The sequence below is a fragment of the Acidaminococcus intestini DSM 21505 genome (assembly GCF_000425045.1).
GTDB lineage: Bacteria > Bacillota > Negativicutes > Acidaminococcales > Acidaminococcaceae > Acidaminococcus > Acidaminococcus intestini.
The window spans coordinates 1-44,504 of the sequence record NZ_AULA01000019.1; the positions used below are offsets into that span (position 1 = coordinate 1).

Genomic DNA, 44,504 nt, shown 5'->3' on the forward strand with positions numbered 1-44,504 from the left:
ATGAACTGGGCGCCGCCCTTTTCAGCCAGCACTTTGGTGATGGCAGCGGTCAGGGTCGTCTTGCCATGGTCAACGTGACCAATGGTACCAATGTTAACATGGGGTTTAGTTCTTTCAAATTTCTCTTTAGCCATTGTACTAATCCTCCTAAAATTGGGGCTTATTCAGCCGTTCCCTTATTTTTGGCAACAATCGCTTCCGCGATGTTCTTAGGAACTTCTTCGTAATGGTCGACTTCCATGGAGTAGTTGCCACGGCCCTGGGTCTTGGAACGAAGGTCCGTTGCATACCCGAACATTTCAGACAGGGGAACGAAAGCGGAAATGATTTGGGCGCCGTTTCTTGCTTCCATGCCTTCGATGCGGCCACGGCGGGAGTTCAGGTCGCCGATAACGTCGCCCATGTATTCTTCAGGGACCGTCACTTCAACTTTCATGTACGGTTCGAGCAGAACAGGGTCAGCTTTGGCGGCACCGGACTTAAAGCCCATGGAACCAGCAATCTTAAATGCCATTTCAGAAGAGTCGACTTCGTGGTAGGAACCGTCGTAAACGGTAACACCGATATCAACCATCGGATAGCCAGCCACAACACCGTTTTCCATGGCTTCTTCAACACCAGCCTGAACAGGTGCAATGTATTCCTTAGGAATGGCACCGCCAACAATCTTGTTTTCAAATTTGAAGCCTTCGCCCGGTTTGAGCGGAGTCAGTTCAAGCCAGCAATGACCATACTGACCTTTACCACCGGACTGACGAACGAATTTACCTTCGCTCTTAACAGCCTTGCGGATGGTTTCACGATAGGCAACCTGGGGATTGCCTACAGTGCAGTCAACGTGGAATTCTCTCTTCAGACGGTCGACGATGATATCAAGGTGGAGTTCACCCATACCGGAGATGATGGTCTGGGAAGATTCGGGATCCGTGCGGACACGGAAGGTCGGGTCTTCTTCAGCAAGTTTGCCAAGGGCAATGCCCATCTTTTCCTGGTCGGCCTTGGTCTTCGGTTCGATGGCTACAGAAATAACCGGTTCAGGGAAGACCATGGATTCGAGAATGACCGGAGCCTTTTCATCGCAGAGCGTATCGCCCGTGCCCGTATCTTTCAGGCCAACGGCAGCTGCGATATCACCAGCATAGACTTCTTCGATTTCCGTTCTATGGTTGGAGTGCATGCGCAGGATACGGCCGATACGTTCTCTCTTGCCTTTGGAAGAGTTGTAGACGTAGGAGCCAGCCGTCAGTTTACCGGAGTAGACACGGAAGAAAGCCAGGCGGCCAACATAGGGGTCGGTTGCGATCTTGAAGGCAAGGGCAGCAAAGGGAGCATCATCGCTGGAAGGACGAGTTGTTTCTTCGCCCGTTTCAGGATCCACGCCCTTGATGTCAGCCACATCGGTCGGAGCCGGCATGTAAGCAATGATGGCATCCAGAAGGGGCTGCACGCCTTTGTTCTTATAGGAAGAACCGCAGGTGACAGGGAACATCTTGCAGGCACAGGTCATCTTACGGATGGTGGCATTGATTTCATCTTCCGTAAGGTCTTCGCCTTCAAGGTATTTTTCCATCAGGTCGTCGTCGCCTTCAGCAACGGCTTCCAAGAGGTTCTGGCGCCATTTCTGGGCTTCTTCAACGTATTCTTCAGGAATCGGCTCGAATTCTTCGTCTTTGCCAAGGTCATCGCCATAGACGATAGCCTGCATCTTGACGAGGTCGATGAGGCCGACGAACTGATCTTCAGCACCCATCGGAATCTGGATAGGCACAGCATTTGCGCCGAGACGATCTTTCATCATCTGGACAGCGTTGAAGAAGTCAGCGCCCGTCGTATCCATCTTGTTCATGTACGCGATACGCGGTACATTGTATTCTTCTGCCTGACGCCATACGGTTTCGGACTGGGGTTCAACACCGCCCTTGGCACTGAATACGGCAACGGAGCCGTCGAGTACACGCAGGGAACGTTCAACTTCAACCGTGAAGTCAACGTGGCCCGGGGTATCAATGATGTTGATGGAATGTCCTTTCCAGGTACAGGTCGTTGCAGCAGAAGTAATCGTGATCCCACGTTCCTGTTCCTGAACCATCCAGTCCATGGTAGCGGCGCCGTCGTGGACTTCGCCGATCTTATGGGTCTTACCGGTATAGAACAGGATACGTTCCGTGGTGGTCGTTTTACCGGCATCAATGTGTGCCATGATGCCGATATTTCTGATTTTATCTAAGGGAAACTCTCTGCCCACAGATTACTCCTCCTTGTAATGATTGGTTGTAAAGATTACCAACGATAATGTGCAAACGCTCTGTTGGCTTCGGCCATCTTGTGCGTATCTTCACGCTTTTTGACGGAAGCACCGGTGTTGTTGGCAGCGTCCATCAGTTCGCCGGCAACACGTTCGTACATCGTCTTTTCACCACGCAGGCGGGAATAGTTGACGAGCCAGCGAATCCCCAGAGTGGTCTTGCGGTCAGCGCGGACTTCAACAGGAACCTGGTAGTTGGCACCGCCGACGCGGCGAGCTTTAACTTCCAGCGTAGGCATGACGTTCTTCATGGCAGCGTCGAAAACTTCCATGGGGTCTTTGCCCGTTTTGGAATGGATCAGATCAAATGCATCATAGACAATGCGTTCAGCGACACCTTTTTTGCCGTCGAGCATAATCTTGTTGATGAATCTGGTTAATAATTTGGAACCATATACTGGATCCGGTAATACGTCTCTTTTCGTTACAGGACCTTTTCTCGGCATCTGTAATTCCTCCTTCGTTATGAATCATTCACGCATTGTGCTTATTTCTTAGCTGCTTTCGGGCGTTTAGCGCCGTATTTGGAACGAGCCTGTGCGCGATCAGCAACACCGGCAGTATCCAATGCGCCACGAATGATATGATAACGAACACCAGGAAGGTCCTTGACTCTTCCGCCTCTGATGAGGACTACGCTGTGCTCCTGCAGGTTATGGCCAATACCAGGAATGTAAGCAGTAACTTCGATACCATTGGTCAAGCGGACACGAGCAACCTTACGAAGAGCAGAGTTAGGTTTCTTCGGAGTGGTGGTGTACACTCTCGTGCAGACACCGCGTTTTTGCGGTGAATTTTTCAATGCTGGCGCCGTGGATTTTTGAGTAACAACTTGTCTACCTTTACGAATCAACTGATTGATTGTAGGCATTCCGGCACCTCCTTTCTCAAGAATAAGATTTAATGTATTAAAATCTCCCAAGCGGAAGATTTTACCGAGTTTCAAGAACAGCCGCCACGGCTGCTCCCACGTGGATCCCACAGGCCTTGCCCAATTCCTGCATGGTCGGGACCGTTTCCACAGGAACCTGATGAATCCCGCACAAGGCCCTGACGGGGCCTGTGATGTGATCGCTGGCATCCATCGCCACGATGACGCCGCGGGCAGTTTCCTTGACGAGGGCCTTCTGGGTCTGTTTTACTCCCACCACAGTCGGAGCGCCGTTTTTTACTTCTTCCAAAAACATTGCGCACCTCCGTCAAGACATAGTTTCTCCTGTGACACCATGCTATTCTAGCATTCCTCGCGTACCCTGTCAAGAAAATTTTGGGCGCTGTACGCCTTATTTTATGCCATTCTTTGTTTACACGGTTCCTAGTGTGTCATATATCCCCACCGCGGACTGGAAAGAAGGGCAAAGAAAGGGTTTTTCTGTGCATTTTTGGGGATTTTTAGGTAAGAATGAAAGAAAAATGTTACGCTTCCTTATTAATGTTTTGAATATATTTCATCTTATTTATTTAAAACTTTCATTAACTATTTTAAAAAAAGACGGGGAAAGAAAGGATTCGCTCATTTCTTCCTCCGCTTCTCTTTTTATGCTTTGCTGCCCGCAGCCCTTTGATAAGGCGTAGCTGGCTCCGATTTTTTAGAGATAGCAGCCTGCCAGGCCGCCTTCCCAAAAATGCCTTAGGCGATGGTATTGGCAATAAGGGCGACGAAGACGAGGTCTTCCTTTCCCGTGTTCAAGAGACCATGGGTGCCGCCATCAGCGCAGAAGGTCACGTCGCCTGCTTTGACGGTGAATTTTTTGTCTTCGTCCGTATACTCGCCGCTGCCTTGAATCAGATAATACGTTTCATTGTTGCCGACATGCTGATGAATAGGAACGGCACAGCCCGGCTTCAGCGTAACTTGGGCAAACATCTTGACCCCCTTGCCGAGGGTCTCTGGATCCATGATGGCATCACTGATGATGCTTCCCGTCTGGGGGTTTTCCTTTACTGTTCTTGTAAGCGTATGATAGATGGCCATGGGGCATTCCTCCTTTTGGGGATATTATAATCTTTTTTCTGGCGGGGCGCAAAGGGGAAAGCTGTCAAGCTGTTTTCTTCGAGGCCTGTTCTAAAGGGCTGTCACGAGCCTTCAGTTCTGGCTGTCGGGCGAAAAAATGGAAGGAAACTAAGATGCTGTGATGCTAAAAGACTGTAAGGCAAAAGATCGTAAGGCGCCCAATCAAAAAGAGTCCTTCCAAGGAAGGACTCCCGCGGTTTATAAGCAATCGTTTTTTTACAAGCGTTCGGAATGATGATGGACCTTTTTCGACACAAGGCGTTTACTGGTCTTATAAACCTTGGCAAGACCTGAGATAAGGAGAATACCCATGGCGATGGCCGTTGCGTCAAGGGCCGCCGAGACAAAGGTATGCATACCCATGCTGTAGCCGTTTTGCATCGTATAGTTCATGGCCCGATAAAGGGGCAGCCCCGGCACAAGAGGAATGACGCCAGGAATGGAAAAAACAGGCACAGGTTCCTTGTACCAGCGGGCAAAGAGCTCACTGCAGATAGAAAGGGCTACGGTTCCAGCAAAATTGCTGAGCATGGAACTGACGCCAAAACCGCTGAGGAGAATGATGTAGACGCCAAAACCCACAGCGCCGACAAAGCCCGCTTTATAGAGGCAGTGTTTAGGACAGTTGAAGATCTTGCCAAAAGCCACGGTTCCGAAAAAGGAGCAGATGGTCTTGATGACGATGGTCAGGATGACGTTCATGGCAGTCCTCCTTAAAGATAGACGATGCCAAGGAAGGCCGCAATGCCGATGGCAATGCCGCCAACAAGGAAAATGGCCTCGCCGGCCCGGCTCGTTCCGCTCATGAGGTCACCGGCCATGAAGTCCCGGATTCCGTTGGTAAAAGCCATACCGGGCAAATAGGGCATGATTCCGCCGCCAATGGCAAATTCCATAGTGACACCAGGAATGAACAGATGACACATATAGGTGACAAAACAGATGATGACGCCTGCCATAGTCGTTTCCCAAAAACTGCTGGGGCGGAAGGGCCGCACGAGGCAGATGAAGGCCATAGAAAGGAAGGAGCCCAAGAAGGCTGCCACAAAATCCCAGAAATTGCCACCAATGACGCCGGCAAAAAAGCCGCCGGCAAAACCGGACCAAACCATGCTGTAGAGTGCGGTCGGTGACGGGCGGGCACTCAATTCATCAAGCATGGCCATGGTTTCGGCAAAGGAATGGTCCCACGTGGGCATATGATAGGAAATGTTGTTCACTTCGCTGATGAGGGTGAGATCCGTCCCCCGCCGCGTAACGCGGGAGACCATACTGGTCCCGTCCACGGTTTCGTCGCCCACCATGATCCATGACGGCGTGCTGACGGCAGCAATCTGCATATCCCTGAGGGCGCAGATGCGCGTCATCGTATCTTCCACACGATAGGTTTCGGCGCCGCTTGTCAGGAGCAGTTTCCCGCACGTGAGGGAAATCTTGAGGACCTCTTCCTTAGTCATACTGGCAATGGTGCTTTCCATGTTACCTCCAAAAATACCTATTCAGATTCAAACAAGGCGTCCACAGCGCTGCGAAAGCGCGTGGCCCCACCCATGGAAGGATGAGGAACCGCGTCGCAGGCTACGCCATACTTCTGGAGCGTGTCCGCACTTTTTCGGCCAATGGCAATGACGCGCATCCCCGGCACAAGGGCAAGGATCATACGAGCAAAGTCAATGCCTTCGTCAAGCTCTTTTGGCGTCGGCGTGCGGTTTGTCAGGATGCCCGATGGTTTATAGGGATGGAAGGGATAAATATTCCACAAAATCGTCTGGAAAGGGGCCAGTTCTTGGGCCGCAAGTTCCCCCCACATGACGGTCGCCGTCGGTTCATTGAAGCCTTTTTCCCGCTGCATGCGGTTTAACAGGGGCGACTCGGGATTGCTTGTCCTTTGGCAAGGGTAATCCTCGCCAAGAACCACATGGGGCCGCACGTTAGGGTGATGACCCAAAAGGATGCGCTCACTCGTCATGGCCATGCCTGAAAAGTGCCCGCCTTGATAACCCAGTCCTTCGGCAATAAAAAGAAAGCGTGCCTTTTGGCGGAGCGTCAAATAGCGCTTCAGATTGGCTGCCCGGATGAGGGGTGCCTGGGGCCCAATGTCACACTGGGGATCGTAATCGGCCCATGGGTTGAAGGCCGTATCGCTGTGATAGCCCTGCAGGGCTTTTATGAAACTGTCAATGGATAATGCTGTCATTCAAGGGCCTCCATAAGAGCTTCCCATTTTTCCATGAAGCCATCAATGAGCTGTTGCTCCTTTTCGTATTCCGCGGCAAGGGCCGCACTTTTTTCAAGGTCCATCTGGTTTTCAGGATCGGCAATCTGCTGACTTAGGACCTTTTGCAGAGCCTCGTGTTCACGGATTTTCAGTTCTACTTCAGGCAGGAGTTTTTCCGCCTCAGCCGGCGTATAGATCCGCTGGTTTTTGGATTTTTCCTCATGGGGGCGGTGCTTTGATCCATCAGGTTTTACCGGTTCTTCCTTCGGCGCTCGATGAGAGGATTCCGGAAGCGGCGCTTCCCGCTGTTGGCGTTTGTCCCGTTCTTCCAGATAGAAGTCGTAATTGCCGTTATAATTCGTGAGGTGCCCCTTTTCAACAGCCCAGATGCGGCCTGCCACTTCATTAACGAGATAGCGGTCGTGAGTGACGAGAAGAACCGTCCCGTCAAAGGTCTCAAGGGCGGCTTCGACGGCTTCTTTGGCCATGATATCAAGATGGTTCGTCGGTTCGTCAAGAACGAGGCAATTGGCCCCGTCAAGAACCAGTTTCAAGAGGACCAGACGAGCTTTCTGACCGCCGGAAAGGCTCCCGATGGTTTTATAGACGTCTTCCCCGCGAAAGAGCATACTGCCCAATAGACGGCGCGTCTGTTCGTCCGTCATGCCATACTCCGTAAGGAAGTTGTCAAGAATGGTCTGCTGGGAATCAAGGCGCTCATAGCTTTGGGAAAAGTAGCCAATCTTCACGCGGTTTCCAATCTTTGCTTCGCCGTGAAGGGGCGGGATTTCCTGAAGGATGGTTTTTAGGAGGGTTGACTTGCCGCTCCCATTGGGCCCGATGATGGCCACCTTTTCCCCGCGGCGCAGGACCAGGTCAATGTCGCTTAAAAGGGCGTTTCCTTCATAGCCAACGGAAAGGTGTTCCAACATGATGACCTTTTCCGCGGATTCAGCGGCATGGGGCAGACGCAGCGTAAAAGATTCTTCCTTTACGGGTGCGTCAATGCGTTCCATCCGGTCCAGCTGGGACTGACGTCCCCGAGCCATCTTGCTTTTGATGCCGGCCTTGTAGCGCCGGATATACTCTTCCGTGCGTCGGATGGTTTCCTGCTGCGCTTCATAAGCCCGGGTCTGGGAGAGAACCTGGAGCTCTTTTTGCTCCACATAGCGGGAATAGTTTCCTTTATAGCGGTGCAGGGTCCCCCCTTCCATTTCAAGGATGCCTTCCACAACGGCATCAAGGAAGGCCCGATCATGAGAGATGATGAGGACACCACCGCGGAACTCACGAAGATATTTTTCCAGCCATTCACTCATGACAATATCCAGGTGGTTCGTCGGTTCGTCGAGGATGAGCAGATCCGGCGAATTGACAAGAGCCGCCGCCAGCTGAAGGCGCGTTTTCTGTCCGCCCGAAAGGGCCAGGGCGTTGTGCTCCCAGGTGGATTCTGGATAGCCCAGTCCCATCAGGACCCGCTTGATGTTATTTTCGTAGTGATAACCGTCCAAGTGGGCATAGCGGGTTTCCACCCGACCATAACGGTCCAGGACATCCTTTAGGGCATCACCTGTCTTTTCGCCGCTTTCCCGCTCAAGTTCCTTCATCGTTTCCCGGAGGGAAAGAATATCCGGGCAGGAACGGAGCATGAACTCCCAGATGGTTTCGTCTTCGATATTGTCAAACCCCTGTTCCACATAGCCAACGCGAATTTCCCCTGCATATTGGACGGTTCCCTTATCGGCAAAGGAGGGATCCATGAGGCAGCGCAGGAGCGTCGTCTTGCCGCTGCCGTTGACACCGACAAGGCCTAGCTTTTCCCCTTGGCGAATGGTAAAGCTCACCTTGTCAAAGATATCATGAGCGCCAAAGCTTTTGGCGAGATGATCGACGGTTACCAGGATATCCATAAGGCTCAGCGATATCCATTGGGGTGGCCGCTATGCCAGCGCCATGCCGTCTCCACAATTTCCTTGACGCTGCTGTGTTCGGGCTTCCAATGGAGTTCCTTTGCAATTTTTTCGCTGGAGGCAATGAGCCGCGCAGGATCGCCAGCACGGCGTTTTTCTTCCTTTACCATGAAGTCACGGCCCGTTACTTCCTTGACGGCATTGATGATTTCCCGGACAGAAAGTCCCGTCTTGGTTCCCAGATTATAGACCCGACTTGCACCGCCCTTGACAAGATGGTTCAGGGCAAGGATATGAGCGGAGGCCAGGTCCTTCACATGGATGTAGTCCCTGAGGCACGTGCCGTCAGGGGTGTCGTAGTCCGTACCAAAGATGGAAATAGCATCGCGCTTACCCAGAGCGGCTTGGATGGTCAGGGGAATGAGATGGGTTTCCGGATTATGGTCTTCCCCGATATTTCCCAAAAGGGACGCGCCAGCAGCATTGAAGTAGCGCAGGGCTACATAATGAAGGCCGTAGGCCATGCTGTAGTCACGCAGCATGTTTTCAATCATGAGTTTTGTCCGGCCATAGAAATTCGTTGGATGAAGGGGCATGTCTTCCGTAATAGGAACCTGGTCCGGTTCCCCGTAAACGGCCGCCGTCGACGAAAAGACGATATACTCGACGCCGCTTTCCCGCATGGCGTCAAGAAGACCCAAAGTACCAGCCACATTGTTATAGTAATATTTTCCCGGATCGACCATGGACTCGCCGACCTGGGAACTTGCAGCAAAGTGCAGGACGGCATCGATTTCATATTGGCCCATGATATGCTTCAAGAAGGTGAAATCGTGAAGGTCCCCTTGGATAAGCTGTACCGTTTCGGGAACCGCTTCGGCATGACCGGTACTGAAATTATCATAAACAATCGGTGTATAACCAGATTTGATGAGATCATCAATGACATGGGAACCGATGTAACCGGCCCCGCCCGTAACAAGAACGTTCATACTGCTGCCTCCTTATGCTTTCTCGCCCTGGATAAGGTCCAGAAGTTCACGGGTCTTTTGTTCGAGAAGTTCCCGATCTCCTCTTGTTTCAACATTGAGACGCACCACAGGTTCCGTATTGGATTTACGAAGGTTGAAGCGCCATTCATCATAGACGACGCTAAGCCCGTCCATACGGTCCTGGATGCCGGATTTAAAGCGCGTCGACAGGGATTCCATGATGGCATCGGCATTCCCCACTTTGCGGTTGATTTCTCCGCTGCAGGGATATTCGCGGATGCGAGCGTCCACCATTTCAGCAAGACTAAGGCCTGATGTCGACATGAGAGAAATGACAAGAAGCCAAGGAATCATCCCGCTGTCGCAGTAGGAAAAATCGGCGAAATAGTGATGGGCACTCATTTCTCCGCCATAAAGAACATGTTCCCGACGCATACATTCCTTGATGAAGGCATGACCGCTCTTGCAGCGGACAGGATAGCCCCCTTCACGGGCAATGATGTCCTCTGTATTCCAGATCAAGCGCGGGTCAAAGAGGATCTTGGCACCGGGATGCTTCTTGAGGAAGTAAGAGGCAAAAAGACCGACAAGATAATACCCTTCGATGAAGCGTCCATTTTCATCAAAGAAGAAGCAGCGGTCAAAATCCCCGTCCCAGGCAATGCCAAGATCGGCCCCTTCCCGGCGGACAGCGTCGCTGGTGGCATCACGGTTTTCAACAAGGAGCGGATTAGGAACTCCATTGGGGAAATGTCCGTCCGGCGTGTCATTAAGATACGTAAAGTGACAGGGCAGGTGTTTTGCCAGTTCCTTTACAATGGGACCGGCTCCGCCATTTCCGGGGTTAGCCACGATGTTTAGGGGAGCAATCTCTTTAGTGTCGATATAGCTAAGGAGATGATCCACATAACTTGGGACAATGTCCACCTGCTCATAGCTTCCCTGCCGTGCGGCTTTGGGATATTTTGTTTCAAAATCAGGATCTGTGACCATGGCCGCAAGGTCCTTTAATCCCGTGTCTCCCGAAATGGGCCGGGACTCGCTGCGGACAAGCTTCATCCCGTTATATTCGGCAGGATTATGGCTTGCTGTAATCATCATGCCGCCATCAGCCTTAAGATGGGCAACCGCAAAATAAATCATTTCCGTACCGCACTGACCAAGATCGATGACATGTGTCCCCATGTCACGCATCCCACGTACAGCGGCGTCGCGCAGGCTGGGCCCGCTCAGACGGATGTCGTGACCTATGACAAGGGTCTTTGCCTTGAGGTAAAAGGCAAGACTGCGGCCCAAGGCGTAAGCAAGTTCCTCATTGACATCGCTGGGAACGACGCCGCGGATATCATAGGCTTTGAAACCTTTTGTACTGATCATAGAATTCTTCCTTTCTTATATCTGATAGGGCATTTCTTCCGCAGGCATCAAATCTTTGGCCCGGGCATAAACCGCCCGCAGGGCCGAAGTATTGATGATGGGAACATTCCCGTTCTTGATGATGATATCGGTCCGGGCCAGTTCACGCAGGACAAATCCTAAGGTAACGCCAAAATTGAGACGATCCTTCTGTTCGAGCGTAAACTGATCGTAATCGTTGTTTTTCTTGATGAGGGCCGTAAAAAAATCAAGCTGTTCATCATGTTCCTTTTTGAGCGGCTTCATATAGCCCAGGACATGGGTCACAACATGAAAAAGGCGATCAGCCCGCGCCGTCGCGTCAGCAAGACGGACCGATTCCTTATCCGTCAATTCCTTGTAGCGGCGGGCCGCCCGTTTGGAAACCTTGCGTTCCCGCTTTCTGCCATGACGGTCCTTGAAATAACCACGGGGCATGACTTTGGGAAAATCCATGACGGCGCACAGGACCTGCTCTTCGTCAAGGACGCCGCATTCTGACGTATAAAGGGGCTGCTCCATGATTTGTTCGAGAATGAGGCGCGACTCCCCTTCGGCCAGGGCCGTCTGGCTGTAATCACTGGCCGCCCCGCCTTGAAGGGCAACAATAGTCAGCATCCCTGTCCCTTCAATATCAAGATGATCCGTATGGATTCGTTTTACGACGTCTGCCACCTTCCGCAGCTTGCGCACATCCTGGGGCAGCATGTGGAGGTTCTTGTGGCTCTTATAGGTATAATGACCGGGGAGGTTGATGAGCTTATCCAGCGTGTCAAACATCGCGGTATACTTGGACCACGTAGATAACTTCAAACGGCCCAATTCCTCGATGAGGGGAACGAGCCTTTCCATTTGTTTATAGAATTTATAGCGTTCTTCGTTATAACGCTCCGTTGCATTGCGCACGACGGTTTCAGGACTGTTCAGGTTCATGTAGAGCTTCATGCCCGCTGCTCCGATTCCGGCAGCAGCCCAAAGAGCAAGAGGTATCGGCATAGATATCGTCCATCCTTTCCTCAAGGGGGACACAGGGCGGATAACCGGGCTGGTCTCACGATGATACTCATAGAATTATATCTTTTAAATGGGTTTGTCGCAAGGGTAGAGGTCTGTAGTTTTACTCGGCGCGGAAATCGCGCCGATTCGATGCGGCTACGTGTCGTCATTGGCTTTAAAAAGATTGATCTGATGCCGATGATGACATGCCCCGTCGCAAGAAGGTACGTACCACAATCTCATTTTTAAGACGCCCAAAAAAATGCCTTCGGCGGATGGGCCACTTCTTGGAATTTTTTCGGTTTTTAAAGGAAACATGATTCGCCTGAAGCCCATATCGGCCCATCTGCGTAGTCAAAAAGACGGAACATGATACGGCTGATCCTCTATAGCCATCTTCCGCATTGACTCGAAAACGATACCCCGCCTTTGACAGCCGCACCAGTATAAATCCATTGCAGCTGCGGAGGTAAAGGAACCGTTTTCGTGTACGACGGGGCCGATAATATAATTTATTAGCACTCATGTTGTGTGGGAAATATCCATACGGTTATCCAATTCGGATTTCCCGATTTCGGTGGTGGATGAGAAACCGCAGCGACGTTTCCTTGCAAGCAGCTAGCAAGGCAAATATGCCCGAGTCCCAAGCCCGCATTGGGGCAAAGCACAAGGGCGCAGGGCCATGTTTCCGGGCGAATGGATTCGGTCCCTCCCCCTTTAAAGAAGGAACGGTTTAGGGTCGGCTGTACAGTCTTTTGATGGATTCAAATTCCAAAGACAAAAGATTCGGCTGCACCGATTTTAGTGGCAGAACAGCAGTGCGGCCCTGCATCACAGCATCACACCACCTGAACATCATAATCCCCCACTCCCAAGCCATACAAAAAGAGGCTGTGAGAAATGATGTACTCATTTCTCACAGCCTCTCGGCGTTCTTATTTTACATCTTTTAGTTTCATACGATTATTCGTGATTTCATTTGCTACATCTTTTGTCATATCCCGGATGAGTTTTTCCAAGTTCTTTTCCTTACTCGTACGCACGTCGGTCATACGGTAGACCGGTGCCTCTCCTTTGGTGACAAGGAAGGAAAGGGAGACAAGGGATTCCACCGGTTCCCGTTTGTCCTTGATGGCTTCCTGAGCCGCTTCTCCTTCGAGGGGCACAGTCCCTGCAAAATTGACAACGACCTGCATGGTCAGGGTCTTTCTCAGGTAACGGTCGGGCAGCATGACTGGATTGTTATAAAGCGTCACCCCTTCATCCTTCAAGGATTTCTGGAGCCCAAGATAGGTGAGGCGGACCGCATCCTCATCGCGTCTGAATTGGGGGTTATTCTTAACAAATTCCCCATCAGTCTTTTCGAGACTTTTTAGATAGACAACCTTGGTCTTATTGAAAGGAACGCCGCTTGCTTTGGCGCCGCTGCGCTCAGCACTTGCCGTAAAAGGAACGGCAAGGAGCGTCATAAGAAGCGTGACAAGGGTGAGTAATTTTTTCATGGAAATCCTCCTTGGCGATTCATCAAATTCCTTCTTATTATACAACGGAACCCCTACTCTGTGAACTCATTTACGACGAGTTCACAAAGGTTTTTCCCAAAAAATCCCAATAAACGTAAAAATGCTGGGAAGAAGGGGTCCTTCCCAGCAGTCAAGGCTTACGCCTTTACCACGTCAATTTTACCGTTTTTCAAGACGACTTTCAGATGATCGCCGCTTACAATGTCTCCTTGGACAATCTTCTGGCTGACGATGGTTTCCACACTATGAACGATGAGGCGCTTTAACGGACGAGCGCCAAAGGCAGGATCGAAGCCTTCCTTGGCAAGGGCATCGACAGCTTCATCAGTGGCCTCAAGGGTGAGTTCCATCTGACTTTGCAGGCGTTTGCCCAGCTGACCCAGAATGAGGCGGACAATGCTGCGGATCTGATCCTCGCCGAGCGGTTTGAAGACAACAATGTCATCCACACGGTTCAGGAATTCCGGACGGAAGAACTTCATCAGCATACTGCGCACTTCTTCATGGCTGATTTCACCTTTATGTTCCATGATTTCATGGGATCCAAGGTTGCTCGTCATGATGATGAGGGTATTCTTGAAGTCGATGACACGGCCCTGGCCATCAGTCAGGCGGCCATCATCAAGGACCTGGAGGAGCACGTTGAAGACGTCGGCATGAGCTTTTTCGATTTCATCAAAAAGGATAACCGAATAAGGATGACGGCGCACGGCTTCCGTGAGCTGACCCCCTTCTTCATAGCCTACATATCCCGGAGGCGCACCAATCAAGCGGCTTACGGTATGCTTTTCCATATATTCACTCATATCGATGCGGATGATGCTCTTTTCATCGTTGAAGAGCACTTCGGCAAGGCTCTTGGCAAGTTCCGTCTTGCCGACGCCCGTTGGGCCCAGGAAGATAAAGGAACCAATGGGCTTATTGGGATCCTTGATACCAGCACGAGCGCGGATAACGGCTTCGGAGACAGCCTTCACAGCTTCATCCTGACCGATGACCCGCTGATGGAGGATTTCATCCAGGTGAGCCAGTTTCTTCTTTTCGCCTTCCATAAGGCGGCTCACAGGGATCCCCGTCCAGGTGCTGACGACTTTGGCGATATCGTCTTCGTCGACTTCTTCCTTGAGAAGACGGTCTTCTGCATGCTCTTCTTTTTCCAGTTCCTGGAGCTGTTTCTGCAGTTCCGGCAGACGGCCATACTTGAGTTCGGCAAGCTTGTTGAGATCATAGTCGTGCTCGGCCGTTTCCATGTCCTTCTTCACCTGGTCAATGGCTTTTTTGACCTGGCGAACCTTGGCAATGCCAGCCTTTTCTTCCTGCCAGCGAGCTGTCATCTTATCGTTCTTTGCTTTCATCTCTTTCAGTTCCTCACGGATCTTTTCGAGACGGTCAGCCGACTGCTTATCTTCTTCTTTGGAAAGGGCCTGTTCCTCAATCTGGAGCTGAAGCATACGGCGGCGGCTTTCATCCAGTTCCGTCGGCATGGAATCAATTTCCGTACGCAGACGGGCTGCCGCTTCATCGACGAGGTCGATAGCCTTATCCGGCAGGAAGCGTTCACTGATATAGCGGTTTGAAAGCGCAGCCGCAGCTACAAGGGCAGAATCCTTGATGCGGACCCCATGATGGACTTCGTACCGTTCCTTCAAGCCACGCAGGATGGAAACCGTATCCTCGACACTTGGTTCCTTGACAAGGACAGGCTGGAACCGGCGTTCCAAGGCACTGTCTTTTTCAATATACTTTCGATACTCATTAAGGGTCGTGGCCCCAATACAGCGGAGTTCACCGCGGGCCAGCATCGGTTTCAGGATATTTCCGGCATCCATGGACCCTTCGGAGGCACCGGCTCCAACGACGGTATGGAGTTCATCGATGAACATGATGATCTGTCCAGCCGAATCGGCAACAATCTTGAGGACTTTCTTCAAGCGTTCTTCAAATTCACCGCGGTACTTGGCCCCAGCAACAAGGGACGCAAGATCCAGGGCATAGAGGGTCTTGTTCTTTAAGGATTCAGGCACGTCGCCTGCCACGATCCGGCGGGCAAGGCCTTCTACAATAGCCGTCTTGCCAACACCCGGTTCCCCAATGAGGACAGGGTTGTTCTTTTTCCGACGAGACAGGATCTCAACGGTACGGCGGATCTCATCGTCACGACCAATGACCGGATCAAGGGCTCCCTTGCGGGCCTTAGCCGTCAGATCCTGCCCATATTTTTCCAAGGTCTTGCGGTTTTCGTCACTGTCCTTGCCGCCTTCATAGCGGTCGACGAGACCACGGATGGCCGAACGGGTAATGCCGTACTTGCGGCAGAGGGAAACCACATCGCTATCGCCATCTTCACAGAGGGCAGCCAGCAGATGGGCTCCGGTAATCTTATTTTGGCCGGCTGCTTTTTCCGCGAGGGCAAAGACCCTTGCCATCCCCGTGGACATACTAAGCTGGTCCGTTCCCTTCACAGACGGGACGGCCTTCACCAAATGGTCAAGGTCACGACTGAAGTCGTTTTCCTCGATATGAAGGCTCTTTAAGACATAATGGAGGAAACTATCAGGTTCGCTCATCATGGCTGACAGGAGATGGACGGTTCCCACCTCTTGGTTATAGTTCATGACAGCTTGCTGCTGACTGGCTTCCAATAAACTTTTGACTTCTTCACTGAAACGTTCTGACTGCATCATAAACACCTCCGCATGCTGCCTAAAATTTTTATTCTATGGATAAGGGCCCAAGGGCCACGAAAATGGGGAAATACCCCTGTTACCAATCCCCCAAAGGGGAAGGCGTGCAAAACGCCTTTATGTAATCTTCCTGATAGGAAGGAAAAACAAGGCTGCTGTCGAAAAAGGATGATAGGAACTTTGCTTTTTTTGCTGCCTAGTTAAGGAGGCTTTTATGAATTCATCCATTATCCTTTACCACCTTTTCGACGTCGCCGATGAAATCGACCTCAATGTCGTGGAAGCCATCTGGACCAGCCGGAACAAGATTGCATCCCGTCTGCGATTTGAAAAGAGTGCACCAAACTCCATCAGTTTTCAGAATCCCCCGGTCCTTGTTGAATTGGGAACCCATGATATGGAATTTGCCGGGGACCAATACACAGCGGTCATCAAGGCCCGCATCTTTGACATTGGCGTCGTCAGTCTTATCTTTCATTTGGAAGTCCCGGAAGACATTTCCTATGAAAAATACCAAAACCTGACCATTGCCGTCGACTCCTTGCCAGAAAACGTGGTCCGCGAATACATCGATGCCATCACGGATACGATCCGGCCGGCGTGCACGAAGATGCGCATTTCCGACTTTGATGAGGATTTTGTCGTCTACTATTTCAAGGACAAGCTCCCCGATTGGGACCTGGCGGCCCTTATCATGAAGGACAAGACGCCGCTTAGCGAAGAAACGAGGAAGGATGCCCTCGTAAACCGCTTCTCCTACAGCAAGGACGATGTCATCTACCTGACGTGGGATACAGCGATTATGCTGGATCGGACGGGAAGCACGGACCTGCCGGACCTCCTTGAATTTGCCAATGCCCAGTTCCTCGAACTGCGCTACTACGATGATGCCCTCCGGAAAGCCATCGACAGCACATACGACGAAATCGACAAAGCAACCGAACCCGGATCCCGCGGTAAGGCCAAGACCTTCCGCAAGGTCCGCAATGAGCTCATGGAAGTCATGGCCGACATGAGCGTCCTTACGAGCAATGTTGATAACGCCCTCCAAGTCACAGAGGATGTCTTCAACGCCCGCGTCTACGCCCGGTACATGTATCTTTTGCGGGCTGACGTATGGCGGGAAAATATCAACACCAAACTAAAGGTGCTCCAGCGCTGCTACGAACTGCTCAATACGGAAGTCCTGATGGACCGCTTCTCAAAGAAACTGCATCTCATCATCGGACTTCTGGCCGTTCTTGCGGCAGCCGCTGCCATGTGGGCCCTGCCAGAGGCCATCATAAAGCTCATCACGATCTTGACTTGGGTTACATCGCCCCATCCCTTCTAAGAAAACAGGATCTTTCAAAGGAAAAGACCCAGGAAGTCATTTCGCACTTCCTGGGTTTATTGTACTCACCAAAAGTCAAAATGTCAAATACTTTTTTGATTTTTTGACTTTTATTTTTTTGCCCGTGGAAGTTCCCGCTAAAAATAGCTTTCTTCCTCATGGGATTTGGTGTAGACCTTCGCAAGGCACTGCCAAAGCAGCGCGGCAATCCGTCCCTCTTCAAGATCTTCTTCCAGATAGGCAGCGTCATCCGTTTCAAAATGGGCTGCCGCTTCCCGAAGGCGCGCCGCCTCGTCCCCGCCCAAGGCCTTTTCTTCCCAAAAATCGGCAAAAAGGATCAGGCGGTCAGCAATAGGTGCTTTCTTTCCAGTGCCGTTAAAGAAACCACCTAGGTCATGAAGGATTTCCCTAAGGAAACGCGCAGCATCTGCAAAGGTCTTGGGCACTTTAACAGCATCGTCGCAGGACTCTTGGGGTGTCTTTCCTGCAAGAAGGAAAAGGCCTCGTTCGAGCTTACTCCGGTCTTCCGGATAGAGGGGGATTTCACCTGCAAGATGGCTGACAAGCTCAAAAAGGGCAGCAGGGTCCCCTTCTTTGAGTTCAAATTCCACCTCCCTAAGGGATTGGGAACGGTCGCCGCTTTCTATGATGCCTTCATCAAGGGAGAGCTCGACACGGCTTTTTCCTGCCGCAAGGTCCATGGCGTGGCGCGCAAAAGTGATCGTCACGGTTGGAACAAGTGATTCCCCATGAAGCAGGTCCTTCAGGCGCCTCGTCACTTCGGGAGGAAAACCTTCCGTCACAGGCGTTTCGTCCTTTAGGGGCACGGTATATTCACCGCGGACAGAAAAGCCTCCTGTGGATGTACCTTTTGTTTTGATGGTCGCTTCATAAGCGCTGCCATTGGTGACACGCACGCGGTAGGCCATGCGTTCCCGGTTCAGGGCACCATCTTTTGTATCATAATATATATTTTTGAGGCTAAGACGCTTTTCCGTTACCGGAAGAGCGGTTTTCGTGACGGTCCTAGCGGCAAAGAGCCTGTGGCATCCCGCCTGGGTCGTCAGGAGCTTCATTTCGATTTCCTTTCCCATTTCAGTTCCTTTCCTTAGGCGTGATCCGAATCTTTTGAAAGGGTTTCAGAAACAGGGGCTTTCCAGACAGCATCATAAATCTTCTCCAAGACGGAACCTGGTTCAATGGTCACCCACTCCTCTTTTTCCGCGCGCCACCGCTCCTTGATCTCATGATCCTTCGTTACAGAAAGCTTCATAATGGGCGCCATACGGCGATCCTTCGTAAAAAGGCCGAGGGTAAGCGCATACGAACCATCGGGCTGGGTCTTGCGGAAGCCTGCCACGCGGCCCTCACCGCGCTTCATGATGGTCGCTGTATCAAGATCCCAGCGGGTGCCGCCCTGTTCCGTGACAACAGCCTGCCACTCGGGATCAGGCAAATCTCCTTCCTGAGCAAGGGCGGGCATGCCTATAAGAAGCAAGCCAGCCATCAGGAAGGAAATAACAGTCTTTTTCATAGGAATCCTCCTTTCATTTTCTCTTTCAGTATAGCGAAGGCCTTCCGGCCTTGCAAGCACCATTGACAGCTTTTGTTATAATGAAAACGTAAGAATGATAAGAAAGAAGGTACATTCCCATGAATGAACACATTGAACCTTTTTCCTATGCTGAAGCCTTGATGAAGGCCCTCCCCAAAGGCGTTCTCCTTTCAACCGAAAAAAAAGGCGCCATGAACACGATGGTCATCGGCTGGGGCGCCCTAGGCACCAACTGGGGAAAGCCCGTCCTCACGGTCTATGTACGGGAAAGCCGCTTGACCCGGGACTATCTCGATGCGTCAGGAGAATTTACGGTGAATGTCCCCCTGGGCGCCGTTGATCCTGAAATCATCAAGGTCTGCGGATCAAAGTCGGGGCGTGACCTTGATAAAATCAAGACCCTCAGCCTGACGGTACAGCAGGGCGAAACTGTCAAGGCACCGGCATTCAAGGAACTGCCCCTAACCTTTGAATGCAAGGTTCTCTTCCGCCAGGTCGAAGCCCTGGAAAACCTGGCTCAACAGGAAGGCAAATGGTATCCAGCAGATCAAAACGGCAACAAAGACCGTCATATCCAGTACATCGCGGAAATCACGAGTGCCTATATCGTGAAATAAGGTGCAGCGGGAACACATGATGTGTCCCCGCCTTTGTTTTTTTAGGGACTATCTGGTATAATAATACTGTTATGCGGTTGTAGCTCAGATGGATAGAGCATCTGCCTCCTAAGCAGAGGGTCGCGCGTTCGACTCGCGCCAATCGCACCAATTGTATAACGTAGGGAACGTCCAACAAGGGCGTTCTTTTTTATATGGGGCTTCCTGTGAACGTACCCCTATAGGGACGGGAAACTGCTTGTGGAATCGATTGTCCCTTGTTTTTGCATTCTCCATCAAAAAAACGGTGGGAAGACTCCACCCTAAGCCGAGCCCTATATCTGCCTTCGGCTGCGGCCTTTCCATACCGTTTCAGGGCCCGCAAAACGATGCTTTGCAGCAAGGCCCTGGAAAAATGGCAGCAAACGAAAAAGGCGTCAACTTGAAAATAAACGCAAGTTGACGCCTTTCTTCTATGTCAGGGACACGGCTCCCAGTTCATTTTTTCCTTAAAAACTTGCTTTGAGAATGGCTTTGACTTCATCCTTGGTCAGGACTTTATAACCGCCCTTCAAAATAAAGGTCGCATCAGCAATGCCGTCAATCATCGCTTCCGTGGCGCCCACTTCGCCAAGCTTCAAGGCGACACCAATTTCCTTCATCCACGCCTCCATAGCGGCAAGCCCCTCTTTGGCAATGGTTTCATCCGACTTGCCGTCGGGGCAGATCTGCCACACGTTCACAGCAAAACGTTTGAACTTACTGAGGCCATAGGGCAGGAGGAAACGGTAATAGGCAAGAGAAACGGCTGAAAGGGTCATGCCATGAGTAGCGTCCGTATAGGCACCGACAGCCTGTCCCAGCATATGGACCATCCAGTCCTGGGTCTTTCCCATACCAATGAGCGTATTAAGGGCCCACGTTGCCGTCCACATGAGGTTGCTGCGGGCTTCGTAATCCTTGGGGTTTTGAATGGCAATGCGGGAGGCGGCAATAACAGAACGCATGAGGCCTTCGGCAAGGTAATCAGAGGTATTATCATCATAGCCAGAAAAATACTGTTCGCAGATATGGTTGAACATATCATAGATCCCAGCTACCATCTGCCTCTTTGGGAGGGTAAACGTAAATTCAGGGTTCAGGATGGAAAAACGGGGGAAAACGCGTGCGTCAGCAAAAACGTGCCCTACTTTACGCTTTTCTTCATGGTTTGTAATGACGGAACCAGCGTTCATCTCAGACCCGGTTCCCACCATGGTCAGTATACAGGCAACAGGGACGATCCGGTCTTCCTTTTTCGGTTCTTCAAAACGGACATAGAACTTTTCCCAGGGATCATCATCAGCATAGGCGGAAACGGCAACTCCTTTGGCAAAATCGCAGCAAGATCCGCCGCCAACGGCAAGGATCAGGTCCGCCTTGCTGTCTTTGGCCGCTTTGGCGCCTTCCCGAAGCTTTTCAGCCGTTGGATTCGGCATGACGCCGGGAACTTCCGTAACCACCTTATGGTTCTTTTTTAGGTAGGAGAAAACGGCATCATAGATGCCATTTTTCTTGATGGAACCGCCGCCATAGACCAAAAGGACATTCGGTCCATAAAGGGGCAGTTCACGGTCCAGGTTTTCCAAGGACTGTGAGCCAAAATAGAGCGTTGTTGGATTATGATACATGAATTCTCCAAGCATGGGGATTCCTCCTTTGTTCTAGCATTGATTTTATTGTATCGGATGGGCTGGGCCCTTTCCAATGCTTCTTTTTTATTCTCTTTCATGCCTTTGGCGCATGCATGCAGCCTAGAAAAAGCGTTTCAGCCATTTTACTTTTCTTTCCGTAAACGGGGCATAGCGCAAGGAAATGTCAAAGCGTGTCGTGTTCTTGACGATGCTTTTTTTATGGGAAAAAGCATCAAAGCTTGCCTTTCCATGATAACTTCCCATGCCGCTATTTCCCACCCCGCCAAAGGGTAGGTTTGGGTTTGTCACGTGAAGAAGGGTATCGTTGATGCAGCCGCCGCCAAAAGAAAGATTGGCAATGACCGCTTCTGCAACCGCCTTGTTTTCTGTGAACACATAACAAGCCAAGGGGTTAGGCAGCGTTTTGATGTGCGCTACGGCGTTTTGCATGTCTTTTACAGCAATTATGGGAAGCAAGGGCCCAAAGATTTCATCTTCCATGATGGGATGATCAAAATCCGCCTCAGGCATCAAGGTAGGCGCAATCCTGCGTTTTTCCGCGTTCACAGCACCGCCAATAAGGCTAGATTCTGTTTTCATGAGGCCAATAAGCCGGTCGTAATGCCGCTGATTGATGATGGACGGATAAGCATCACTTTTTTCAGCATGGGGATAGCGCTTTCCAATCTCTTTTGTCATGGCAGCAAGAAGCGCGTCCTTTACACTTTCCTGTACGACAACGTAGTCCACGGCAATGCAGGTTTGACCGGCATTCATGAATTTTCCCCAGACGATGCGCCGTGCCGCAAGATCGATGTTCGCCGAGGCATCGACAAGGCAGGGACTCTTGCCACCCAATTCCAAGATGACGGGCGTCAAATGCTCGCTGGCAGCCTTCATGACGATCCTGCCTGCTGCTGGACTGCCGGTGAAAAAAATCATGTCGTACCTTTCCTGCCAAAGGGTCTCAAAGGGCAAGTCTGCCTCCGGACAATAGATATATTCCGGTGGGAAAAGGTCCGCAAGAAGATCTTTGATGGCACGGCTCGTATGGACACTTTCCGGGGAACACTTCACAATGGCACAGTTTCCTGCCGCAATCGCTCCCACAAGGGGCATCAGCGTAAGATTCAGGGGATAGTTCCAAGGCGCGATGATGAGCACCACGCCATACGGTTCGGTATAAATATGATTCGTCGCGGGAAAGAAAGTCAGGAACGAGCCATCTGCCTTTTTAGGATGGCTCCAAGCCTCGACATTGATCAGGGCTTCCTTGATTTCGCTACGGACCATGCCAACTTCTGTCATATACCCTTCGCCCCGTGATTTACCAAGATCCTTGTGCAGAGCTTCCAAAAGAAGATCTTCCCGTTCATCAAGGGCATCCATCAATTTTTTCAACATAATCTTGCGAAAGGCTATACTTTTTGTTGAATTCGAGTCAAAATAAGACTTTTGCTGAATCACGATGTCATGAAATTCCATGTGCTTTACTCCTCTGAAGCAATGCCGTCAGATTGTGACGGTGCTATGATTTGCTGGGGCAACATAGCAAAAAGTAGGAGATGGTGCCTATCCGGCTTTTTCAGCGAAGGTCGCAGCTTGCTTCAACCTGGGCAACAAGGATTTTTAGGTTCCTAAGGGCGGCCTTGAACGTGAGGTAATAATGATTTTCAACGCCGCAGCTTCTAACACCAATGACTCCTGCTTGTTTGAGGACTTTCAGGTGATGGGAAACCGCCGGTCTTGAAAGGTCAATTCGTTCCGTAATCCCGTTTACGGTCAGCCCTTCCCCAGGAAAATCCGTAAGGATAAGGATGATTTCCTGCCGTTTGGCATCATTGAGAACAGAAAAGATGGGGATACATTTCCGAAACTGTTCCATAATGGCAAGGTCTTTCTCTTTCATGAGCGAGGGCTCCTTTCCGCCTATCCGTTTATTCGTTTAATCACATAAACATAATAGGCTGAAGCCAATTTCTTGTCAACGAAAAAAGAGCCATGCCAAAGGCACGGCTCTATACTCTTTATTAGAATTTGTAGGAAACGCCGACATTGACGCCATGAGTCTTTACGTCCGTATCGCCGCTGAAATCCTTGTACTTACTGTCATTATAGGAAACATTGGCTTCCCAGTTATCCGTAATGGCATAGCCAACACCGACTTCATATTGGGTAATCGTATTGCCAATGCCAAACTTAGCCCACGGCGTGGTCTTGCCAAGGGGCAGACGGCCTGTTGCACCAACTTGGAAGCCATTGGTATTATCCGTATAGCCACGATGATGGGCACGATTGCGGACGTAGCCACCAAAACCGTAAAGATAGGGGTTGAACTGGTAGACCAGATTAACCTGATGACTCTGGACTGAAGCGTTATCATCGCCTTCATGAGAAGCATAGGTATAGTCCAGGCCAAGTCCATCGCTGATGCCTACAGTCGCTCCAACACGATAGCGGGTATCGCCGTCAAAGTCGATTGTATGCCCGTCCCGTTCTCCTTTAAGGGAACTGCCGAGGGTCACATTGGCATCGATCTGTGCACGGCCCGGTGCAATTTCAGCAAGCGGGGAAGCAGCCGCGAGGCTGGCAGGGATCAGGCCTAATACAAGGGCCAGCATGATGTTCTTCTTCATAGGGAAATCCCTCCTTATCCAATGAGTTGACGATTTTATTGACACTTTATTATAACAAAAAAATGGTCTTTTGTGAAGGAAGGGGGGCTGCGGTGTTACAGAAGACCCATCTAAACAAAAAAAGCCTGACCCAAAAAGGATCAGGCGCAATGCAGTCAGCCTAGGGAAAGAGGCTTTTCACCCGTCAGTTTGACGTGGATCAGGGCCACGACCAACCCGAGGAAGGTCGGCACGACCCAGGCCATGCCATCTGCAGAAAAAGGCAGCATGGCGTGGAACGAAAGAATCGTTTTTACAAAACCGGTTTCCTTAATCGCCGGGGAAAGGACGCTTAGGGCATCCCCCAAGGCAGCAAGGATTGTAAAGGCAGCCGGCCATTTATAAAAACGCGTATCATGGTGAAAGAAATACGCCGCATAGGTCGACAGAATGAGGGCAATGGCAAGGGGATAGATGAACATGAGGACGGGAATGGCTAAGCTAATGATCTGGGTAAGGCCCACGTTTGCCACAACAAAGGAAAATCCCGCCATGATATAGCAGTAGGTCCGATAACCCGGTCCTTTGGGAAACAGGGTATGGAAAGCTTCAGAACAACTCGTAATGAGCCCAATCGCCGTCTTGAAACAGGCAAGGGTCACGATGATGGCCTGGAGCAGCTGTCCCAAGGGGCCAAAGTAATAGGCCGCAATTTCCGCAAGGGCAATGCCGCCATTATCAGAAAGGGTCAAAGCCCCCATACTTGAAACACCAAGCCAGGTGATTGCCGTATAGATGACTGTCATGAGGACCGTTACGATCACGCCAACCTTAAAGATATCGCCTGTCATGGCCGTGCGGTCCGTCATGCCCAGACTCTGCAGGGTATTGATGACAACAATGGCAAAAGCAAGGACGGCAAGAACATCCATGGTGTTATAGCCTTCCTTGAACCCCGTAAGATAAGGCTGGGATACATAGGCTCCATGCGGCATCATGGCACTGTAGGAGCCCATGGGATGGATAAGGGCCACAGCCACAAGAAGTGCAAGAAAAAGAAGGAACGCGGGATTCAGGAACTTGCCAATGTAAACAATAAGCTTAGATGGTTTCAGTCCCATAAGAAGTGCAAGGGCCATGAAGACTCCCGTAAAAAGTGCCATAATCAGGGTTTCTGAACCGGGAGGCACAAAAGGAGCCACCCCGATCTGGAAGGATACAGAAGCCGTTCGAGGAAGCGCAAAACATGGACCAATGGTGAGATAGAGCAACACGGTAAAGATCTTGGAAAAGGTGGGATGGATGCGGTTTGCCAGGTCTTCGACGCTTGTGGCGCCAGAAATTCCCAGAGCAATGAGACCAATGAAGGGCATAAAGACACCTGTCGAAATAAAGCCCCAGTTTGCAAGCCAAAAATGGCTCCCGGCAAGCTGTCCCAGATGGACCGGGAAAATCAGGTTCCCTGCACCAAACATCATGCCAAAGAGCATGGATCCCAAAAAGAAATATTGAGCACGGGTCAGTTGTTTCATGAAGTTCTCCTTATGGATCGCAATTGAAAAATCAAGGATAAGCAAAATTGTTAGAGAAAGCGGGGCTGGTTATTTTGCCGTCAGGCCCCCATCGACGGAAAGGATGGCGCCTGTCATAAAGCCATTTAGCGGAGAAAGGACGGCGCAGATCACGTGGGCCACTTCTTCGGGTTCGCCAATGCGTCCCACAGGATAAATGGAGGCCATGCTCTCGACCGTATAGCCCCCTTCTTCCAGCTGTTTTTTTACAAGGGGCGTATTGACATCACCGGGGCAGAGGCAGTTAACGCGGACCCAAGGCGAGAGATCAAGCGCCGCGGAACGGGTAAAGGCGACGACAGCCCCTTTACTTGCAGCATAAACGGCGCAGCCATAATTGCCTTCAAGGGCAGCATCGGATGCAATGTTGAGGATGGAAGGACTGTCGTCACTGAGCAGGGAAAGAACCGCCTTTGTAAGGAAGATTGTACTCTTTACATTTTCATCCATCATCTTACTGTAGGATGCCTCCGTAATATCCTGAAGGGCTTCTTCCTGGTACATGCCGGCACAGTTAACAAGGAAATCCACTTTAGCATTCCCTTCCCCTGCAGCCTCCACTACTTTTTGACAGCCCTCAAGGGTACTTACATCCGCTTCAACGTAGGTGGCCTTACCCTTGCCATCAGAAAGGGCCGTAAGGGCGGCCTTGCCCTTTTCCGCGTCCCGACCCACAATAAAGACATGGGCTCCGTCACGGACAAGCATTTTGGCTGCCGCAAGACCAATCCCGGACGTACCGCCTGTGATGATGCCCCGTTTTTCTTCCATTCCGTATGCGTACACGGCGATTCTCCTTTCCATATCAAAAAAGGCGTTTCACCTAAGTGAAACGCCTTCCGCTTCTTGTTGTTTCCTTCAGATACGATTTATATCTTACAGCTTAACAACGTTTGCAGCTTGTTCACCGCGGTTGCCTTCGACAACGTCGAATTCAACAGCCTGGCCTTCTTCCAGGGTCTTGAAGCCTTCGCCCTGAATTGCGGAGAAATGAACGAATACGTCGCCGCCGTCTTCACGTTCAATAAAGCCATAACCCTTTTCAGCATTAAACCATTTAACTTTGCCAGTCATCTACTTGGCCTCCTAAAAAATATTGCGAAAAACCACACCAAACGTATGTCAAAACTCATTGTCGTAACATTCATTAAGTCCGCTTTTTCTGAGGTTCATTCTATCATACTCCCCACGCTTTTACAAGAAGATTGTCCAGTGATTTTTTCAAAACAGTTCCCGTACTTCCTATGGTTTCCATGGGCATAAGAGCAATAGGGCATAAAAAAAGCTCCTGTTTTCAGAACTTTCGAAACAATTTTCGTCTTGTTTATCTGAGACGCAAACGTCCCTCCTTTCATGATGGAGGTGTCCCTCTGTCTTTAAGAATGTTTTCACTGCGCTGATAGCCTCATAGAAGATTGCCGCTGACGAAAAAGGAACCTGTCCAGTCCCTTTCTTACGGGCAAAAAGGCCGCTCAGATGAGACAAAAAGAAAGACCTCGAAAAAATGCGTAATCCATTTTCTCGAGATCTTGTCAGCCAGAGTGCCGCTTAGGGGTTCTTTGCCTTGCAAGCAGAAAGGGGTAGGGAGCCAGCCGCAAAAGTTTTGACAAGGGCTTCCTTTTCCTTTTTCGTCAGTTTCTTGATAGCGCATTCCCGTTTCAAGGCTTCACTTTTTCCGGGGAGCTCTTCATAGTAAACCATGGAAAGGGCATGGAAAGCATGCGTAAACTTGGCTCCTTTTCCTGATACATGGGCCTTCAGCCGTGCTGATAGGTCCGTGGTCCACCCCGTATATAGGGAGCCATTGGCACAGCGAACCATGTACACGTAAGCTGCCATTATTTCAGGATTTCCACCTTATTCATGACCACGTCTTCAAGCGGACGGTCCTGGAAATCCGTCGGTGTGGACCCGATCTTATGGACAATGTCCATGCCTTCCACGATCTTGCCGAAAATGGCGTGATGGCCATCGAGCCACGGCGTTGGCACAAGGGTAATGAAGAACTGGCTGCCGCCTGTATTGGGCCCAGCATTGGCCATGGAAAGAATGCCTTCCCCGTCATGTTTGAGTCCTGGTCCAAATTCATCGTCGATCTGGTAGCCTGGGCCGCCCATGCCTGTACCGGTTGGATCTCCGCCCTGGATCATGAAATCATCAATGACCCGGTGGAAAATAACACCGTCATAGAACCCTTTTTCTGCAAGATCAATGAAATTCTGGGCCGTCTTGGGCGCTTTGTCCTCAAAAAGTTCAGCTGTAAAATCGCCCAAGGTTGTTGAAAATCTAACTTTCTTGTTCATCATGCACCTCTTTGATTATATTCTGGGCCGACTCAAAGAGCGGCCAAACTGCTGTCAATAATCCCGCACGACAAGGCGGGAAAGATTCAGGGCTTCCCGTCCCGGCTGGGGCTGGGTTCTTTCGGCGAAGAGGAAAAGCTGTCCCTTATCGTCGACATAGAAGTTATCTTCTTCAAAGGCCGCCTCGCCGCCAAAGGCTTCGACAAGGGCACGTGCCTTAGCTAGGTTCTCCTTCCCAATAAAATCACTAAGGGTCAGACGGCGGCCGCTTGCAAGATCAAAAGTCATGGCGTACTGGATGTCTGTCACAGCGCTGGTCATGATGCGTGGGTCGGCGCCTCCCCACAGGGGGGACACGAACGCATAGCGCTCCACTTCCTTCCAGCTAGGACCATCATTGATGGATTTCACACTGTAAGCCCGGTAGCGGATAGGCGGTCCGGAAAAATAAAAGCTCAGGATGTTCCGCCGGTTATAGGTTACATGGCAGGAAAGATCACTGCCCACAGGTCCCGTCACAAAGCGGTACACATCGAGATAACGGCCGATTTCCCGATTGATGGCAAGTGCGACATCAGATGCCACCCCTCCGATAATCTGAGGATAGGTGCTGCGATGGACCTTGCTGATTTCTTCAAGGGTTGCCTGCTGACCTGCCTTAAGCGCCGTCTCCGGAATGGTATACCAACCGGTCACGCCATCGCGCGTCGTAACTTTGGCCCATTCCTTTTTTCCTAAGACACGTTTTCCGTAAATCATGCCTTCACTGCCTTGCGGGACTTCCCGGACGATGGCTGTCGGGCTTTCTTCAGGCAAACTGCGGAGATAGCCGCCGGAAAACAGGACCCGTTCCATCTTATGTTCCCGCGTTACAAATTCGATTCGGGCACCATGATCGTTTTCACCGGTTGTCGTGGTCTTGGTTTCCCGCTGGGTATTTTCAGCAGGCACGACATCGGGAGTCTTTTGATCTTTCTTTTCCCCACTGCAGCCAGCGGTCAGCAGGGCGGCAAGGATCAAGGAAAGAAAAGCCGAGCCTTTCATCAGCCCTTTTTCCTCAAGTAATCTGCCGCGCCAAAGACAGCGACAAGACCGTCGCCCGTGGCTTTACTGATCTGCAGGGGCTGTCCAATGCAGTCACCGGCAGCATAGACACCGGGAATATTCGTTTCCAGACGTTTATTCACCTTGATGGTGTTTCCTTCCATGGCAAGTTCTGGCAAAAGGCGGGTTACAGGGTCACTTTCCCGAAGGATGAAAAGGCCGTCCATCCGCTGGGCATCATCAGCCTGCAGTACAAGCTCCTGCCCGTCCTTTGCAACACTCTTGGGGCGGTCCTTCCGTACGGTCACATTGCCCGGAACAGGGCCTTCCACATCAAACGTCACATAGGCTGTCACCTGACTTGCAAGACCTGCCAAAAATTCCACTTCGTGCCACTGGGCAGGAACGGTACAGATGACGCCAATGGGACGGTTCCGATAAAAGTTCCCGTCGCAGGTCGCGCAGTAACTGATTCCTGTCCCCACAAGGTCTGCTTCTCCCATAAGCTGGGCTGAACGGGGAATGCCCAAGGCGAGGATAACAGTCTTTGCCTCGGTTACGCCGCTTGGCGTGGCAAGATAAAAATGGCCGTCCAGGTTCATGATGCTAAGGATTTTTTCAGATACGATTTCCGTTCCGGCTTTTTTGGCATGGTCCAAGAAGGCTTGCATGAGCGCCTTGCCTGAAATGTCGGGAAAGCCAAGGTAATTTGTGATATGGGAAGCCTTTTGCAACGCAAGGCCAAAACTGCCCGGATCAAACAGAACAGTCGATAAATTGCGGTTTTTCGCCGTGACCGCGGCACTGAGGCCAGCCGGTCCGCCGCCAACGATAGCAAGATCATAAATCATAGGGATTCTCCTTGGGTTGTGCGAGTTGGATCTGCAGGAGCTGAAACTGCCTGCATCGCTTTTCATTATATCATATGGAGGGGACAGAAAAATAGGCCGCCCAGAGGGCAGCCTAAAAAAACGCTTATGAACGGGTCCTGGGCGGTACGGCAAACTGCAGGGGATTTTCCGTCTGCCCGTTTTCCCGGACTTCAAAATGCAGATGCGGGCCTGTACTGTAGCCGCTGCTGCCCACGTAGCCAATGACCTGTCCGCGGGACACCTGCTGCCCCACTGTAACGGCAAGGGCACTCATGTGGCCATAGGCTGTCGACATCCCGGACCCATGGTCAATACTGATAAAACGCCCGTAGCCGCCATTGAGTCCGGCCGCTGTCACGGTGCCTGCCGCGGCAGCCTTTACAGGTGCGCCAAAGTCCGCTGCAATATCAAGACCGGAATGGTACTCGGAGCCACCGCCAAAGGGATCGGCCCGCAGCCCATAAAAGGAACTGATTTCTCCGCCGTCAAGGGGCCAGCCATAGGTCCCGTCACCCGTACTTGAAAGGGCAAGAAGCATATTGGTGAGGTTTTCTTTTTTGTAGGCAAGGCGTTTCCAGTTGATTTCGTCCTGTACTTCAAGGACCTGGAGCTGATCGTCCGTTGAGGGGCCGCCTTTGCCTCCCTGGTCCAGTTCCTGGGACTTTTGGTCCACCGATTCTTCGCCAATCTTCACGCCGTCTGCTTTCAGTTTTTCTCGGACAGCCGCTTCCAATTTAGCCACTTGGGAAAGTTCCCGCTGAAGTTTTTCATTGTTATCCATAAGCTTGGCCAGGCGTTCCGTATAGACCCCGTAATCGGCCCGGTAATGCTGGAGTTCTTCCTGTTCGGCCCAGGCCCGGGAAAGCAGGCCTGCACAGACGGCAAGGGCGACTGCACAAAAGGCGGTGCTTAAGGCGGCAAGCGTCACCAGCTTGGGTCCCACTGAAAGCTGGTGACGCTTTCCCTGCCGGTCCTGCCAAGTAAACGCCCCATGGATGTCGCCCCATCCCGGGAGGTGATCAATCAGCTGCTTTCCTTTTTCTTTTATTGCATGTTTATCCATCATGGCTCTTTGCCCTACGCTTCTTTCATTGAAATTTCGTAATGTTTTATATCATAAACCTTTCCAAAAGACAAGGGTTGCCCCAAAATTATCACAAAAAAAGCTCCCGGTCGGCGATTTTCGCACTGCGTACAGATGAAAAACGCTGACCAAGGGTCCTTAGGGAAAGGATCTGGGAGGCATTTTATGTACTTTCTCCGAGCGATGGATTTTTCGATTTGAAATGTGCTTCCGTAAAGTTGATGAAACGTCGGATCTTCAAATCACGATAAGCTTCCTGCGTCCAGATCAAATAGACTTCCCCCCACACTGGACTGCCTTTTTCATCATGGATTTCAACTTCTTTGACCTGTTGGCGATTGACTTTCCAATCTTCGCCAAAAATCAACGTGCAAGCACTGCCACTTTCCACCATGCTGACGGCAAGTTCCACATGAGAGGTTTCCTCGATGTCCTTATGTTGTTCAGGAAATACGTAGGATAAGCCCTCATGGATCAAATTCTTGGCATAAGTACTGTGGTAACCGATGACGCAGGGCAACGCAGCCGCCCCATCTACAGAAAGATGCCGGGGCATAAGGAGATACAGCTTTTCCGCAAAGATCCGCCGGCCCCCACTGTGGGCTTCATGGCAATCAAAGCAAACAGCGACATCAACGCTACCTTCATTGAGCTTTTTGATATTGGAATCCCATGAGCCCAAGATTGGATGGACGCTTAGTTCATCACAGGCCTTACTGTAGGCACTGACCAGATCGGAAAGATTGAGCCGGGCAAAGGAATTGGTAATCCCAAAGCGGAGCAGCTGCTGGCCTCTCCCCTTCTTATGGCAGCGTTGCAGGCGAAAACGTTTCCTCAGGGCATCCATCCCTTCAAGGACCGTAAGGGACAGATGGGCCAGCGCGTCCCCACTGGGCGTAAAAATAACACCTTTGCTGGTCCGTTTGACCACCTTGATGTCCCATTCCGCTTCAATGCGTTGGAGGCGTTTACTCACGGCCGACTGCGTCATATATAGACTTTCGGCAGTCTTGTTGAGACTCTTTTTTTCATGGAGCAGCTTCATGAGCAGCCAATCAATATTATCCACAAAAAGCCACCTTTCATTGAGTTCCTTTTCTGCGTATGCGTCAAAAAGCCAAGGCCCTTCAGGGTCTTTTCATGGCTGCACTTATCCAGGCACTGTCAGAAAGAAATATTCAGCATGGACCAAAGGGTCCGTGAATGCTTACCAGTTTTCTTGCCTTTAAGATCATACCACTCAACATCGGCAACCATATTGGGAGCAAGGGTCACGTTCCCGCCTACGACATATCCCTTATAGCCTTCCAGCGGGAAGGACTTGGTATCACCATACATCGGATGACTGATGACGGTTGCGGCACCTTGATTGAAGTATTGCGTAAAAAGCCCCCAAGATCCCGTTTTTTTCTTATCTGAGGCCCCGTAGCGCAGGCTGTAAACCGTACCCCAGTCACTTCCGCCGTAGGCGTCCACAACATCATTGTCTCCCTGCAGGTACATGGCGCCCACCTTGAGTTTTCCCAGTTTATAGTTGGTCCCGACGGACCAGATTTTATCATCGCTCCCCTGTTTTCCCATGTTCATGACATCTTTTGCCTTGACATAGTTGATTTCCCCGTCAAAGCGGCCCCATTCGCCGCCCAGGGCAGCCCGGGCGTAGCGACCAGCAGCCGAAATTCCCGTCGAACCCGGAGCCGAACTGACATCTGCACTTGCCATTTTACCATAGGCGCCGACAAGATAAGAAGCATGGCCCAAATTAACCCCCAGTTTAATGCCGTCAACACGGTTATCATAGATATTGCTTTCTGCAAACGCGTCATTATAGCGTCCTGCCGTGACCTTGACCGTGCCAATCCGTCCCTGTAGATAGGCGCGCTGGAAAACCGTATCACTGTCCCCCGATTCATTCTTGCCTTGAAGAAAATACTGCTGATTCTGGATCATGGAAACAAATTGCAGGGTATCATTCACTTCGCCGGTAAGATATAGCCGCGTACGAAGTTTGGCATCACTGTCTTCATGGAATTTCCCACTGCGCTCACGATAATTGAGACGGATCCGCCCCGTAATCTTGACCCGATTGGCCTGCTTTTCAAGGGCGGCAACCCGTACACCAAGTTGGTCCAGTTCCTCCGCAAATTCAGCGACAAGTCGATCATCCGCCCCAATGGCCCCTTTGGCAAGGGCCTTTGCCACGATCTGTGCCATTTCATAACGGGTCATGGTGCGCTCCCCCGCAAACGTACTATCAGGGTATGCCTCAAGGATGCCGGAACCTGAAAGTTGCGCAAAGGACGCATAGGCCCAATGGCCTTGCGGTACGTCCGAAAAAGGATTCGCCGCAAAGGCAAGGGAAGAAATCCCCATGGCAGCAGCCACCATCATCACTGTTTTTTTCATCATAATCACTCCTTCCAAATTTGGGTTAGTGTCCTCTATCCTCATAAAATGGGATACAACGTCATGATCCACCCCACCGACACAACGCAGGCAATTACGGAATAAAGCAGGCCCTGCTTGATCATGGAAGTCTGGTCATAGCCGCCGCATTCCATGATATAAGGAACCGCGGAAGTGGCCATCGGCGTCATAAAGGCAGAAAGGCAGGCGGCTTGAATAAGGATCATCAGCCCGACGGGATTCCCGCCGATATACGCACAAGTGGCAATGGCAATGGGATGAAAAATCAGCATTGTCCCACGATTGGACATAAACTGCGTCATGATGAAGGGAATCAGGAAGAAAATGAATCCCACCGCATAGGAGTTCCCGTCAACGAGCTTCACAAGGGCCGCAATATGGCCGCCTATGAATTCACCGGCACCCGTTACACTAAGCGCCCCGGCCATAGCCTGGGAACCCACAATCAAAAGGAGCATGCTAATAGGAATAGAGCCCGACGCCTCTTTAGGTTTGAGGACTTTGCAGATGACCATCAAAAGAGCCCCCGCCACGCAAACTTCCCAATTTTGAAGGCCCAGCTTTTTAGCAAACATCAAGGCGATGGCATCTCCAAAGAAAATGACGATGGCAGCCATTTCCGAAAAAGTACTCAGCGGTGCATGATCTTTTGTTTTTTTGTTTCAAGGCTGGTTGGAAGGATGGGCTCGTCCGGAGAAAACCGCAAGGCAAAGAAACTGAAATAAACAATGGCAATGATCAGCATCGGCAGTCGGCCCATCATAGGATCGAGGAAGCCGACCATATGCTGCGTATAGCCATAACTTTCAATGTAGCCGTTCAGTTCGCCTGCTACGGTCGCACCTGCACCAAGGGGCAGGGTACAGCAAGTGCAGATAGTGGCCACGCCCACGGGAAAAATGACCTTACTGGGACTGATTCCCATGCTTTCCGCAGAAGCAATGAGCATGGGGGCCACAATCCCAAAGACAACGACAGGACTTTGGATGAACTGGCTGAGAAGAACCCCGATGAGCACGTATCCCAGCATCATCTTCTTGACACTGCCCTGTGCCAAACGGGAAATCCCATCAGCCAGCCGCGCGCAAAACGCGGTCCGGTTGAATCCGGCGGCTACGACGCACATTCCCGCAATCATGATGACATTGGAATTGGAATAGTATCCCAGTGCCTGCTTTGCACTCAGACATCCTGTAAGCGTCAGGGCAATCAAAGAAATCTGGGAAATCGTTGCAATACTATACAACCCGCTGCAGTAGCCAATTACGGTCACCGCAAAAATAAGAAGACAGACGGCTAATTGATCCATATTACTTTCCTCCTTTGATCCTTATCCAAGAAAGCTCTGAAAAGTCTGGAACACAACCTGTTCCGCTCTTTCATAACCGGTTGTCCGGCTCACTAGGAAAGCATGTTTGGCCCCAAGCACCTTTTTTACCGTAACCGTGACCCCGGCTTCGATAAGATGTTCGGCAAATTCCAATGCTTCCCGGCACAATATATCTTCTTCCGCCGTGATCACCGTAAAAGGTGGCAGCTTCACCAAGTCGTCCGGGGACGCCAGCAGGGGGGATGCGTAGATTTCGTGGTTTCTTCCATCGGGCAGGTACCAGCTGTTATAAAGACGGCCCCGTTCACTCATGGGGTCATCCTTTTTCCCGCCCGCTTTGACAGCGGGATCTGTTACGAGATCACAAGGTGGATAACAGCAGATGACGCAGCTCGGCTGAGGCGCCATTATTTTTTTCAGTTTCAAGGAAATTCCGATGGCAAGGTTTCCTCCGGAGCTTTCCCCCATGAGTGCCGTACGGTTCCTGTCCCCGTCATAGTCTGCCATATGTGCCAAAAGATAAGTGACCACATCTTCCCCTTCTTCAAGGGCGCATGGGTAGGGATATTCCGGGGCAACCTTGTAGTCCACATCAAAAACAAGATAGGTTCCTCGCGAGGCTATCATCTGCGAAAATTCAATATCTCGGCCCCGATATCCCTTTACAAATCCGCCACCGTGAAAATTAATCACCGCTGGCAGCGGTGAAGTCAGGGCCTGCGGACGATAGAGGTGAACCAGGGCATTGCCGCCGCGCGTTGGAATCATCAGTTCCTCGCATCCTTTAATGGGGAATTTTTCCAAATAGGCAGGGTCCGCCTTCTTTCCAAGAGCCTGTCCCCTTACCTTTTCCAGCTCATCCATTCCAAGAACCTCCTTCTGTTTTAGCTATTTAAATATTCCGTTTATTCTATGAATTCATTATAGGAGGCTTCGATTTTGATATGAACTTCGAAATGAGCAAGTCATGGTATTCCTTAGCGGAATATCATGAAAATACAAAAAAGGCCGGAGATCCATAGAGACAATGGATCCCCGGCCTTTTGCCGTAAACGAATAAGGAATAGCCATGTTTTGTTTTCTGTGGAACTTTCCTGCGGCCTATTTCAAAAGCCCCAATTTATGACCCAGCCACGCCATGCGTCGGCCGAGAAAAGGGATTTCCAGCAGTTCTTCTTCTGTCAAAGTCTTTAGCAAGAGGAGCATCAGGATATAGACGGGCACTGCAACCAAGATGCTGAGGAAAAGCGCCAGCCCGCCGCGGCTGACAAGGGAAAGGACGAGCATTACAGCGCCTCCCATGACCGCTGCACAAAGGGCAGTCTTAAGAAGCTGCCGCCCTTCAAAGGTAAAGGCTGTATACTTCTTAATGAAAAAGAGGTTAAGAAGGGCTGCAATCCCAATATCGGCAACGGTTGCCCAACTCGATCCCTTGATTCCGAGGGTTGGCATCGCCGTCAGGTTCCAGTTGAGGAAGACCTTGACGATGGCTGCGATGATCATATTGATGACAGGGATGCGGGTCTTGCCAAGGCCCTGAAGGATGCCCGTCGACACCTGATGGAGGCCCAAAAGGAAGATGGCCCAGCTCATGATTTCAATGGCCGGTCCTGCTGCCGGTGCGTTATAGATGAGGGCAGCCACCCGTCCGCCCAAAACGTGAAGGCCGACGCTGCAGGGAATGGTGATGACCGAGGCCACCGTAAAAGCCGTTGCCACCTTGCTGCGAATGCCCGCTTCATCAGAAAGGGTCCGGGACTCACTGATAGCCGGCACAAGGCTGATGGAAAGAGCAGCCGTAAGGATTGTTGACATGTTGATAAGCGGCACGGCCATGCCAGAAAGGTAGCCAAAAAGGGTCGTTGCCTCGCCCGGGGCGTCCCAACCGCCGATCTTCAGCCGGGTTGGCACAATCATCATGTCAAGGTTAGACACTATGGGAAGCATGAGGCTTGACATGGAAACCGGCAGGGCTAGGGCAATAAGACGCTTCATAATATAGCCCGCTGACTCCTGCGTCTTGGGCGTCCTGTCCACCCCTTTGGGGAAAAACTTCTTCTTGAGCTTTAGATAAAAGCCCATCAAAACAAGGAGCCCGCAGAAAGCGCCTGCTCCCGCCCCCATGCTGGCGCCGGCAGCGGCGTAAGTAAGACCGTAAGGCAAGAGCAGGGCAGAAAAGACAATCATGGTTCCAACCCGTACAACCTGTTCCGTGATTTCCGAGCAGGCGGTCGGCGTCATGATCTGCCAGCCCTGGAAATAACCGCGGAAACTGGCGAGAAACGTAACGAAAAAAACGGCCGGAGCCAGGGCGATGATGGAATAATAGGCACGTGCATCAGGAAGGACCGTTTCCACAAGCCAGTGGGCCAGCACCACAAGGAGCAGGGAAAAAAGGAGCCCCGTGCAAAACAGCATCTTCAGGGAAACATGAAAGACGCGCTGCGCGCCTCCATAGTCTTCCATAGCCACCTTTTCTGCCGTAATGATGGAAATGGCCACTGGGATTCCTGCCGAAGAGACCGTAATGGCCATCAAATAGATAGGAAATCCCATCTGATAGAGTCCAATGCCTTCCCCACCCATGATTCGGGAAAGGATAACCCAATTGAGGGCTCCTATGACCTTGACAACAATACTGGAAATGGTAAGGATCAACGTCCCTTTGAGGAACTTGTTATTGCCCTGGGACTTTGTCACTTCTTCACTCATGCCGCGACCATCCTTCTTTGTCATGATAAGCCAAAGGCTTGTATCCATTGCATAGCGTATAGCACATCATTCTATCATATTTAAGAGAAAAAGTGCAATCGCACAGGGACTTTCCCGCGTTTTTGAACACGGACCAAGCTCTTTTTCCCTTTGATTCCTATAGACAAAGACCCTTTTTTGATGTACCATTGATATACCTTCAACTGTATATTTTTTATTTCCATTTATTTTAGGAAGAAAATATAGAAAAATAGGGGAAATCCATCATTCCACGCTAGGAAATATGGTATAATTAGCTGTTAAGACCTATTGTTTTAGAGGTGTATCATGAGTACTTATCAAGTAGGGTTGGACATTGGTTCCACTACTGCTAAAATGGTCGTTCTGGATGGCAGCAAACAAGTTGTTTTCTCCCGTTACAAGAGGCACCAAGCCAATATCATGGGAGTCCTCAAGGAAGAGCTGTCCGAACTTACCGCAGCCATCGGAGAGGCGGCCGTCAAAATCAAAGTGACGGGCTCCGTTGGCATGGGGATTGCGGAAAAATTCAAGCTTGCTTTCGAGCAGGAAGTCATCGCCGCGACCAAATTTGTCAAGGAAAAATACCCTGAAGTAGCCACCCTCATCGATATTGGTGGGGAAGACGCCAAGATTGTCTACATCAAACCCGATGGCACGTGTGACCTGCGCATGAACGGGAACTGTGCCGGCGGGACAGGGGCTTTTCTTGACCAAATGGCCGTACTCCTTGACGTGCCCATTGACAAACTGAACGAGCTTGCCGAAAAAGCGGAACACGTCCACTATATTGCTTCCCGCTGCGGCGTTTTTGCCAAGACGGATATCCAAAACCTCCTCAGTAAAGGTGTAAGCCGTGAGGACATTGCGGCGTCAATCTATCATGCCGTCGCTGTACAGGTCATTACGACCCTTTCCCATGGCTGCACAATCAAGCCGAAGATCCTTCTGTGCGGCGGACCGCTCACCTTCATGCCGAGCCTCCGCAAAGCTTTGATGGATGCGCTTCACGTCCCCTATGTAGAGTTCATTGTTCCCGATAAGGCAAACCTTATCCCGGCTTACGGGACTGCCCTCAGTGCAGAGGACGCCCCGTCAACGAGCTTGCAGAAACTCTGCGACCGGATTGCTTCTGCTCCTAAGGACGCTGTCCGGGTCACCGATACGGTGCCACCCATCTTCCATGATGAAAAAGAATATGCCGACTGGAAAAAGGAAAAGGAAGCGGACCAAATTATTCTGTCGCCCCTGACCAAAGATACGGACAAAGTCTTTGTCGGCATCGATTCCGGTTCGACCACGACGAAACTTGTCGTGACCGACGAAAACGACCGCATCCTTTATACCCACTACGGCCCCAATAACGGCAACCCCGTAGGAGCGGTGCGTGAGGCTTTTGCCGATTTTTATACGAAATGCCTGGCCGTTGGGGCCAATCCCCGCATCATGGGAAGCTGCTCTACAGGCTATGGCGAAGACCTTATCAAGGCAGCCTTCAGCCTCAACACGGGCATCATCGAAACCATTGCCCACTATTTGGCAGCCAAGAAAATCAACGACAAGGTTTCCTTCATCCTCGATATTGGCGGTCAGGACATGAAAGCCATCTTTGTCGATCACGGCGTACTGAACCGCATGGAGCTGAATGAATCCTGTTCCTCCGGCTGCGGGACCTTTCTCCAGACTTTTGCCAAGGGCCTCAACTACAGCGTCAGTGAATTTGCGGACCTCGCCTGCAAGGCCCAGCATCCCTGCGATTTGGGAACGCGCTGCACGGTCTTTATGAACTCCAAAGTCAAGCAAAGCCTCCGCGAAGGGGTCACCAGCGCAGACATTGCGGCCGGTCTTGCCTATTCAGTTGTGAAGAACTGCCTGTATAAGGTCCTTAAACTCAAGAGCCCACAGGAACTGGGCAATGAGATTGTGCTCCAAGGGGGCACCATGAAAAACGATGCCGTAGTCCGGGCCTTTGAAATCCTCACAGGGACCAAGGTCCATCGCAGCAACATCCCTGAAATCATGGGAGCCTATGGCTGTGCCCTTTATGCTAAAACCAAGGGCCATGGTCAGGCAACCGTAGATGATATGATCCATGTTGCTTCCTTCAAGGATGCCCAGCTGACCTGTCACGGCTGCGAAAACAACTGCCTCATCAAGAAGTATCAATTCGATAATGGATCCATCTATTATTCGGGCAACAAATGCGAAAAATACTTTACCAATAATGGCGATGATGTGACCCCTGGTGAGAATATCTACACCTATAAGTACGATCTGCTCTTTAACCGGCCCATCAACGAGGAGGCGGAACGCACCATTGGGCTGCCGCGGACCCTTAATATGTATGAGGACTATCCTTTCTGGCATGCCCTATTTACGTCCTGCGGCCTAAAGGTCCAGCTTTCTGACCCGTCCACCCTGCACCTTTATGAGACAGGGCTTCATGACGTGATGAGCGACAACATCTGTTTTCCCGCCAAACTTGTCCATGGCCATATCCTGAACCTCATCCAAAAGCGGGTCAATCGGATCTTCATGCCCTACGTCATCTATGAACAGCAGGATGATAAGCGGCAAATCAACAGCTATAACTGCCCAGTTGTCTCGGGGTACTCCGACGTCATCAAAAGTGTCACGGAAACACAGATTCCCATCGACGCTCCGCCCATCAACTTCCAAGACGAAAAACTGCTCAAAAAGCAACTCCGAAAATACCTCTCCTATATTGGCTTTGACCGTTTCACGGCCGATAAGGCCATTGCTAGCGCCCTCAAGGCCCAAGATGAGTACCGCCGAAAGATCCAGGAAAAGAACGAGGAGATTCTCGAAAAAAGCCGCCGACAAGGAAAACTCACCATTCTCCTTGCAGGCCGGCCTTACCATGCCGATCCCCTGGTCCAACATAAACTCAGCGACACCATTGCCGCCATGGGCATCAACGTCATCAATGAAGACCTGGTACGAGGCAACGAATCCATCGATATCAACGACACGTACCTCATCAAGCAGTGGGCCTATATCAACCGCATCCTAAAATCCGCTGACTGGGTAGCCCGTCAGGACAACACCATCCACTTCATGGAAATGACGAGCTTTGGCTGTGGACCTGACGCCTTCCTCCAAGATGAGATTCGCGGTCTTTTGCAGCGCCATGGAAAAGCCCTGACGCTCCTCAAGATTGATGATGTATCGAACATCGGCTCCCTGAAACTCCGCGTCCGGTCCGTTGTGGAAAGCATTCGTTACAATGAAGACAGCAAACGCCGGGCCGAGCCTTTTATCGACACGCCGCGCTTTGAAAAGAGCATGAAGGACTACACCATCCTGACGCCATACTTTACCCCCACCTTGTCACCGCTCATTCCGTCTGTCATGAAGGTTTTGGGCTATCACGTAGAGACCCTGCCCCAGAGCACGGGGCTATCCGCCGACATGGGCCTGCGCTTTGCCAACAACGAGGTCTGCTATCCGGCAACCCTTGTTGTGGGGGATTTCGTGGAAGCTTTGAAATCAGGGAAATATGATCTTCAAAAGACGGCCGTTGCCATTACCCAGACGGGCGGTCAGTGCCGAGCTTCAAACTATTTCGGTCTGATCAAGCATGCCCTCGTTTCTGCAGGGTTCAAGGATGTTCCTGTCATTTCCCTTGCAACGAGCAGCAGTATCCAAAACGATCAGCCTGGATTCCATATCAACTGGCTGAAGATTGCTAAGATCACGGTTACAACCATCCTCTTCTCGGACTGCCTGTCAAAATTCTATAATGCTGCAGTCGTCCGTGAAAAAAAGAAGGGATTGGCAGAAAAACTGCGCAGCAAGTACCTCGACCTCGCCAAGGTGCAAATCGAAAAGAACCATTCCAAGGGGCTTTTGAAACTGCTCAAGGAAGCGGCCCAGGAATTTACGGATGCCGTCAAACCCAATGTAAAACTGCCTCAAGTCGGGATTGTTGGAGAAATCTACCTCAAGTTCAACGCCTTTGCCCACAAGAATATCACAGGCTGGCTCATGGACCATCATATTGAGGTGATGCCGCCCCTTATGACGCCCTTTTTCATGCAGGCCTTCGTCAATCGGCTGACCAATGATAAGTTTGACCTCAAGCATGACCGGATTCCCCATCTCCTGGTGGATTTTATCTATCTCCAAATTGTCAAGATCATCGATAAAGTCAACAAGATTGGCCGTGCTTTCCCCTATTTCACTCCTTTTGAAGACATCTACGAGATGGCCAATGACGGCAAGGGCATTATCAACATGGCTGCCCAGTTTGGAGAAGGCTGGCTGCTGCCGGCTGAAGTTATTGGATTTGCCAAAAGAGGCATTCCCAATGTCATCAGTCTCCAACCCTTTGGCTGCATTGCCAACCACATCATCGCCAAGGGCATTGAAAAAAAGGTCAAGACCCTTTATCCGGAAATGAACCTCCTGAGTCTGGATTTTGATAGCGGCGTCAGCGATGTCAATGTCACGAACCGTCTCCTGCTTTTTGTTGAAAATATCAAGACCAGCAAGGCACCCACCCCAAGAAAAGAGGCACAAAAAGAAGAAGCCTTCCAAGGTGAGATTATGCTGTAAATAAAAAATCGTGGAACCGGAACTCCGGTCCCGCGATTTTTTTGCATAAAAGAACGCTGGGAAAAAATTCCCAGCGTTCTTGATCAGCCTTCAATGGCAATCATTTTTTTGTTTTCAGACTGCGGCAACTCCTTCTTGGGAATCGACAGCTTCAGGATCCCGTCAGCATATTTTGCCTTGATGTCGCTTTCCTTCACACCGTCACCGACGAAGAAAGTACGGCTCGAACGGCCGAAGCTCCGTTCGCGGCGGATATAATGGCCTGCCTTGTCCTTTTCGTCCTTATCAAGGCTCTTTTCGGCAGAAATGGTCAGATAGCCATTTTCGAGTTCTGCATGGATTTCATCCTTCTTGAAGCCCGGCAGATCCATATCGAGTTCATAATGGTCACCCACATCACGGACATCGGTCTTCATGAGGTTCTTACCATGTTTTCCATAAAGGGCGCTGCGGTCCATAAAAGAATCAAAGCCATCCATAAAATCATCAAACACATTGTCATTAAAAATGCTCGGCAGTAACATAAGTCATTCCTCCAATCAAATATTACGGCCTTCACACAGGTCTTTTCATTTCTTGGAACGGTGGAAAGGAACCCTGCTCCTTCTGGGGGGGCTTCCTTTCCTTCGTTCTGGGATTATCATAGCACGCTTTTTTAGCACTGTCAATAGTTGAGTGCTAATTATTTTAATCTTTTTGACTTTTTTCGATAAAAAAAGAACCCGGAACCAATCCGTTCCGGGAAAAATATCGTACGATGCAGGGCGCCAGCGAATCCGAGGTCCCTTGTTTCCCCGGTATCCGCATGCTGCCGAGCTCATTTGAATGGCTGTGCACTATTATGGCACAATATCACATTTATGTCAATATAATTTCTATTTTTTTGTAATGCTTAGTCAAAAATTCCAGCTTCATCATACATTGAAGGAATGACAAGATTTCCTTTTCCGTCCATATATCCCCATTTCCCGCTCTTCTTATCCATAACTGGAAAACGATCCTGGGCATAGGTCCCTACGTCACTGTACGCCTCCTGGGGCGCGACAAGATTTGCACCGCTGCGGTCAATAAGGGCAGCCTTCCCGCCTTCAAGAACGGCTGCAGCATCAGAGACAAAAGGGGTCACCTTCGTAAAGCGGTTTTCAATGACGATCTTGTTGGTTTCGTCGATAAATCCCCAGTGCTTATCATAGGCAAAGGGAGCACGGTCTTTTTCAAAGGGTCCCAATTCATCATAGGAAGCTGGGATGACCACTTTTCCGCTGCGGTCAATCATCCCAAAGCGGCCTTCACGGTCAACAATCAAAGCGCGGCCTTCACGGAAAGGTGATAGGGCCCGGTAATTTGCGGGAATGACTTCCTGCCCCTGCTTATTGATGGCACCCATATAAAGGTTCGACGGATGGATGACTTCCCCTGGAATGATAGAAATGCCGCCGCCCCATCCATGATGATGGTATCCTGCATCGCTCCAGCCCCAGCCAAAATCAAAGGGACCCCAGCCCCAGCCCGGGAAGCCGACACCCCAGTGTCCGCCCCAGCCCCAGCCAATGGAAACATAGTCAAAGACAGAGCGGTGACGGCGCCTCACCCCAACACGGGCCAATCCCCCTTCATCAAAAGAGCCAACATAGTCATAGGCCTTCAATTTGGCGTAGCGGGCACCCGTTGTGTCCATAAGCCAGCTGCCATCGATAATGCCCACGCCCTGGCTCATGTCACTGACAGTCTTTGCCTTTCCAACAAGAAGGGCGGTTCCGTCTTTTTTAACATACATCCAGCGGTCCTGAAGCTTGACGGCTGCATACCCTTCTTTAAAAGGCTGGGCCTTCCTATACTGGGGCTTAAGGATATAAGCTCCCTGTTTATCGATATAGCCCCATTTTCCATCCGTTTTCACAGCCGCAAGGCCTTCGGAAAAAGGACCCACCTCATCATAATGGGAAGCAAGGGCCTTGCCCTGACGGTCATAAAATGTCCATCCTTCCCGGTCCCGGGCCGCAAGCATTCCATCGCTGAAGGGTCCCACCTTCTTAAAGGTTGGAGCGATGATGACCTTGCCCTGTCGGTCATACATTCCGTATTTTCCATCCTTTTCAACAAGGATGACAGCATCTGTTTCTCCTTGTTCCACTTCGATTTTTTTATATTCCAAGGGCAGAACCACTCGTCCCTGCAGGTCAATGACGCCTGCCCTGCCCTTTTGGGTCACAATGGCCAAATGGTCCGCTGCAAGCACAGCATGAGCGCATGCCATGAGTCCCACAAGGAGCAGGAACCCTCGTTTGATTTTATTTTTCATAATATATAACACCTCCGATGCAAAAAACGGCTTCCTTCTGCGCCTATTGTATCACGAAGGATAGGCCCCGTGCCAGACAAGAAAAAAAGAGACGGTAAAAAAATGAGCGGTTCATTTTGAAATGTACCCTCTTTACTGGACACCCAGTAAGGAGGGTACATTTTGCGTTATACGACTGAATTTAAGCTGATGTGTGTAGAACTTTATCGTCAAGGTAAGTGGGTAAAAACACCTAAAGGAATTAAAACAGCAAATTTTCGTAACAAGATTCGTACTTGGAATCGTATCGAACAGGCTGGCGGACCGGAAGCATTGTGTCACAAAGCACATTACAAGGCATGGTCCCCAGAGGAGAAACTTGAATTGGTTTCACAAGTAAATGCCGGACAGTCAATGATGGCTGTCGCCTGTCAATATGGTATGAGCTATAGTCTTTTGTACCAATGGGTTCGTA

Annotated in this window: 41 protein-coding genes and 1 tRNA gene; 5 read left to right on the forward strand and 37 right to left on the reverse strand. The window is 50.8% G+C overall.

Annotated elements, in window-relative coordinates; translation table 11 throughout:
• The 15 genes from H503_RS12245 to clpB all read right to left on the reverse strand — a co-directional run.
• The coding region (locus tag H503_RS12245; RefSeq protein ID WP_248604852.1) for a GTP-binding protein at nucleotides 1–134 on the reverse strand (134 nt) is incomplete at its 3' end.
• A 26-nt stretch (nucleotides 135–160) separates the two neighbouring features.
• Nucleotides 161–2,245 carry an elongation factor G gene (gene fusA / locus H503_RS0106995; RefSeq protein WP_009016333.1) on the reverse strand — a complete coding sequence of 695 codons (2,085 nt, stop codon included), beginning with the start codon at nucleotides 2,243–2,245 and terminating at the stop codon, nucleotides 161–163.
• Between the two features lie 35 nt (nucleotides 2,246–2,280).
• A complete protein-coding gene (gene rpsG / locus H503_RS0107000; protein WP_009016332.1) occupies nucleotides 2,281–2,751 on the reverse strand; it encodes a 30S ribosomal protein S7 in 471 nt (156 codons plus the stop codon).
• Between the two features lie 41 nt (nucleotides 2,752–2,792).
• On the reverse strand, nucleotides 2,793–3,176 hold the full coding sequence (gene rpsL / locus H503_RS0107005; RefSeq protein ID WP_009016331.1) for a 30S ribosomal protein S12: 384 nt from the start codon (nucleotides 3,174–3,176) through the stop codon (nucleotides 2,793–2,795).
• Nucleotides 3,177–3,237: 61 nt separating this feature from the next.
• Nucleotides 3,238–3,492 (reverse strand): L7Ae/L30e/S12e/Gadd45 family ribosomal protein, encoded by a 255-nt coding sequence (locus H503_RS0107010; protein ID WP_009016330.1) that lies wholly within the window; start codon nucleotides 3,490–3,492, stop codon nucleotides 3,238–3,240.
• 443 nt (nucleotides 3,493–3,935) lie between these two features.
• Complete coding sequence (locus H503_RS0107015; RefSeq protein ID WP_009016329.1) at nucleotides 3,936–4,280, reverse strand: cupin domain-containing protein; 345 nt, start codon at nucleotides 4,278–4,280, stop codon at nucleotides 3,936–3,938.
• A gap of 255 nt (nucleotides 4,281–4,535) precedes the next feature.
• The gene (locus H503_RS0107020; protein WP_009016328.1) at nucleotides 4,536–5,021 is read right to left on the reverse strand and encodes a threonine/serine exporter family protein; all 486 of its coding nucleotides are present in this window, start codon (nucleotides 5,019–5,021) and stop codon (nucleotides 4,536–4,538) included.
• An 11-nt stretch (nucleotides 5,022–5,032) separates the two neighbouring features.
• Nucleotides 5,033–5,797 carry a threonine/serine exporter family protein gene (locus H503_RS0107025; RefSeq protein ID WP_009016327.1) on the reverse strand — a complete coding sequence of 255 codons (765 nt, stop codon included), beginning with the start codon at nucleotides 5,795–5,797 and terminating at the stop codon, nucleotides 5,033–5,035.
• A 17-nt stretch (nucleotides 5,798–5,814) separates the two neighbouring features.
• Nucleotides 5,815–6,516, reverse strand: coding sequence for a uracil-DNA glycosylase (locus H503_RS0107030; RefSeq protein ID WP_009016326.1), 702 nt, complete (start codon nucleotides 6,514–6,516; stop codon nucleotides 5,815–5,817).
• Nucleotides 6,513–8,447, reverse strand: a complete 1,935-nt coding sequence (locus H503_RS0107035; RefSeq protein WP_009016325.1) for an ABC-F family ATP-binding cassette domain-containing protein — start codon at nucleotides 8,445–8,447, stop codon at nucleotides 6,513–6,515. The genes H503_RS0107030 and H503_RS0107035 overlap by 4 nt, the downstream gene beginning before the upstream one ends.
• A 5-nt stretch (nucleotides 8,448–8,452) precedes the next feature.
• Nucleotides 8,453–9,439 carry a UDP-glucose 4-epimerase GalE gene (gene galE, locus H503_RS0107040; RefSeq protein WP_022227333.1) on the reverse strand — a complete coding sequence of 329 codons (987 nt, stop codon included), beginning with the start codon at nucleotides 9,437–9,439 and terminating at the stop codon, nucleotides 8,453–8,455.
• 12 nt (nucleotides 9,440–9,451) lie between these two features.
• A complete protein-coding gene (locus H503_RS0107045; protein WP_009016323.1) occupies nucleotides 9,452–10,816 on the reverse strand; it encodes a phosphohexomutase domain-containing protein in 1,365 nt (454 codons plus the stop codon).
• 15 nt (nucleotides 10,817–10,831) lie between these two features.
• Nucleotides 10,832–11,830, reverse strand: coding sequence for a hypothetical protein (locus H503_RS0107050; protein WP_014129146.1), 999 nt, complete (start codon nucleotides 11,828–11,830; stop codon nucleotides 10,832–10,834).
• Nucleotides 11,831–12,765: 935 nt separating this feature from the next.
• Nucleotides 12,766–13,332 (reverse strand): hypothetical protein, encoded by a 567-nt coding sequence (locus tag H503_RS0107055; RefSeq protein ID WP_009015298.1) that lies wholly within the window; start codon nucleotides 13,330–13,332, stop codon nucleotides 12,766–12,768.
• Nucleotides 13,333–13,490: 158 nt separating this feature from the next.
• Nucleotides 13,491–16,034 (reverse strand): ATP-dependent chaperone ClpB, encoded by a 2,544-nt coding sequence (gene clpB / locus H503_RS0107060; RefSeq protein WP_026385637.1) that lies wholly within the window; start codon nucleotides 16,032–16,034, stop codon nucleotides 13,491–13,493.
• Between the two features lie 217 nt (nucleotides 16,035–16,251).
• Between clpB and H503_RS0107065 the strand changes: the two genes are divergently transcribed.
• Nucleotides 16,252–17,370 (forward strand): hypothetical protein, encoded by a 1,119-nt coding sequence (locus H503_RS0107065; RefSeq protein WP_009015300.1) that lies wholly within the window; start codon nucleotides 16,252–16,254, stop codon nucleotides 17,368–17,370.
• A 137-nt stretch (nucleotides 17,371–17,507) separates the two neighbouring features.
• On the opposite strand, the gene H503_RS0107070 is transcribed toward H503_RS0107065, so the two are convergent.
• Nucleotides 17,508–18,464 carry a CYTH domain-containing protein gene (locus tag H503_RS0107070; protein WP_026385638.1) on the reverse strand — a complete coding sequence of 319 codons (957 nt, stop codon included), beginning with the start codon at nucleotides 18,462–18,464 and terminating at the stop codon, nucleotides 17,508–17,510.
• A 14-nt stretch (nucleotides 18,465–18,478) separates the two neighbouring features.
• Entirely contained in the window at nucleotides 18,479–18,904 is a 426-nt protein-coding gene (locus tag H503_RS0107075) for a hypothetical protein (RefSeq protein WP_016459945.1), read from the reverse strand.
• 119 nt (nucleotides 18,905–19,023) lie between these two features.
• On the opposite strand from H503_RS0107075, the gene H503_RS0107080 reads away from it, so the two are divergent.
• The gene (locus H503_RS0107080) at nucleotides 19,024–19,542 is read left to right on the forward strand and encodes a flavin reductase family protein (protein ID WP_009015303.1); all 519 of its coding nucleotides are present in this window, start codon (nucleotides 19,024–19,026) and stop codon (nucleotides 19,540–19,542) included.
• Nucleotides 19,543–19,615: 73 nt separating this feature from the next.
• Nucleotides 19,616–19,692, forward strand: a tRNA-Arg gene (locus H503_RS0107085).
• Between the two features lie 338 nt (nucleotides 19,693–20,030).
• Here the strand turns inward: H503_RS0107085 and H503_RS0107090 are convergent.
• The 18 genes from H503_RS0107090 to H503_RS0107175 all read right to left on the reverse strand — a co-directional run bounded on the left by H503_RS0107090 (nucleotide 20,031) and on the right by H503_RS0107175 (nucleotide 37,152).
• Complete coding sequence (locus H503_RS0107090) at nucleotides 20,031–21,206, reverse strand: iron-containing alcohol dehydrogenase (protein WP_026385639.1); 1,176 nt, start codon at nucleotides 21,204–21,206, stop codon at nucleotides 20,031–20,033.
• A gap of 108 nt (nucleotides 21,207–21,314) precedes the next feature.
• Nucleotides 21,315–22,679, reverse strand: a complete 1,365-nt coding sequence (locus H503_RS0107095; protein ID WP_014129152.1) for an aldehyde dehydrogenase — start codon at nucleotides 22,677–22,679, stop codon at nucleotides 21,315–21,317.
• Nucleotides 22,680–22,779: 100 nt separating this feature from the next.
• The gene (locus H503_RS0107100) at nucleotides 22,780–23,103 is read right to left on the reverse strand and encodes an ArsR/SmtB family transcription factor (RefSeq protein WP_014129153.1); all 324 of its coding nucleotides are present in this window, start codon (nucleotides 23,101–23,103) and stop codon (nucleotides 22,780–22,782) included.
• Nucleotides 23,104–23,224: 121 nt separating this feature from the next.
• Nucleotides 23,225–23,830, reverse strand: coding sequence for an outer membrane beta-barrel protein (locus H503_RS0107105; RefSeq protein ID WP_014129154.1), 606 nt, complete (start codon nucleotides 23,828–23,830; stop codon nucleotides 23,225–23,227).
• Nucleotides 23,831–23,985: 155 nt separating this feature from the next.
• Entirely contained in the window at nucleotides 23,986–25,341 is a 1,356-nt protein-coding gene (brnQ, locus tag H503_RS0107110) for a branched-chain amino acid transport system II carrier protein (protein ID WP_009015308.1), read from the reverse strand.
• Between the two features lie 69 nt (nucleotides 25,342–25,410).
• On the reverse strand, nucleotides 25,411–26,166 hold the full coding sequence (locus H503_RS0107115; protein ID WP_009015309.1) for an SDR family NAD(P)-dependent oxidoreductase: 756 nt from the start codon (nucleotides 26,164–26,166) through the stop codon (nucleotides 25,411–25,413).
• A 90-nt stretch (nucleotides 26,167–26,256) separates the two neighbouring features.
• A complete protein-coding gene (locus tag H503_RS0107120; protein WP_009015310.1) occupies nucleotides 26,257–26,454 on the reverse strand; it encodes a cold shock domain-containing protein in 198 nt (65 codons plus the stop codon).
• A 474-nt stretch (nucleotides 26,455–26,928) separates the two neighbouring features.
• Complete coding sequence (locus tag H503_RS0107125; protein WP_009015311.1) at nucleotides 26,929–27,219, reverse strand: GIY-YIG nuclease family protein; 291 nt, start codon at nucleotides 27,217–27,219, stop codon at nucleotides 26,929–26,931.
• Entirely contained in the window at nucleotides 27,219–27,686 is a 468-nt protein-coding gene (locus H503_RS0107130; protein ID WP_009015312.1) for a peptidylprolyl isomerase, read from the reverse strand. Before H503_RS0107130 ends, H503_RS0107125 begins: the two co-directional genes overlap by 1 nt.
• Nucleotides 27,687–27,737: 51 nt before the next feature.
• Nucleotides 27,738–28,727, reverse strand: coding sequence for a hypothetical protein (locus tag H503_RS0107135; RefSeq protein ID WP_016459943.1), 990 nt, complete (start codon nucleotides 28,725–28,727; stop codon nucleotides 27,738–27,740).
• On the reverse strand, nucleotides 28,727–29,578 hold the full coding sequence (locus H503_RS0107140; RefSeq protein ID WP_009015314.1) for an NAD(P)/FAD-dependent oxidoreductase: 852 nt from the start codon (nucleotides 29,576–29,578) through the stop codon (nucleotides 28,727–28,729). The genes H503_RS0107135 and H503_RS0107140 overlap by 1 nt, the downstream gene beginning before the upstream one ends.
• Before the next feature lie 124 nt (nucleotides 29,579–29,702).
• Nucleotides 29,703–30,665 (reverse strand): M23 family metallopeptidase, encoded by a 963-nt coding sequence (locus H503_RS0107145; protein ID WP_009015315.1) that lies wholly within the window; start codon nucleotides 30,663–30,665, stop codon nucleotides 29,703–29,705.
• 181 nt (nucleotides 30,666–30,846) lie between these two features.
• Complete coding sequence (locus H503_RS0107150; RefSeq protein ID WP_016459942.1) at nucleotides 30,847–31,752, reverse strand: LysR family transcriptional regulator; 906 nt, start codon at nucleotides 31,750–31,752, stop codon at nucleotides 30,847–30,849.
• Between the two features lie 95 nt (nucleotides 31,753–31,847).
• A complete protein-coding gene (locus tag H503_RS0107155) occupies nucleotides 31,848–33,092 on the reverse strand; it encodes an acid shock protein (protein ID WP_016459941.1) in 1,245 nt (414 codons plus the stop codon).
• A 38-nt stretch (nucleotides 33,093–33,130) separates the two neighbouring features.
• The gene (locus H503_RS0107160) at nucleotides 33,131–33,727 is read right to left on the reverse strand and encodes an SLC13 family permease (protein WP_014129159.1); all 597 of its coding nucleotides are present in this window, start codon (nucleotides 33,725–33,727) and stop codon (nucleotides 33,131–33,133) included.
• A 14-nt stretch (nucleotides 33,728–33,741) separates the two neighbouring features.
• Entirely contained in the window at nucleotides 33,742–34,419 is a 678-nt protein-coding gene (locus H503_RS0107165; RefSeq protein WP_009015318.1) for an SLC13 family permease, read from the reverse strand.
• 21 nt (nucleotides 34,420–34,440) lie between these two features.
• The gene (locus tag H503_RS0107170) at nucleotides 34,441–35,304 is read right to left on the reverse strand and encodes an alpha/beta hydrolase (protein WP_009015319.1); all 864 of its coding nucleotides are present in this window, start codon (nucleotides 35,302–35,304) and stop codon (nucleotides 34,441–34,443) included.
• A 237-nt stretch (nucleotides 35,305–35,541) separates the two neighbouring features.
• Nucleotides 35,542–37,152 carry a putative polysaccharide biosynthesis protein gene (locus H503_RS0107175; protein ID WP_016459940.1) on the reverse strand — a complete coding sequence of 537 codons (1,611 nt, stop codon included), beginning with the start codon at nucleotides 37,150–37,152 and terminating at the stop codon, nucleotides 35,542–35,544.
• 327 nt (nucleotides 37,153–37,479) lie between these two features.
• Here H503_RS0107175 and H503_RS0107180 point away from each other — a divergent pair, with 327 nt between their 5' ends.
• Complete coding sequence (locus tag H503_RS0107180) at nucleotides 37,480–41,748, forward strand: acyl-CoA dehydratase activase (protein WP_009015321.1); 4,269 nt, start codon at nucleotides 37,480–37,482, stop codon at nucleotides 41,746–41,748.
• Nucleotides 41,749–41,831: 83 nt separating this feature from the next.
• On the opposite strand, the gene H503_RS0107185 is transcribed toward H503_RS0107180, so the two are convergent.
• A complete protein-coding gene (locus H503_RS0107185; RefSeq protein WP_009015322.1) occupies nucleotides 41,832–42,272 on the reverse strand; it encodes an Hsp20/alpha crystallin family protein in 441 nt (146 codons plus the stop codon).
• A gap of 368 nt (nucleotides 42,273–42,640) precedes the next feature.
• A complete protein-coding gene (locus tag H503_RS0107190) occupies nucleotides 42,641–44,050 on the reverse strand; it encodes a WG repeat-containing protein (protein WP_014129164.1) in 1,410 nt (469 codons plus the stop codon).
• Nucleotides 44,051–44,212: 162 nt separating this feature from the next.
• On the opposite strand from H503_RS0107190, the gene H503_RS0107195 reads away from it, so the two are divergent.
• Nucleotides 44,213–44,504, forward strand: a 292-nt coding sequence (locus H503_RS0107195; RefSeq protein WP_026385588.1) for a transposase, incomplete at its 3' end; no start/stop codon positions are given.

Excerpts from the sequence above, each read along its gene's own strand:
- rpsG (WP_009016332.1), bottom strand. The coding sequence starts at position 2,751 with ATGCCGAGAAAAGGTCCTGTAACGAAAAGAGACGTATTACCGGATCCA.
- rpsL (WP_009016331.1), bottom strand. The coding sequence starts at position 3,176 with ATGCCTACAATCAATCAGTTGATTCGTAAAGGTAGACAAGTTGTTACT.
- H503_RS0107010 (WP_009016330.1), bottom strand. The coding sequence starts at position 3,492 with ATGTTTTTGGAAGAAGTAAAAAACGGCGCTCCGACTGTGGTGGGAGTA.
- H503_RS0107015 (WP_009016329.1), bottom strand. The coding sequence starts at position 4,280 with ATGGCCATCTATCATACGCTTACAAGAACAGTAAAGGAAAACCCCCAG.
- H503_RS0107020 (WP_009016328.1), bottom strand. The coding sequence starts at position 5,021 with ATGAACGTCATCCTGACCATCGTCATCAAGACCATCTGCTCCTTTTTC.
- H503_RS0107025 (WP_009016327.1), bottom strand. The coding sequence starts at position 5,797 with ATGGAAAGCACCATTGCCAGTATGACTAAGGAAGAGGTCCTCAAGATT.
- H503_RS0107030 (WP_009016326.1), bottom strand. The coding sequence starts at position 6,516 with ATGACAGCATTATCCATTGACAGTTTCATAAAAGCCCTGCAGGGCTAT.
- H503_RS0107035 (WP_009016325.1), bottom strand. The coding sequence starts at position 8,447 with ATGGATATCCTGGTAACCGTCGATCATCTCGCCAAAAGCTTTGGCGCT.
- galE (WP_022227333.1), bottom strand. The coding sequence starts at position 9,439 with ATGAACGTTCTTGTTACGGGCGGGGCCGGTTACATCGGTTCCCATGTC.
- H503_RS0107045 (WP_009016323.1), bottom strand. The coding sequence starts at position 10,816 with ATGATCAGTACAAAAGGTTTCAAAGCCTATGATATCCGCGGCGTCGTT.
- H503_RS0107050 (WP_014129146.1), bottom strand. The coding sequence starts at position 11,830 with ATGCCGATACCTCTTGCTCTTTGGGCTGCTGCCGGAATCGGAGCAGCG.
- H503_RS0107055 (WP_009015298.1), bottom strand. The coding sequence starts at position 13,332 with ATGAAAAAATTACTCACCCTTGTCACGCTTCTTATGACGCTCCTTGCC.
- clpB (WP_026385637.1), bottom strand. The coding sequence starts at position 16,034 with ATGCAGTCAGAACGTTTCAGTGAAGAAGTCAAAAGTTTATTGGAAGCC.
- H503_RS0107065 (WP_009015300.1), top strand. The coding sequence starts at position 16,252 with ATGAATTCATCCATTATCCTTTACCACCTTTTCGACGTCGCCGATGAA.
- H503_RS0107070 (WP_026385638.1), bottom strand. The coding sequence starts at position 18,464 with ATGGGAAAGGAAATCGAAATGAAGCTCCTGACGACCCAGGCGGGATGC.
- H503_RS0107075 (WP_016459945.1), bottom strand. The coding sequence starts at position 18,904 with ATGAAAAAGACTGTTATTTCCTTCCTGATGGCTGGCTTGCTTCTTATA.
- H503_RS0107080 (WP_009015303.1), top strand. The coding sequence starts at position 19,024 with ATGAATGAACACATTGAACCTTTTTCCTATGCTGAAGCCTTGATGAAG.
- H503_RS0107090 (WP_026385639.1), bottom strand. The coding sequence starts at position 21,206 with ATGCTTGGAGAATTCATGTATCATAATCCAACAACGCTCTATTTTGGC.
- H503_RS0107095 (WP_014129152.1), bottom strand. The coding sequence starts at position 22,679 with ATGGAATTTCATGACATCGTGATTCAGCAAAAGTCTTATTTTGACTCG.
- H503_RS0107100 (WP_014129153.1), bottom strand. The coding sequence starts at position 23,103 with ATGAAAGAGAAAGACCTTGCCATTATGGAACAGTTTCGGAAATGTATC.
- H503_RS0107105 (WP_014129154.1), bottom strand. The coding sequence starts at position 23,830 with ATGAAGAAGAACATCATGCTGGCCCTTGTATTAGGCCTGATCCCTGCC.
- brnQ (WP_009015308.1), bottom strand. The coding sequence starts at position 25,341 with ATGAAACAACTGACCCGTGCTCAATATTTCTTTTTGGGATCCATGCTC.
- H503_RS0107120 (WP_009015310.1), bottom strand. The coding sequence starts at position 26,454 with ATGACTGGCAAAGTTAAATGGTTTAATGCTGAAAAGGGTTATGGCTTT.
- H503_RS0107125 (WP_009015311.1), bottom strand. The coding sequence starts at position 27,219 with ATGGCAGCTTACGTGTACATGGTTCGCTGTGCCAATGGCTCCCTATAT.
- H503_RS0107130 (WP_009015312.1), bottom strand. The coding sequence starts at position 27,686 with ATGATGAACAAGAAAGTTAGATTTTCAACAACCTTGGGCGATTTTACA.
- H503_RS0107135 (WP_016459943.1), bottom strand. The coding sequence starts at position 28,727 with ATGAAAGGCTCGGCTTTTCTTTCCTTGATCCTTGCCGCCCTGCTGACC.
- H503_RS0107140 (WP_009015314.1), bottom strand. The coding sequence starts at position 29,578 with ATGATTTATGATCTTGCTATCGTTGGCGGCGGACCGGCTGGCCTCAGT.
- H503_RS0107145 (WP_009015315.1), bottom strand. The coding sequence starts at position 30,665 with ATGATGGATAAACATGCAATAAAAGAAAAAGGAAAGCAGCTGATTGAT.
- H503_RS0107155 (WP_016459941.1), bottom strand. The coding sequence starts at position 33,092 with ATGATGAAAAAAACAGTGATGATGGTGGCTGCTGCCATGGGGATTTCT.
- H503_RS0107160 (WP_014129159.1), bottom strand. The coding sequence starts at position 33,727 with ATGGCTGCCATCGTCATTTTCTTTGGAGATGCCATCGCCTTGATGTTT.
- H503_RS0107165 (WP_009015318.1), bottom strand. The coding sequence starts at position 34,419 with ATGGATCAATTAGCCGTCTGTCTTCTTATTTTTGCGGTGACCGTAATT.
- H503_RS0107170 (WP_009015319.1), bottom strand. The coding sequence starts at position 35,304 with ATGGATGAGCTGGAAAAGGTAAGGGGACAGGCTCTTGGAAAGAAGGCG.
- H503_RS0107175 (WP_016459940.1), bottom strand. The coding sequence starts at position 37,152 with ATGAGTGAAGAAGTGACAAAGTCCCAGGGCAATAACAAGTTCCTCAAA.
- H503_RS0107180 (WP_009015321.1), top strand. The coding sequence starts at position 37,480 with ATGAGTACTTATCAAGTAGGGTTGGACATTGGTTCCACTACTGCTAAA.
- H503_RS0107185 (WP_009015322.1), bottom strand. The coding sequence starts at position 42,272 with ATGTTACTGCCGAGCATTTTTAATGACAATGTGTTTGATGATTTTATG.
- H503_RS0107190 (WP_014129164.1), bottom strand. The coding sequence starts at position 44,050 with ATGAAAAATAAAATCAAACGAGGGTTCCTGCTCCTTGTGGGACTCATG.